Origin of the sequence: Bradyrhizobium sp. SZCCHNR1015, assembly GCF_032489875.1 — a bacterium.
Taxonomy (GTDB): domain Bacteria; phylum Pseudomonadota; class Alphaproteobacteria; order Rhizobiales; family Xanthobacteraceae; genus Bradyrhizobium.
The window spans coordinates 55,178-110,859 of record NZ_JAUEYW010000003.1 but is presented as its reverse complement, the minus strand read 5'-3'; the positions used below and the strand labels follow the sequence as shown (position 1 = coordinate 110,859).

Genomic DNA, 55,682 nt, shown 5'->3' with positions numbered 1-55,682 from the left:
CGTCCTTCGGCCGGCCGACGATTGCGGGCAGCAGGGCCTCGATCACGTCGTCGCCCACCGGAATTGGGACCGAGCCGCCGTTGCCGCCGCGCCCCTTGTAGGAGCCCGGCATCATCAGGCGCCGCTCCTTGAGTTGGGCATCGCTGACGCGCATGCGCCGCACCTGCGCAAACCGTGCGCCAGTGGCGGCAAGGCAGATCACGAGCCGGTAGAGGTCACCCTCGCTCTCCTGCTCGGCATCGACCTCGCCTGCCGCGCGAAGCAGGTTGCCGACCTGCGCGTCGGTGAGGATCTGGTTGTCCCGCGCGATGGATGCGTCGTCATCATCATCGATGCGCTCGGCCTTGAAGCCATCTTTGACGATCGCGAGAAAGGTCGGGTTCAGTTTCTTCTGCTCCGCGGAAAGCCGCGGCCATGCTGCATTCAGCGCGGCCTTGAGGTCGTTCGAGAGCCGGTGCTTCGTCGTGGCTTTCAGTTCTTCAGGCAGTTCGTCGCGCCAGGTCAACAGGTCGTCTTCCTTCAACGCGTGCAACTCGACAGCGGCAAGAGGGGCGGGCGCAATGGCTCCCTGATTGCCACGTTTCTCCTGGCCGAGAACATAGCGTCGCAGCCGATGTCCGGCGTCCGATCGAACTTCACGTCCCGACCTTCGGCTATCGCGAGCATTGCGCTCTTTGATGTAGGCCTCGACCGCCGTTTGCACGGTCGGCGCCGGACCGGCGGCATGCGCCGCGGCTTCCGTTCTGGACCGCGTGACATAGTCCCGTGCTTCCTTCGTCGCCTGGTCGAACGTCAGCGTCCCTTCGGCGGGCTTGTCGTTGATGTCGTTGGCGATGCCGATCGGCGCTTGCTTGTAGTCGGCTCCCTCGTAGTGATTGCGCCAGCGCACCAGCCACACCCCGCTGCGCTTGCCCTTGCGATAGCCAAGGTGAGCTTCGGTATCGAGCCGACGCCAATGCACGCCGAGGCCCAGCCTCGATCGCGCCTTCGCGGTCGTGATCTGCGCCTCTGTGAGTGTCTTCGCCATCGGTATCCGCCCCAAAACTCGTCAAATATCCGTCAAATATACATAGGCGTATGGCCGGGAACAATGGCGGACGAAAAATACGTAAGATATTGATTCTATTGACTAGTGACGAACGGTCGCGAATGGTCGACGAAAAAAAATCGCAGCCCTCTCAAGGCTGAAACAGGGGTTCGATTCCCCTAGGGAGCGCCAGTTCTGCCTTTCCCCCGCTGATTTCTTTGAGCTTTTGGTCGGTTTTCCCAAACCGGCAGATTGCGTTTGGGGAAAGCCGTTCGCCTTGTGTCCTTCAAGGCGCGCCAGAGCATCGACCGCAAGGCTCGCCTGATCAGCCTCCTCAGTGTATCGCTCAGCCTCTGCAAGAGTGGTGTGGCCAAGGACGGACATGATCATCTTTGCCGTGGCGCCAGCCTCCGCCAGGCGGCGGCCGGTCGCCTTCCGCAGGCCGTGCGGCTGACAACCGAGCGGCAGGCCTGCGTCAGTGATGGCGTCTCGCATCCATTGGCTGAAGCCGTCGACGCTGAAGGACTGGCCGTAGGCGGTCGTGATGATCGACACGTGGTCACGCTTGGCGACGGCCAAGGCCGAAAGCAGGTCCCGGTGGAGCGGAATCAACAACCGCCGTCCTGTCTTCTGCTGCGCGACGGCGATTCTGTTTTCTGGCGTGATGTGGGACCACGCCATGCGGACCACGTCCGATCGTCGTTGGCCCGTGTTCAGGAACAGTTCGAAGGCCAACCGCTGTTTGGTTTCCAGAGGCCACTTCTTGCGGAAAAGCTCGATCTCGTCCTCCGTCCAAGATCTGATGCGCTGAAGCTTGGGTCGCTTTATCCCAAGCGACGGATCGTGCTTGATCCAGCCGATGTTGATTGCGTGACGGATCAGAATGCGAAGCTTCTTGAGTGTATCGAGAGCCGCGCCAGGCCGGTCGGCGAACGGCTGAAGAATGCCGGTGATGATGCGCTCGCGAGAAAGTCCAGCGACGGTCCGATGCCCGTGCTCGATTCTGAGGGCCTCGAGCCGTCTGCCGTACCCCTCCTTGCTCGTCTTTCGAAGGCAGACGTACTCCGAGCTTCGCATGTAAGAGGCGATCAGCGCAGAGATTGTGCCCTGAACGGGAGGGCGGATTTCGGGTCTCGACGTTGTCACCTGACCGAGAAGGGCGCTTTGGTAGGCTGACATGAACTCTGGGCTGGTCGGGTCATCTGGCAGGCGAATGCGCCGACCCTTCCCGCGCCGAAATGACAGGTATGTATGCCCCTTGACGTGATTGCGCTCAACGTATGGCGGCAACCTTCGAGGCATCGACATCGCTCCACGTCTCGTCAAGGCTAGGTTCATTGCCATCTGAAGGCAGCAGATCGATGGCAGTGTCCAGTTCTCGGACGTCCCATGCTTTCCGGCGCTCACCGAGGAGTTTAGGCCTGGGCATACTGCCTGCTCGCACCATTTGATCAAAGACGTTGGCGGAAACGCAGATGTAGGCGGCTGCCGCCTCGCGAGTAATGAGCCGCGGCTTGAGTGATGACGGGAGAGCCGTCTGCCTTGGCATCGATCGGATACCCTTCCCGAAGCCCTGTGCACCTGCCGGAAAAAAACACCGGAGGACGTGTCTAGGCCTTGGATCAGGTAACAGTGAAGGTCTTTGCGTCCTTCGGAAGTGTCATCGCGCTATCGGAAGCAAAAGGGTCGGTTCACGGGCTCTATCGCGGGTGCTCATCGTCTGCTTGCGAGGCGTCATCCTGCTCAGACACGAGGAGCTCGGAGACGCGAGAGACAGCGTCCGAGTGACTGCGAATCATCCCGCTCCACGTTTTGCTCTCCCGCGTTTCGCCGCGAAGTGGACCTCCCAAAATCGTGGTGATGAAGCCGCAGACCGGGGCGGCGGACACGGTGCGCTCGCACGTTAAGCTTGCGACTGTAATGACCACGTTGCCATGTTCTATCGCGGTCACTGCCACGGCACGACCCTGCGAATTTGGTTCGGCGAAACGACCTTGCGACACAGAACCTCCTCTCAGGCCGATCAGGCGTTACATACTTTAGTGGATACATACTATAGTTGATAAAAACCATGCGCGCAATGGGCTGACTTCTGCCCATGGACATGCGTCGATTGGTTGGCCGCAACGTTCTGCGGATCCGAAAAAACAAAGGAATGACTCAGGAGAAGCTGGCGGAGATTTCTGGCTTCAGCCAGCAATACATAAGCGGCCTGGAGAAGGGGCAGCGCAACCCAACTGTCGTGACGATTTACGAACTGTCGGTCGCCCTCGATGTGGATTATCTCGAGCTACTGAAGCCCGACGCTCGGTCGAAGATTGCGAAGGAATAGCGCGCTCTGCAAACAGCTCGCGGACGCCGATATGCGAACCCCCCCCATAGGCGCCGCATTGGACTCACTTACCTGGCCGCGGCAACGAACAGGGAAGGGGTGGCCTTCAAGAAGGGGAGTGCTGCATCGAGCCGCGTGGCAGTCTGCGACGACGGCATGACGACCTACTCCTTCTTGACGTACGCTATCGGCTCGCCTTTCAAAATGATTGCCTTTCCCGACCTGGTCAAGGGTTGCATCGGTGCGATGCAGCCTTGGCCCTCGCCGAGAGCGGGGTGTGCAAGCCGCAAGGAGAATCTCGCGGGGTTGGGTGCGGGCGCAGGCTTTAGCCGAGCCACGGCAAGCGAGATTGTCCTTGGCGGCGCGCCGACGGGGTGGCGCCCCTAAGCGCTTCGACGCGGGGAGCGTCGGGAAAACGGTGCGCGAGGGATCGAAGCCGGAGGGCGGAGACAAAGCCCGTCAGCGTGGCTCCGTTCACAAGAGCCCGGTCGGCCATTAGCCGACGCGCCATGTTGAAAAAAAGTGACGTTTCCCGAGCGTTTTCGACAGGGCGCTTGTGTCCCGCATCCTCTTGAAATTACTCGGTTCTTTGATTCCGTCGATCCTGCGTCAGCCTCTAGTCTGAGTTTTACAATTGGAAAATCAGTCTGCGGTATGATATTCTCGGCTCTAAAATCAAACCATAATCTGATACAAGTGTCAGGGAATTCAGGCTCTGCTATGAAACCGACCCTCCGTCAACATGCCCGTCATCGGCTCGACGAGCGCCTCGCGGCTCTTAAGCCCACGGACCGCTTTACCCCGCCTCCGAAAGGGTGGGTAAAGGCGATCCGCGAAGCGCTTGGCATGACCGGCGTGCAATTCGCCCGCCGGATGCAGGTCAGTCCGCAAAGCGCGGACGCGCTCGAAAAATCCGAAGCCACCGGCACGGTTCAGCTCAAGACCCTGCGCCGCGCCGCCGAGGCGCTCGACTGCACGCTTGTCTATGCGCTCGTGCCGAATGCGACGCTCGATGGCGCCGTGCGCACGCGCGCGCGAAAGATCGCCATGCGCGATCTCGGCCGCATTGCGCATACCATGAAGCTGGAAGCGCAAGGCACGGGCGATGCCGGTCTCGAAGCGAGGATCGAGGCCTATATCCGCGAGCATCTCAACGACCGCGATCTCTGGGACGAGCGATGACGGATCTGTTTCAGGAGCCGAACGATGCGACGCCGCTCGCTCCCGAAGAACGCGCGGGTCTGTTGCAGGCCTGGATCACGAACCGGCAGGACCTCAACGAGGCCGAGGAAGCGAACATCATCGATGGCGCGGCCTGGGCGCGCCGCCGGCGTGGACAAAAGCCTGCCGATCTGCTGACCGAGGATTTCGTCAAGAACCTCCACAAGCAAATGCTGGGCGACGTCTGGGACTGGGCCGGCACCTATCGCCAGACCGAACGCAATATCGGAATTGACGCCTTCCGCATCCCCACGGAAGTGCCAGCTTTGCTCGACGACGTGCGGTTCTGGGTAGAGAACAAGACCTATCCGCCCGACGAGATTGCGGTCCGGTTGCATCACCGGCTGGTTGCGATTCATCCGTTTCCGAACGGCAACGGCCGGCACGTGCGACTCATGGCCGACCTGCTGATCGAACGGCTCGGCGGTGAGCCCTTCAGTTGGGGCGGCGGCAGCCTTGCCGATGTCGGCACGCTGCGCGCGCGCTATGTCGCGGCCCTGCAAGCCGCCGACAATCACGACATCGGGCCGCTGTTGGAATTCGCGCGGTCCTGATGCTTTGAGGAAACTCCTTTCATGGAGACCTCGCTGTCACTCCGCAGCGGCAATCGCCAAAGGCGCCTGATACGCCACAGCGGGGCCGTCCAATTCGGTGACGGACATCCCGTCGCCCAAAGCTTCCCGCGCCACGTCTATCAGATGCTTGTGATGCGTGAAGAAGAGAACCTGTGTCTTCTTTGCGATCTCGCCGAGAACTTGAAAGCCGGCCCGCGAGCGATCGTCGTCAAAGTTGATGAACAGGTCGTCGGCCACGAAGGGCAGGGGCCTGGCGTGGCCGAGATAGTCTTCGACGGCTGCGAGCCGCAGCGCCAAATAGAGCTGATCCGCGGTGCCCGTGCTCATGCCTGACACCGGAACGCTCCCGCCGCCGCGTCGGATGCCGGCGAGATGCGCGTTGTCGTGCTGGTCCAGTTCAAGCTGAAGCTCGGTGAAGGACTGGCCGGTCAGCGTGGAAAAGAGCTGTCCGGCACGCTTGAGAAGCGGCGCCTGCTTTTCGCGCCGGTATCGGTCAATGGCATGACGCAGGACAATGCCCGCGCTCCGCAGCCTGACATAGCGCTCCGCGATCTCGCTCATTTCAGCGAGCGCCGATTGCCGGTCCACGGCGGCGCGGGCGGCGCCGTCGGCGCCGCCGACGGCGTCAAAATTCTTCCGGGCATCTCTCTGGGTTTGCCGCATATCGACAAGCTGGTCCCGAAGAGCCTGAAGCTCCTCGCCTGCGGTCGCCTCGCGCGCGGCCAGATGATCGGGGTCGGCGCCGGCACACTCGGTTTCGAGCTCGGCGACGGTGAGGCCGTCGCCGTCAGAGGAAAGCGTACTGGTGACAGAGTCCATGTCTCCGCGGAGAGCGCGCATGGTGTCGGACCGTTTGATGGCATCCTTCAGATCGTCGAGTGAGGTAACGGCGGCCGCCGCTTGCAATGAAACGATGGCCTTTTGCGCGCCTGCGCCGGACTTGCGGCATTCCTCCACTTTTTGCTGCTGCTCGGTAAGCGCCTTGTCTTTCGCCGCAATCTCGTCCCGGATTTTGATGGCTTCACCGGAGCGGCGGTGCAGTTCAAGGATTGCGTCGTCGGCCGCTGTGGCGGCAAGGTCGGCCGCGATCGCCTTAACAAGCTCTGCAACCTCTTCCTCGAATGCCGTGATGTCCCGTTCGATCTTCTCGATGCGTTCCTGCCGCAGGTCCGTAATCCTGGCTGCGATCTCGCGCATTTCATCGAGAATGCCGAGCTGAACAAGCAGCGTCTCGTGAGGGACGCTCTGGTCCACACCCAGGCTGGCGAGGGCGGCGGCTGATTTGTCCTGCCACTCAGACCGCCGTGTTTGGGCGGCGGCTAGCGCCGCCTTTTTTCGCGCTGCTTCGGCATTTGCCGATTTCAAAGAGTCTTCCAGGGCCTTTCTGGTCTCGTCCTGCTTCTCGAAGCGTTTGTGGGCGTCGGCAGCGAACTCTATGACGACGCGTAAAGGCTTGGACGAAATCTGGCTGGGGTCGACGCCAAGGGGCGTCAGTTCCTTTGCGAGCAGTGATTTGCTCGCGTCTTCCTCTGTGCGAAGAGAATCTGCATTGCGCTCTGCGGCTTCGATTTTTCCCGCGCAGTCGATGGCCTGCGCCCGCAGATCGAGCCATGCGAGCATCTCGTCGGGCGCAGCCGGAGCAATGCCTGTATTTGCCCAAAGCGTTGTCCACGCGCCGTCAAGCCTTTGCTGCTCCGCTGTCAGCGCGCCGTTTTCAGCCTTGAGCGCATCAAGCAGTTCCTGCTGCTCGGCGCGTTGCCGTCCAATTTCGGCAAGCCGGGCTGCGGCTTGCGCATTGTCAAAACGGCGGTCGGCCGCATCGTCAACGTCTCGGACAGCGCCCTCATAAGCATCGGGCAGGGTGCCGCGCCCCTGGAACGCTTCGATTTCGTCGTCACCGACAGGCGCATTATCAAGATGCTTTCTGCGGATGATCGACCAGCCGAGATCGCGCCGCTCCCGCAGACTGCGAAGGCCTTCCAGCGAGACGGCGTTTTCCGTCTTGGCGATGCGGGCATAGGCTTTGTCGTGGCGGAGGCATTCCTGTTCGGCTGCGCGGATGCGCTCCAGGCAGGCCTGCGTGCGTCGCTCGTGGTCGCGCACGGCATCACGATGCGCCTGTATGGCGTCCTTGGACGGCGGCGCGAGGGCCGCAAGGTCGGCCAGAGATGTAGCCTTCGGCCGGATCGATTTCAGAAGGCGTTCGGAAGCGGCCGACGCTTCCTTGGCGTCACGCTCGGCGGCGGCAATACGCGCAGCGATGTCGCCGGCCTCGCGACAGGTTTTGATGACAGCACCAAGCGTCGAAACATCCGGCACAGCCGGCGCGTCGGCAAGTGTCTGAACCAGCTCGGCAGCCTTGTTTTCGGCTTCCTGCGCTGTCTCTTCTGCACTGGCGACCGCCGAGTCCATCTCCCCGCGTTGATTGAGCAGGGAGCGAATGCTAGCGAGCGCGGTGCGGGTCGGAATACGCGCGACAATCGCGGCGGCATCGCCTGGTGTCCAGCCGATTTCGGCGGCAAGGCCTGCAAGCTGCGATTCCGCGACTGCGAGTTCCGCGCGCCGCTTCGGCAGGTCGCTTCGGCGGTCGCGGATGGTGATGCGTCTTTCGTGCAGGCGCGCGATGTCCTCGCCCCTGATCAGAAAATTCTCATCGTAAACGAGCAGGGAGCGCTCGCGCTTGAGCTTGGCGATCTCTTCATTGAGTGTGTCAATGCGGGTAGCCGCGATGTTCTGATCGCGGATGGCATCGGCCAGTATAACTGCGGCGTCCTGCGGCAGCGAAACCGTCTCACCAAGTTGCTGGATGGCGGCGTCGATCTCGGCGCGCTTGCGCACGTCGCGGCAGACCCGGCGCACGCGGGTCAGTTTCCGGTGTTCGGCTGCCTTCGATTCGATGTCAGCTTCCAATTTGGCGATGGCCGCGTCCGCCTCTTCGACGGCGGTCTTGAGGTCCTGCCATTTGGTAGCGGCGAAGGTATGCTCGCGCAAAGCGGCTTCAGCAGCTTTCAGCTTCTCGTCGGCCTGGTAGAATTTGCGGTGCCCCGCGCGGCGACTGGCCCAAAGCGTATCGGCTTCCTCTTCAAGCGCTTTCAGGCGTTGCCGAAGCCCTGATATCCCGGCACCGGCGGAGAAGAGCATTTGTCCGACATCGTCCTGGGCCTGAAGGATTTCCTGGCCGCCGGTTCGCAGGCGTTCATGGTCCAGGCAAAACATTCGCACAAAAAAAGCACGGTCGGCTCCTGCAAGAAACGAAGCGAGACCCGACTCGCCAGCGGGAAAGGGGACGCCGTTGCCGTCGATGATGGTGTCGCGGTTGCCCTTGCGGCGGCGGATGTCGAGCTGCCCGCCTTCGGTCTCAAGAAGGGCGCCGATACGCATCGTGTTGTAGTCGTGCGTGAAGTTGCGCGTGGAATTGTGAGGGATACCGAACAGCAAGTCCTCGATGGCAGAAAGAGCCGTGGATTTGCCGGCTTCATTGGGGCCGACGACAAAATGTAAATCCGGCTGGCCTGGCGGCATGTGCAATGCAGCGTCGGTGAAATGCCCGTAGCGGAGAAGGTCGAGTCGGCGGATGCGCATGATCAGGCTCCTTCCGCTTCGAGCTGCGCCAGAAGATCGCGCCCCGCGCGTTCGATCAGGCTCTTGTAGTCGCCTGTGGCGGCGTCCATAAGCGCGCCGGATTCCAGTTCGGCACGCAGGTCGTGCGGAAGTTTGCGGATCAGATCGCCGAGCGCGGCTTCGATCTGCGCGGTGACTTGTCCATCCGACGCGGCATCTTCGACGATCTTCTGCAGATCGCCGAGCGCGTCAGCACGCACGGCGTGGGACCGATCAAGCTCCGGTTCGGTGTCGATCGCGATGCGCTCGATCCACGCGGCGGCTTCGCCGAGACCAAGCGCGGCAGCGCGGGCTTCGGCCGTGAGCTGCTCGATCGTGCCAGGGAGCTGCGCGTGCAGGCTGGTCCGGCCGGTGATTTGGATCCGGCAGGCAAGCAATTGCCCGCCGTCATCCGCAGCTACGGCGCGGGTGATGGCATCGCGAATGGCATCGATCAGATCGTTGAAATGGTGGGCCTTGTCGGCCGCGACATTCAGACGGGCCCAATGCACCACGGAGCACCGGATGGTTGCGATGTTGTCGACGGCGCCGTCCCTGACCGAAACGACGCAGGCGCCTTTCGGCCCCGTCTCGCGGATATGGCGGCCTTGCAGGTTGCCGCAGAAGACGACGTGCGGGCGTTCGTGAAGCACCTGGCCCTGGTGCACATGCGCGAGCGCCCAATAGTCGTAGCCCTTGTTGATCAGGTCATCCATGCTGCACGGTGCGTAGTTGGCGTGGCCGCCCATGCCGCCAAGGCCAGTGTGCAGTACGCCTATGTTGAAACAGCCCGCGATCGGAGCGGGGTAGGCAGGAACAAGATTGTCGGTGACGTCGCGCTGCTTGAAGCTTTGTCCGTGGATGGCGACCTTCAAGCCATCCAGCGTGAGCGTCTGCGGCTTGCGCGATGAGAAGACTTTGACATTGTCTGGCAGGTTGAGCCGCTTCGTGATCTGGCTCTCCGCGTCATGGTTACCCCAGATGAGGTAGACCGGAATTCCCGCTTGGGCGAGGCGGCCCATCTGGCGCACGAAAAACAGGCCGGTTTGATAGTCGCGCCAATCCCCGTCGTAGAGATCGCCGGCGATGACGACGAACGCGACTTCTTCCGCGATGGCCAGGTCAACGAGATTGGAGAAAGCCTGGCGCGTGGCTGTTCGAATGAGATCGGCGGCCGGCCCATCCTGCCCGGCAAGGCCCTTGAGCGGACTGTCAAGATGGATGTCGCCAGTGTGCAGGAACTGAAAATTGGTCACGTCTCCCCCCCCACGGAAAATGTTGCACGCGATCGTCAAGGTCAGAAGAAGTTTCAACCCTAGCACGTGAAAGAACAGAAAGCGAACAGATTTGTGCATTACTCCGGACGCTGTTCACTCCTCTCAAGCGCGGGCACAAAGCCCGGATTGAGACCTGAGAAATCGTTGCGCTGCGGCGCCGTCCGCCGGTGATCGGGATTGATAAGGTTCAGCTCGACCAGGCGGTTGACCGGCGCGCCGTGCAGCAGGCGCAGAACTTCCGCGATGACGATGGTTGCGGCCGTGGCGCCGACGAACGGCGCGCCGACGGCCTTGCCGGCGAGAAGGGTGACGCCGCAGCGGTCGAGCGATCCGTCCTCCAGCATCTTGCGGTAGGCGGCCGCGTCGATGGCGCTCCCGCCAGCGTCGACGCTCTGCCAGAGTTTGGCCGCCGGCGCGTCGCCCGGCAGCGTATGAATGAGCATGCTGCGGAAATCCGCGTGGCCGCGGCCAAGGCCGGCCTCGGCGACGAAGTCAAACCCGGCGAGATCGAGCTGGCGGCGGCCTGCGGCATTGTCGAGCCCGCAGAGCGCGATGGCGGGCTCGTGCGGCTGGCGCCGCGTGTCCTTGTCGAAGAGCCGCTCGGTGATGGTCGTGTTGAAACCGCGCTGCTCGGCCCATGCGGCCATCGTCCGCGTCTTCTTCTTCTCGACCATGGCGGCGTCGGTGAGGATCGAGGTGCTCTCGGTCGACGGTGTGACGATGTCGTCGTCCTGAAGCAGAAGGTGAAGATCGGACGGGCGTTCGTAGGGAAGGAGCCCTAGGGCGAAGAGAAACGCCTGCCCGAGATGCCCAAGGCCGATCAGCCAGAGGCGCGTCGGCAAATACCGCAGCACGGGGTCCGGGGCGCGGGCATCGAGCCAGTCCTTGTCCGCGAGATTCCACAGGGACAGGCCGACGCAACGGCGGCCCGCCGACGGCATTTCGCCGGAGAGATGCAGGAAGGCTTCGTTGACCGCCAAGGCCGCCGCGAGCATCGGCGCGAGCGCCATAGTCTCGCCCGCAAGGGCGGCGATGCCCTCGGCGTCGTTCGGCACAATCCCGCCACGCCAGCCGGCGAAGGTCAGGCGAACGCAGAACCCCTGCACGCGGCCACCGGAGCCATTGCCGATCCGCAGCACCGGGAGGCCCGCGCGCATGTCGCCGGGCGCGCCGCCAAGCGCGACGACCGCTTCGCCAAGCGTGCGGCCGAAGGGCAGGGGCGCAACAAGCGGGACGTCCAGATTGCCCGCAACCGTCACGCCGCCCAGAAAGACGCGGCGGCCAAGCGCAACAGCAGCGAGCACTGCCGCCTGGTGATGCCGATCGGTGCAGACCGCGTCGTCGACCGCGATCGCGATTCTGTAGCCCTGCAACAGCGCTTCGGCTTCCTCGCGGCTGCGGGCGCTGCCGTTGTCCATCGCCCGCTTGGCTAAGCGGTGCATCGTATCTGCCGACGTGAATGCGTTCATTATGAGCCTCACAATCCGATATGGAAGAACGCCCGCCGCTGCGTGCGCGGCACGGTGTGCCAGGTCTGGTTGCCGAGATAGCGATAGATGCCGATTTCCTCGCGGCGCAGTGGCGCCCGCGCGAATTGCGGCAGGATCAGCGCGAGATGGCCGGCCTGCGTCACCATCGGGTGCGCCTTATCGGAGGCGCTTTGCGCCGAACCGCCGGGATGCACATGGACGTCGGCGACGATGGTGAGGCCGCGCTCGCGGCAGATTGACCAGAGCTTGCCGAAATACCTGCCGTCGAAGCGAACAATACCCGTGTCGAGGCTGTGCGGGTCGAGATCGTCGTAAAGAATGAAGTCAAGGATCCGCGCGGGCTGACCCGGCTCCTGGATGCCGAGCAGGAAGGCGCCGCTCTCGCGGCTTTCGTTGCGGCCGCGCTCGCGCAGGCGCGCGGTCAGCCGCTGCCAGAGGAACCACGAGCAGGACAGCTCATGCCGCGGTGCGAACAGGCGGCTGATAATCGCCGCAATTGAGAAGCTCATAAACGATCTCCAGGTATTGAGTGATGCCGCGCGACGGATCCCAGATCATCGTCGGCGTTTCCTGCCGCCAGTTGTCGTGGCCTTGGCGGCTGACGCGGTCGCACGGCAGATAGAGTGCGGTGCCGTCCTTCCAGTCGGTTCTGAACACGGCTTTCACGCGCCCGCCCTTGCTGCCGGGCCAGGAGGCGTGGGCCAGCGGCGCGTTCTTCTTGAGGTCCCACAAGCGTCCGGTCGGCGCGATTGCCGGATAGCCGGCGCAGTCGAGCCGCAGGCAGAACTCGGTGCCGTCGGCCGCGCGCACGCCGGCCAGCACGATCGGCCAGGCAATGCTGATGACGCGAAATCGTCCCTCGGCTTCGGCTAGGCGGAACGCGGGCTTCGCCGCGTCCGCCCGGAAGGCACGCTCGTCCGGCGCGCCGGTGGTTTGCGTGGCCATGGACTTAACCGTTCACCTTCGGGGTCGACACGAGGTCGAACTCGGCCGCGCACTTGCCCGACGTGGCGAGCGTGCCGATATGCGTGCCGGGATCCGGCTGAATGGTGGTGCCGGCAAGCTGCAAGTGGTGGTGGCTCGCCTCTTCCTCCGTCATGCCGAACTTGCGGATCGCGGCCCACTGCTTGACGCTGGCAACGGTAGCGCCGGGCGCGAACTTGTCGTGCACCGACTTGCCGTTGAAGTGGACCGTGACCTTGATCTCGCGGCAGCGATGGATGTGGACCTTGACGCCGGCCCGGCCCGCCTTGCTCGCGATCGGCACCTCGTCGGCGACCGGCTCTGCCTCGTCCTCGATGAACAGGCAGGCATCGGCACCCAGCCCGTGCTTCTTGGCGAGCTCGGCGCGAAGCGCGCCGAAGGTTTCGTGATCGCCGATCTCGATGTGTTCGAGCGCGGCGACGCCCTCGCCCTGATAAAAGATGTTGATGGTCTTCATGTGAACTCCGGATCTGAACAGAGCCGTGACCGGCGCGATTGCCGTCACTGGCTTCTGATCCGGTAATCCCTCGGGATCGGCGTGCCGAAACCACCCGGCAGAAAAAATCAGACGGCGGTCAACGGGCCGTCAGGCGCGGCGGCGCAAATGAAGAAATGGGGACAGCGCGGGCAGGTGAAGGCGTTTGGTTTCGGGTTGTAGGCGCCGCGCGCGATGCCGGCGAGGAGCTCTTCGGTCTTCCTGGTGCCGGTTTTGGTCTGATTGGGCTTGAGGGCAGGGACGTCGACGACCTCGTTGTCGGTCAAATGGATGGCTTCAACGACTGCACCGCTCCCGAAGTGCTTGGTTGCGGCCGCGTGGTAGAGAAAATATTCGAGCTTCTCGAACTCGGTCTTGCCCCGGTGCCCGCTGCGGATACGGCGGACCACGACGACGCCGTCGGCGCGCTCGGCGATCTCGGCAGGTTCGATCAGTATGCGGCCATTGGCGAAATCGATCGCCAACGGAGTGGCTTCCCGAAATATCCGGCTGGCGCCGGCATCGACAAGCCCGTCGACCAGTTTGCGGGCAAGATGGCGGTAGTCCGCGGCATAGGCCGGATCTGTCGGTCCCTTTTGCGCCCAGATGGCATCGAACGCAGCGTGGGTCTCCTCGCGGGTAGGAACAGCGTCGAGCCGTGTTTTCGCGAGCCAGTCGATCAACTCGTAGATGCAGGAATGGGTGCGCTCGAAGGATGTTGACCGGCGCGCGGTGCCAATATCCAGAATGTGAGTATAGAAGAATCGCCTCGGGCAACGCTCGTAAGAGCCGATGCGCCGGTCGGTGAGAGACCAGCTTTCCGAAAAAGCGACCTGAATCTCCGTCGGGCGCGACCGCTTTGCGCCCGGAAGGGTAGGCGCGTCGTCGATGCTTCGCATCTTGGATGCCACGCGCGCAATGAACGGCGAGGGCGACCTTCCGCGGCCGTTTCTTTGCAACCGTGTCAGATAAAGGCAGAGTCGCGTCCGGGCACGGGACATGGCGACGAAGAAAAGGCACTCTTCTTCCTGCCGATGCGCCCTCTCGTGTTCTTCGGCGACCGATCCAGTCGCTCCAGCGATCATTCCTTCGGGCGGAGGGCATTGCACGGGGTGCGGGTTCGCGGGAAGGCCGGTGACGACCATGCCTGGGAGATGTACCGCTTCGAACTCCAGGCCCTTGCTTCCATGTATTGTCATGAGGCGCACGGCGTTCATTCGCAGCGCCGCCTCCGGAACCTGCCGGAGATCGCGCTCCTCGTTGAGAAGAACGAGATTTCGCACCCGCTCCAGCGCGGTGTAAATCGGCGAGCCTTTGGAAACCGGACTTTGTTCGCGCAAAAAATTGAGGAACTGCCAGATGGCGATCCCGCGCATGCGATCTGAGATATCCACGCCGCCGGCAAGCGACCGAGTCCAGTCCCCGTGATCCAGAAGAATGGTCGTGAGGTAGTCCCAGGGATACTGCGAGGGTTTGAGTCCTGCGCAATCTCCCGCCAGGCGCTTGATGGCCGCCGCCGCGGGTGCGGACAGGTCCGGCAACTCCGCAAGTTCATCAAGCCGGGATAGTGCAGGCTTGTCGCCCCCGTCGAGGTGAGCCAGCAATCGCTTCACGTCTTGGAGCGAGGCCTGATAACGCGGCATCGTGCAAATCCGCACCAGTCCGGCTCCGAAGCGGTCTGTGGCGAGGCTCAGAAGCGAGAGCAGGTCGCGTATTTCTTCGCGCTCGAACAGGCTTCCAAGATGCAGGACGGGTATGCCGCGCGATTCAAGCGCCTTGGCGATCTCGTCGATCCGTGGATTGGTGCGGCAAAGGACCGCCTGATCGCGCAAGTCGATGCCTTCCTTCTCAAGCTGCCTCACGCAGGCCGCGATTCCCGCAGCTTCGTCGTCTGGAGTGCCGAATCCACGGATTTCAGGAACATAGGCATTCTCTTCGCGGGCCGCTTCCAGATCCAGCCTGGCGAGCGCCGTCGGCATGTCCATGCGCTCGGCGAATGCGCTGTAGGCATCAATGACCTTCTGCGTGGATCGATAGTTGATCTCAAGCGGTTCAGAGACGGCGCCCGGAAAATCCGCGGCAAACGCCGCCATGTTGGCGGACGACGCGCCCCGGAACCGGTAGATGGATTGCCGGGCATCGCCGACGACCCAAAGATTCTTTCCATCGCCGGCCAAGGCTTTCACGAGGCGCACGCTGGCGCGGTTCACGTCCTGATATTCGTCTACCAGGATGTGCCGGTGGCGCAGACGCGTTGCAGCCCGCACGGCTTCGTCCTGCTCCAGCAACAATGTCGGCAACAAAATGAGATCGCCGAAATCAACCGCTTGGCGGGCGGCCTTTGCCTGCTCGTAAAGTTCGTAGACGGAGGCAATCTCGCGGACTTTCTCCGCCGCCTTGATGGCCTCGGGATCACCGGAAGCCGCGGCGCGCGCGTGCTGGGCCTCTGCAAGCTTGTGATACTCCGGCGCCGTCACGACTTCGTCCTTGGCGCGCGAGATCGCTTGCAGGATGTCCCGCAGCACGATGACGGGATCCCACAGGTTTTTGTAGTGCTTGAGAGGAAGTGTCGGCAGAATCTCTTCGAGCACGGCGATTGCGTCGCTGCGATCGAACAATGTGGGATCCGGCGGCAATCCAAGTTTGTCGTGGAAACGCCGGACCAGGTCGAGGCCGAATCCGTGGAAGGTTCCGACCCAGACGGCAGCGGCTTTGTCGGCGAGGGCGAGCGTGAGGCGCTCGGAAAGCTCCGCGGCCGTCCGGTTGGAAAACGTCAGAACGAGAATCGCGGCAGGCTGGACAGAATCCGCAAGGAGCGACTGAATGCGGCTGACGAGGCTTCGCGTCTTCCCCGTGCCGGGACCGGCGCGGAGCTGGTACGGTGAATTGCGATGCGCGGCGGCCCGTTCCTGGGCGGGATCGCGCCTGAAGGTGACGGGAGGCTTCGGCTTTGCGGCCTCCAGCTTCGGCAGAAGGACCGCATCCAGGATTTGCTGCCGCACAAGCGGCAACGGAAGCCCCGATTTCGACGCGATGGCAGACGCACCGGCCCTGTCCTCAAGAAACCATTTGGATGCCAGAAAGCGCGGGAAAAGAAGCTCCCGCGCGAAGACATTCGCTTCCAGTTCGCGCCGCTCCTTGGCGCCGTAATCCTCGACCTTCTGCAAGCCGACGGGCGCCGCTTCGGTCGAGCGCGACGGATCGATGTCCGACTCGCCACAGGAACAGGATTGAGCATGCGCGACCAGATGCCCGACTTCGTGCGCGACGACCAGGGCCCGCTCGGCGGCAGAGCCGATCTTCGCCGCGCAAATCGTCCCGCTCTGCTCGTCGAAAAGCGCTTTCGCGCCCTTCAGCGCCGGGTCGGCAGTTTCGAGAAAAGTCAATTCAAGGTCGAAATGCGTGATGGCGTGCGCGATCAGGCTTTCCGGATCCTGCGGATTGGCACCCTTCCGCACAAGCTCCATATGAAGTTGAGCGGCAAGATCGCGGATGGTCTCAAATGACTTCATGCGGCATCAGAGTCCAAGAAGATAGGCTTGCTGTTCGGGCGTCAGGCCAGAATTGCGGACAGCATCTTCGAAGGTTTCCCGCTTGGAGAGAGAGGGCTTTTGATCGGATTTGAAGTGCTGGCCGCGCGCCAAAACTTGCGCGCCCTTGAAATGGGCGATGACCAGATCAACTGGTTCGCCGGTTTCCTCGGCGACCTTCCGGCAAAAGCCGGTGCGTGATATCAGCGAGTCCGGCTCTATCATCCGGTCGCGCAGCTTGATCATGAACGTGTTGTTCGCATGCAAGCTGCCGGCGACCGATCGAAACCGTGCGCGATCCATGTCCGCGAACAGGTTCCTGGCCTGCGGAACGGAATGAAGCGGCGCCGCGGAGTTCTTTTCGACCTCATAAACAGCGTTCTGAAAGTAGCTGATCGCGCGGGAGACGGCGGGCGACACGCTTTCGCTGCCGTCGGCTTCCGTAACCTCGTCCGCAAGCGCGTCGTCGAGCAGCAATTCGACGGCGAATTCCGTCAACGCATCGGCATAGGCCGGATAATTACGCGTGAACTCTTCCAGCGTCTCCGCATCGGGGACTGCCTTCGCCATGGCGAACGCGTGCAACACGTCGTCCAGTGGCATTGCGGGTGTGGTGGTCATAGCAACGCTCCTCATCGGTTCTTAAGTTTTTCCGCCGCCTTGCGCAGATTTTTGCGGATGGCGGTGCTGGAAACGCCGCAAATCGTCGCGGCTGTAATCTCGTTCGGATCTTCCGATCCTGGCGCGTAGCCCTGCAGGCAGCAGAGCTCGACAGCCTTGCGCTGCGCGGCCGGCAGCTCCTTGATCGCCTCGAGCATCTCGGCGAGGTAGACAAAGTCTTCTTGTCCGGCCGGAGTCTGCGCTGCGCGCGACAGGCGGCCAAGTGTGTCGTTCGGATCGACAGGCTGGCCGTCGTCGTCGACTTCGCGGCCAATGTCGCGGAATAGCTTGCCGCGGTTGTTCTCTCTCCTCAGTCGCCGGTAGCGAAGGGTAGCGAGACCCTTGTTGAACTTGCATTCGAAGATGTCGAGCGCGGTCGCATCATGATTGGTGCCGACGCGGGCGAGCAACTCACAGAAGGTCTGGAGCACTTCATCCCGGAGTCCCTGCGCATCCGGCCAGCTATCCGGGATCGTCCGTTTCAGCCTCCGCTCGCATCGCGTCAGCAGGGCTGGCAGAAGCCTGTCGACGGCGCGCTTATCGCCGGTGAGGCGCGCCTCGCGCACCAGATGAAGCAGGCATTCGCTCGGCATGTAGTCGGGATCGGCGGGATCGCCGATGTTAGCCCGCCGGAACTGTTCGTTCAGATCCTGCTTCAGGGCGGCATCGATACCGGCCGTAATTTCAGGGGGTCGCTGATAGCCAGCACCTCCCTTGGTCATCTTGTTCAGTGCTCTTGGCATCGACCGCCTCGCTTGGCGCAACAGTGGTTATGGAGGCCGCCGCTGGCCGGTCTCCTTGCATGCCGCTAATCCCCCGAGCCGGGTCCGCCGAAACCACCCGGCTGCATTATTTTTTTTCGCGAGACGCTGCAGGGCATGCGCGCCGCCGCAAGTGTTTGACGTTACGTGAATATCCGGCTTCTCAGGGCCTCAGCTCGCGTAATGATAAGCGGCAAGGCGGTATCGTGCAAATCGTCAACTGTAGATTTGCATGGCTAAGCAACGCAGCGAGTGAGTCACATAACTCTCTGATGCATGAGGATAATACAGAAAAGTGATAATATAGATTACGACAATTCAGCGGGCAGGGGGCATCGGCGCATCGAGCTCCTCGACGATGGCGTCAGCAGGCTGGCCGCGCGTCAGCGGGTTCACCTCGCGAAGCTCCGCGAGGCCGATGCGGGCATAGTGCTCAAGCAAGGCCAGCAGCTCGCGATAGCCGCGTGCGTTTCTGACTTCGTCCGGCACAGTAAAGCCGTTTGCATCGAGCTCGCTTACGTCGAATGGCAATGGCGGAAACGGAACGTCCCGGCCGGCGATGCGCAGATACGGCGAGAACGGCAGTAGCATGACGCCGGCGAAGCAGTACCGGTTCCAGACAGCGTCGTAGGCAGCGCGTTCCTCGTCGCTCTGCAGTAAATGATAGCCGGGACGGCGAAGCGGCTCGTAGTAGACGTTGAAATTACCGATCGCATCTTCGATAGCGCGGCAGCGCCGCGCGATCCATTTGGCGAATTACATTTCCTGAAACTGCGCGTAGGTCACAAGTTCGATATTGGTGGCCTGCGCGGCCTCGATCGCGCCGGCCTGGAATCCCGTGCGCGATACGATGTAGCCGCGATTGGCGCCCGTCTCCTGCATGATGGTGCGGAAGGCATGTACCTTTTCCTGCGGCACTTTCGTGCGCCAGTTCTTGCACTCGCACAGAATGCGATACGTGATCCCCTCGATCGTCTCTTCGGCAAACACATCGACATCGTAATGACCGCGGGGAAGCGGCAGCCGCACCTGATGCTGCACTTCCATGCCGCCACGGCGGGGCGGGCGGAGGGATGAAGATGGGCGCGCCAGTCGATCGTGACCTCGCCAGCGTCCAGCCCGTCACGCCATTTGCGCAGCGAGTGCGGCGACAGCTGCATTGCGACGGCATAGGAGCGGAGACCCATTCCGCTCCAGTTCAGCGCCTCGACATGCATCGCCCAGAACGCTTGGGACGCCCGATTGCGTACATCCGAGGTGACCGTGATTCTGCATCGCTTCTGCTTTCGGAGGGCTTGTTGCCGCTCCTCCCGGGCGCGCTCGCGGCGCAATTCCGTCTGTTGTTTCTCGAGCTTGAGCGCAGCCTCTTCGGCGGCCAGCCGCTTCAGCCAACGCCGGAATGTGTTCTCGGTCAGACGTTGTTGCTGGCAGTATTTGCGTATCCCGAGAGCGCTTCGACGCCATGCTTCGATGTGCAGCGACCACCATTCGCGGCGGGCCTTGTTCTCGAAATGTTTGGATCCCACCGGAGATTCTCCACAGCAGCAGAGAACCCGAAATGGAGCGACAATGTACTACCGAAAAGACGTGCAAGGTCCGGACGCTTACCTCCGGCCGATTAAAGCTGCCGTCCGTAATCGGCCTGACCGTCCGTCTGCTGACGCGGCAGCGGCGGCTGTGCAGAATGAGCGCTCTCCCAACACAGGAGGCGCGCCATGGAGTTCTTCTGCGGACTGGATGTCGGCATGGATCAGACCGCGATTTGTGTGGTCGATGACAAGGGCGAAGTGCTGCTGGAGGTCGCTGTGATGACCGACCCGGACGCGATCAAGGGCGTACTGTCGCCGTATCTCGGCCGGCTGCGGCGGGTCGGGCACGAGGCCGGCGCGCTGTCGCCGTGGCTGCACCCAGAATTGCTCCGTCTCGGCCTGCCGGCGATCTGTCTGGAGACCCAGCACGTGCGCGCCGCGCTGCAGGCGCAGCGCAACAAGACCGACCGTGCGGACGCGCTCGGGATCGCGCACATCATGCGCACCGGCTGGTTCCGGCGCGCGCACATCAAGACCGCGCCGTGCTACCGGCTGCGCCTGCTGCTGATGCATCGCCGCAATCTCAAGCGCAAATTCCTCGATCTCGAGAACGCGATCCGGCACTCCTTGAAGGCGTTCGGCATCCGGCTCAACCGCGTCGGCCGCGGCGCCTTTGCGCAGGCCGTGCGCGACGCGGTGGCCGGCGACGCGCTGATCAGCGAGCTGATCGATGCCATGCTGAACGCCCGCGCGGCGCTGTGGAAGGAGTACTGTCGGCTGCACGGCCTGGTCGTCAAGCTGGTCGCCGGACACGAGCTGTGCCGGTGCTTCATGCAGATTCCAGGCGTCGGGCCGATCGCCGCGCTGAGCTTCATGACGGCGATCGACGATCCGTCGCGCTTTCGGCGGTCACGCGATGTCGCGGCGTATTTTGGCCTGACGTCGCGGCGCTGGCAGTCGGGCACCTCGATCGATGTGCAGGGGCCGATCAGCAAGGCGGGCGACGCCGATGTGCGGCGCGCGCTCTACGAGGCAGCGAGCGCGCTGCTGACGCGCTTCAAGCGTCGCGACAAGGTGAAGACCTGGGGACTGGCGGTTGCCAAGCGGTCTGGACACCGCAAGGCGGTGGTGGCGGTGGCGCGCAAACTGGCGGTGATCATGCACGCGATGTGGTGCGACGGCACGGTGTATTGCGGCGATCAGGCCGTCAGCACCGCCGACGCGGCCGCGCATGCCAAGCGCAAGGACCGCAGGCTGCTGGGCGCGCTGGCATGAATCGTAGCAACAGCCCGGCAGCAACGAACAGGCGTCGCGGACGACGCGCGAATTGATGGAGCTCCGCTGTCAGCGGATGAGGACCGGTGCAGATCCAAGACGACGGAACGCACGCTATCTTGCCTGCGAGGCGGTGTCCGAAGGGACGGCGCGATCGCGCGAAATTGCCTGTGACGTGGCTCCGTCAGACCGATGGAAAATTGCGCCGCGACGGCTATGTTGCTGCCATCGTGCAGCCGCGCCACGCCGCCGCTGAGCGCGGAAAGCTGCACGGCGCACTGGGACTCCTCGCTGTCGAAGAGCTGCAGATCAGACCGCGCTGCAGGCGTGTTTTTGACGATGAAGATGGAGAGCACCGATGGCGAAAACGACGAAGACGATCGTGGCAGAGAGGCAGAACATCCGACCGATTAAAGTGTCGGCGTAATCGGGCGCGCGCAAGGCGAGACAGTGTTGACGGCAAAGGCGCAGCATTGCGGTGGATCAACATTGATTCGCCGAAGAGGACGTCCGCCGATGAAACTCTCAGCAGCGCTCGACACCTCGAGCACCAAGACCGCGATCTGTGTCATGAACAGCCGCGACGGCACCATTGTGTTCGAAGCCAGCGTTTTGACCGATCCGGCGATCATCTTTGAAGCGCTTGCGCCGTATCTGCCGCGGCTCGACAAGGTCGGCCATGAAGCAGGCAGTGTAGCACCTTGGCTGCACCGTGAGCTCGTGTCCCTGGGCCTTCCCATGGTGCTGTTGGAAGCACGGCAGGCAGCGGCGGCCCTGCAGGCGCAGCGCAACAAGACCGACAAGAATGACGCGCGCGGTCTGGCGCATCTGGTGCGGGCGGGCTGGTATCGACCGGTCCACGTCAAGAGCCCGGAGAGCCATAAACTACGGCTGCTCCTCGGTCACCGGCGGACGCTCAAGCGCAAGCTGCTCGACATCGAAAACGAAATCAGACAGTCGCTGAAGGTGTTCGGTCTGTTGGTTGGACCGCGGGTTCAGCGGGCGTCGTTTACGGCGCGGGTGCGAGACCTGGTGGCTCATGACAGTCTGATTGGGGGCATAACGGAATGCATGTTACGGGCCTGGGAAGCACTATGGGCCGAGTACAAGAGGCTGCACGACTTGCTGGTTCAAATGGTCGGACGGGACGAGCTCTGCCGGCGCTTCTGCGCCATTCCAGGCGTTGGTCCCGTGACTGCTTTGACCTTCAAGGCAGCGATCGACGATCCGCACCGGTTCAGCAAGTCCAAGACCGTAGGGGCGCATTTTGGGCTGACCTCCCGGCGCATACAGACGGGCACATCGATCGACATCGAAGGGCACATTTCGAAGTGCGGCGACGGGGAGGTTCGCACCGTACTCTACGAGGCGGCGAGCGCAATGCTGGTGCGTTCCAAGCAATGGTGCGGCATCAAGGCCTGGGGTGTCCGGATCGCAGCCAAGCGTGGCCACAAGCGCGCGGTGGTGGCCGTTGCGCGTAAGCTGGCGGTGGTCATGCATCGCATGTGGATCGACGGATCTGTGTTCCGGTTCGCAGCCGAAGATGAAAGTGCCGCTGAACCGAGTTTTAGCAACCCGACGGCGCGACGACAGAAGATTGGCTGAGCTTCCGCCGATCGGCGGAGAGGCATTTGGTGGATCGAAGCGGATGCGGAGAGCACGCTATCTTGCCGGCGACGACAGCTCGATTGAGACGTCGAGCGCGCTACTGTGTCTGTGTTGCCCCGCGATCCTGACGACGACATGTGCGCCCGCTTGGCAGGCGGGGTTGAGCACGAACTCCTGGATGGACCACCAGATGTCATCACCCCGAGATCACGACGAAAGCCGGACCAATGCCATGTTGTCGACCGCTCGTGTGCAGCCGTATAATATCAAGCAGAGGAGACGATCATGTCGGAGCAGAAGGCGGAGAAGCGCCCGATTACTCCCGGCAAGATAAAAGCGGCTCGCCGGTTGATCAGCAAGCTATTGACATAGCTTGTGTTCAACGGTGCCGGTCGGTCGCAGCGCGTGCCGCGTTTGCGGTTTTTGCCTGCCAGATCAGTGCTCTTCATGGCACTCATCGTAGCATAGCGAACCCAAGCGTATGCGAGCGAGTGTTCTCATTCAGTAGCTTGAAAGACAGGACCGAACGCGAAGCTCAGTCGAGCAATGGAGCTAGCTGCGACGATAATCGATCGCTCGCTAGGTCGCGATCAGCTCGCGAGCGCTTGTTTGAGATCGTCGATTAGATCTTGTGTCTGCTCCAACCCGATATTCAGGCGGACCAAGCGTGCTCCATAGGATCTCGAATTCGAACCGTCTTCCGGGTAAGCCATGACGAGACTGGTCGTTCCGCCCCAACTGTACCCAATACGAAAGAGCCGGAGGGCGTCGACGAATCCGGCAACGCGCCTCGCATGCCAATCCTCTGCGAACACGATCGAGAACACGCTCGCGGAGCCGGTAAATTGGTTTCTCCATATCTCATGCCCCGGGCAGTCTGGAAAAGCCGGATGGAGAACCAGGGCGACTTCCGGCCGTTCCTTCAGCCACTGAGCGATAATTAGGGTGGAGCGCTCGAGGGCATCGAGGCGGACAGCCAGTGTTTCAAGTCCGCGCAACGCCAAGGCGCAGTCGTCAGGGGACACCGCAAGCCCGAGCAGCCGGTTCACCGAACCTACCCGTTCGTAGGTTGCCTCGTCCCGAACGGAGACCGTGCCGAGCAGCAGGTCGCTATGGCCGCCGACATATTTAGTCAGTGCCTGGACCGACACGTCCACGCCGGCGGCGAAGGCGTCGAACAGTATGCCTGCGGCGTAAGTATTGTCGAGCGCAACGGGCACGCCATGTGCGCGAGCAGCCGCCACAATGGCCGGCACGTCCTGGACCTCCATCGTGATCGAGCCAGGGCTCTCGCACCAGACAAGCCGGGTTTCAGGCCGGATCAGATGCGCCAGGTCGCCGCCGATCATCGGTGGATAGGTTTCGACGGAGATGCCCAAACCTTGCAGGAGCCCGGGGCCTAACTCCTTGTTCGGACCATAAGCGCTCTCGGGCACGAGAACATGCGATCCAGCGGTGCAAAACGCGAGGTAGACAAGGACGAGAGCCGCCTGTCCGCCCGGGACTACAAAACTATGCCGCGCGCCTTCGAGGTCGGCGATCCGCAGGCCGAGTTCGAGCACGGTCGGCGTTCCGTAAAGGCCGTAGGTGTATCGTCCAGATCGCCAATCGTCCCGGACGTCCGCCAGGCGCTCGAACACCACAGTCGATCCCCGGTGAACGGCGGGCGCCAATGAGACAAAGTCACTCGGCGGCTCAACCTCTGGCTGGATAAGGCGCGTGCGCCAGTCTCGTCTATTGCCTGATCGGCCGCGATCCACCATCGCCTCCCCTTCGGTCGAGAATTTCTCCGGGTCAGCCTGAGGGCCAATCAGATCAGTCGCGGCAGGCCTGGCTGGTGGGACTATTGCTCCGGCACAGTTCGCGGCGGGGTTCCGTCGATGTCAGGACGGAAAGCGCAAAGCTCCGAAACGAATCGGTGTTTGGAAGCGCGGCGCGAGGCCGCATACTACCCTTCCAACTCATAGATATGGCCTTCAAGCCAATTGCTTCAAGTCCCCCGACACACCGTAGAACCAGCCCCTGTCTATTCTGAGGTGGCAATGTCGATACAAGGACACGAAGTGCTCATCGCCGGCGCCGGGCCGACCGGGATGATGCTGGCAGGTGAGTTGGCTCTGGCGGGGGTGGATGTTGCGATTATCGAACGGCGACTCAATCAAGATGTCGAGGGTTCCCGAGCCAGCGGCCTGCACCCGCGCGCCATAGAGATTTTGGACCAGCGAGGCATTGCGGACAGGTTCCTCGCGCAAGGGAAGAAACACTACGCGGTGGCGGTCGCCGGCATGATCGTCGATGCCAGCGATCGTCCGACCCGCCACAATTACACGCTCGGTCTTTGGCAAGAGAAAATTGAGCGCGGGCTCGCCGACTGGATCTCCGAGCTTGCCGTGACGGTTTACCGCGGCTGCGAATTGCGGACCTTCGTCGATGGCGGAGAATACGTAGAAATCAAAATGGCCGACGGGCGAGCGCTCCGCTGCAGCTACCTGGTCGGTTGTGATGGTGGACGTAGCCGCGTGCGGAAGACGGCCGGCATCCGATTTCCCGGATCGGATCCCCAGACAAGTTATCTCATCTTCGAGGCCGCCATGGTCGATCCGCCTCTCGGTATCAGGTATGGCGAGCGCGGCTTATATGCACTTGGGCGGTTCGATGATGGCCCCCGCGTGCGCGGCGTCGCAACAGAAACACAGCTGGAGCGGGGTGAAAGCCCGGACGAGGAGGCTCTCAAGATTGCGCTCGCGGCTGGCTATGGATCGGATCTAGGGGTCAATGACGTCACGTGGGTGTCGCGGTTTACCGATGCGGCGCGGCAGGCAGAGTCCTATCGAAAGGGACGCGTCCTGCTGGCAGGGGATGCCGCACATGTCCACTCGCCCGTGGGAGGGCAGGGCTTGAACGTTGGCATGCAAGACGCCGTCAACCTCGGATGGAAGCTTGCGCAGGTGGTGAAGGGGATATCATCCGATGCCCTCCTGGCCACCTATCACGAGGAGCGGCACCCCGTCGGGGCGGCGCTGCTCGAGCAGACGCTGGCGCTTACCGCACTGAACCGAGGCGATGATCGCACGACCGCGCTCCGCGGGCTTATGGCCAAAGTCATGCAGATGGATGAACCAAGGAAATGGTACACCGCGACAATGTCGGGCCTCGACATCCGATATGGTGACGAGGGGACTCATCCTCTGCTTGGTCGCCGCATGCCCGATCTGGACATTAGCATTGGCGACGGCCAGGGGCCCGCTCGCATATTCGAGCTCCTGCACGAAGCCCGACCGGTGCTGGTCAACTTCGGGACTCCAGGCTCGCTCTCAGTTGGTCGATGGGGCCGCGTCGTGCTGATAGATGCACGTTTTGAAAGTGTGTGCGAACTGCCGGTGATCGGTACAGTCCCATCCCCGTCCGCCGTCCTCATCCGTCCTGACGGTCATGTCGCTTGGGTCGGAGACGGAACTGACGCTGGTCTCGTGGACGCGCTGGGAACGTGGTGTGGAGACTAGAGAACGTGTCAACTCGGTACGAAATCATTAGGGAGGGAAAGGGCGACGCGCGGCACTCTCGGGACGAATGTTCGGCGGTTGCCCCTCTCAGCCACGATTCGAAAAGCGTTCAAATGCGGTCAGGCGCTGCAGCCGGGGTTCGACGTCGCAGAGATAGACCTCCTCTCTGAGAAAGGCGATCTCGGCTTCGATGGCGGATTGCTGGATGTCGATGTACCAGGACTTCGGTCGGCCATCGGTGCCGTCGGCCCACCGGTAGCCGCGCTTCTTCAGGGTATCCTTGAGGCCGAAGGGAGACTGCTCCGCCCACACCCTCATGATCGGCTTGCGCGCCGTCTGGAGTAGGGCAGCCAACGCCGGGGCCCCCGTCGTCGGCAGGACGAAATCCAGGACCTCGAGCAGAGCGTGGCAGTCGTCAACGGCGCGATGGGCCTGGTGGAAGAATCCGGCGCCGTGCAGAAGATATCCCAGCTGCGCGCCGGCGAAACCGTGTGAGCGCCAGTCGACCTCGGTCGCGCTGCAGCCCGAGGCCTTACGCTCGAAAATCGGCCAGTAGCGCTCGGCGAACCGACGGTCGAAGGCCGCGTTGTGGGCGATGACGATGGCCGCGCCGGCGACGAACGCCGATACCGCGTCCGGATCGATACGCTGTCCGGCGACCATCTCGTCGGTGATGCCGGTGAGCGCCGTCACCTCGGCGGAGATGGGGCGGCTGGGTTCGTGGAAGGCGGAGAAGACGCTCCTGACGCCGACGATGCGACCTTCCCGAGTGTAGTCGAATGACAGCATGCCGAGTTCGATGATCTCGTCCCGGCAGTGGTCGAGGCCGGTGGTCTCGGTGTCCAGCAAGACGGCCGTCCTGACCTCCTCTCCGATGGCGGCAGGGGAGGGGGCTCGGGGGACAAGCCTGCGCAGCACCCGGTAATCGGGCGATTGGGCGAGGGCATCTGCCATGGCCGCCAAGTCGGCAGCCTCGTCAAAATGGTGTCGGTGGAATCGCGGCGCGGCAGTCATGACGCGCCACCATACCCAAGCAAATGACCACCAGGTATCGGAGAGTCAGGCGATTCACGGCCATTTTCGGCCCACCTCCCGCCGCAACGGCTGTGCGAAGAGGATCGCCTGATCTGCCGATTTTGATCGGCCGCCATGTCGGAACCCGGCGCTGTCATTCGTCTTGAATCTGGACCGTTGAAACCGGAGTTCCGCGTACATGGCCCCCCGCGCCAACTGGAAAGGCTTCCTGCGCCTGTCGCTCGTCACCTGCCCGGTGGCCCTCTACCCGGCCACGTCCGAGTCCGAGAAGATCAGCTTCAACCAGCTAAACCGGACGACGGGTCACCGGATCAAGTACGTCAAGGTCGATGCCGACACCGGTGAGGAGGTCCCCAACGAGGACATCGTCAAGGGCTATGAGCTCGAGAAGGGCCAGTACATCGAGGTCTCGAAGGAAGAGCTCGAGGAGATCGCCCTGGAGTCCACGCGCACGATCGAGATCGACGAGTTCGTCGACAAGACCGACATCGACCCGCGCTACCTGATCCGCCCCTACTATCTGCGCCCGGATGGCAAGGTCGGCCATGACGCCTTCGCGGTGATCCGTGAAACCATCCGTGAGATGAACAAGGTCGCGATTGGCCGGATCGTGCTCACGAACCGCGAGCACATCATCGCGCTGGAGCCGATGGACAAGGGCCTGGTCGGCACTCTGCTGCGATACCCTTATGAGGTGCGGTCGGAGCAGGAGTATTTCGAAGAGATTCAGGACGTGAAGATCACGAAGGACATGCTCGACCTCGCCCGGCACATCGTGAACCAGAAGGCCGGGACGTTCACGCCGGAGAAGTTCGAGGACCACTATGAAACCGCGCTGGTCGACCTGATCAACCAGAAGCGTGCGGGCAAGACGATCCGCCCGAAGGACCGGCCGAAGGGGGAGAACGTGGTCGATCTGATGGAGGCGCTGCGCCGCTCGGTCGGGCAGCAAGCGCAGCCTTCGGAGGCGGCCAAGCCCGCGAAGAAGCCGAAGAAAGCTGCTGCCGGCCAGAAGGAGATGTTGATGTCGATCGCCGGCAAGAAGGCTGCCGCCAAGGAGACACCGGCGAAAAAGCCAGCCGCCGGCCGTCAACGGAAATCCGCTTGAAGCATCCCGTAACTCCGGACGGGCGTTACTTCGTGGTCCGCGGGCGCCTTTGGCGAATGGCTGATCCGAGGCTTGGAGAGACCGAGCGCTCCGATCTGACGCGCCAGCTGATGTCGGCCAGGCGCGCCGTTCGAGCGGCCAAGATGGCGGAGGACCCTAAGGACGAAGCCGCGGCACACCGCGCCGTGGACCAGGCCAAGAGAGCGCTGGGGGAGCGGGGGCCGGTCTGGTGGACGGACGGCTCACCCGATTTCAACCGCCACATGGCGAAGAACACGCCTTACGCCACATGGTACGCTGAAGTCTCATGATCGTGCAGGTAAACTCCCGTGCCACGTAAGCTGAAAACCTATCAGACCTCGCTCGGATTTTACGATCTCGCGATCGCTGCGCCGTCCATGAAGGCCGCGCTCGAAGCGTGGGGCGCCGGCAGCAATCTTTTCCATCAGGGAGCGGCCAAGGAGACCGACGATCCGGACATCGTCGCCGCAACCTTGGCGAAGCCAGGCGCGGTGCTGAAACGCCCGGCCGGGTCGAGCGGCCGCTTCGCCGAGCATGCCGACCTGCCTGACCTAGACGGCGGGTCCGCCAGCGCGAAAAGAAAGCGGCCTCCCGCAGCGAAGAAGAGGACGGCTCCCGCGCTCAGCGTCGAAGGGGCGCGCAAAGCCGCCGCGGAGTTCGAGCGCGAGCAGAAGAAGCGCGAGGCCGAACGGCGCAGGGAAGAGGCGGCGCGGGAGAAGGAGCAGGCCAGACGCGAGAAGCTGGTCGCAAAAGCCCAGGCGGGTCTGGAGCTCGCGCAGCGGCAGCATGAGGACCGTTCGGAAGCTCTCGAAACCGAGCGGCGCGATCTGGAGAAACGGATTGAAGCCGAGGATGCGCGCTGGGCGGCCGAGCGGGAAAAGCTACAGGATGCGCTGCACCGGGCACGGAGCTAGCTGTGGCGCTATTCCGGCGGGCACTCCGGACAGGTGTCTCCCAGCGAACCGAGGACATCGAGGATCTCTGCGACGGCTTCGTTGGCCGTAATGTCGTCCGGATGATCCTGACGGGCGATCTCGACCGCGCGATGGTGAGCGTGCGGGTCCATCCGGTCCTTCGCCCAGCCGTGCTCCTCGCATTCGTGGATAGCGCCGGCTTCTTGGAGGACATAGATGGCCCAACCCCGCAGACTTCGAATTCCAGCTCGTCGTTCGGTCGTCGTCAGCATAGAAATCACTCCACCCGGACGAATCCTTCCGCCCGCCTCATCGTTCCGTGCGGCTAGCGAGCATCAGGGATTCGAATCTGGCGATGCTGACCTGGAGCCAGGCTGGAATGTGCGGGCGGACCTCTATCGAGGAGATCGAATCGCACTGAGGCCGACTCAAAAACACAGCCGCCAAGGGCGCCTTGGTGAATTGCGGATCTAAAGGTCCATGGTACGATTCTAGTGGGCACGGGAAGCGATCGGTGAATACCAAAGGCTCGGCGCAAGGATCCAAGGGAACTGACTGGACAGCCGAGCAGGTTGCCGTCGTGGTCGCAAACTACTTCGCGCTTCTCGAGAAGGAGCGCGCCGGCGTGAAGCTCAACAAGGCCGACTTGTACCGCAGACTGGCACCAGAGGTGGGCCGCTCCGAGAAATCGATCGAATGGAAACTTCGGAACGTATCCGCGGTCCTGGACGAGCTTGGGATCGCCTGGGTCTCTGGGCTGGTGCCCGCGCATAATTACCAGGATTCCCTAGTGGAGGCAGTAGAGATCCAGTTAGAACAACATCCGCAGGTTCTCACTAACCCGATCTCCGTGACGCCGCGTTTTACGCCTGCGGGAGCGCCTGTCTTGGTCCCACCACCTGCGTTCCTGAATTCAGGCATGCAGGACCGTCATCCGGTGCTGCAGCGCCTGGTCCGGAAATACGACCCGGCGGCGAGGGACGAGCTCAACCGCTCCCTGGGGCGCGCCGGCGAGGAAATGGTGTTCAAGTTCGAATTTGATCGGCTCTGCCGGGCTGGCCGGCGGGATCTCGCCAAGGAAATGGATTGGCCCGCAGATCGCGGCGAAGATCATCGAGGCTATGACGTGCGATCTTTCGAACCGCACGGCGAGGAGCGGCTACTCGAGATTAAAACCACAAACGGGCACGCGCGGACTCGATTCTGGTTGTCGCGCACCCAGTACGAAGTTGCGGCTCAGAACCCGTCGACTTACCGCGTCCGGCGAGTATATCATTTCCAGAACGGCGTTCAGATGTTTGACGTCAAGCCACCACTCGACGCCAGTCTAGAACTCATCCCGGACAAGTACGCGGCGGTGCCCCGGTAAACTATATCGCGGTGCGGCATACTCCAGCCTAAGTTGCCGGCTGAGCACCGACGTGGAGGACGAACTAGCACCTGACGTCTACAGTGGGAGGTCCTGCATGTACAGGGGCGCCGTATTGATCGCAGCTTCTTTGGCCGGCGCTAGTTGGGCGATGGCGGAAGTCATCGACGTCAAATACTATGGCAAGCTAGATCTCGCGCCATTTTCCTGCACCGAAGTCACACGGAGCAGTCTCGTCAACCGCGCGTGTTACGACAAGTCCCAGCAGTTCATGGTGGTGCAGCTGAGGTCGGTATACTACCCATACTGCGAGATGCCTCCATCGACCTTCGAAGCATTTTTGGCTGCGCCATCCATGGGTCAATTTTACAACGCGAAGATCAAGGGCTCCGGATCGGACGGGCCGTATGATTGTCGTACGCACCGCACGCCCAAGTACTAGGTGCGCGTGTCGACAAACGCCTACGCTCCGCCGCCGGTGTCCTCCTTGAGGCCGCGAGCAACGATCCGAAGCGCGCCGTCCGGAAGAGGCCGCTGCAGCGCCTTGGCCTCGTCCCATGGCGCGCGCATCCAAACGTCGTATTCCTCTGCCGTAGTCAGGATCACCGGCATCGCCTTCGGATGGACGGGGGCGACCTCGGCGTTCGGCTCGCAGGTGAGGAAGCCGTAGACGTCGATCGTGACCTCGCCTTCCTTAGCTTTGCGAACCGACGTCCAGGTCGTCCAAAGGCCGGCGAACGCCAGCAGAGGCCGGGTCTCGTCCGTGGCGAACCACACCGGCACCTTCTTGCCGTCGATGGTGTCGTACTCGGAAAAGCTGGTGAACGGCACCAGGCACCGATTCTCTTGGCTAAGCCAGCGCTTCCAGTGCGCGCTGGTGACGTTCCTGATGTTGGTCGTCCCGCTGTCCGGCTCCAGGCGCAGTAGCTCCTTGAAGTCGACGGCCTTGCCCTTGGCCTCGAGTTTCTCGGCGCGCTTCTTCGTCGCGTCCATGAGCGCCTTGGCCGACGACGGCATGCCCCAGCGAGCCATTGCGAGCTCGAGGCCGGCGGCCGAGCTGCGGACGATCGGCGCCGGATAGTCGGGAAAGATGCCGGGCATGGACGGCAGATTGCCGGTTCGGTCGTTCCCCTGCGGCACCCCAAAAAGCCGCCGTATCGCGTCGGCGTTCTTGGTCATCGAGTATAGGTTGCACATCGTCAGGTCTCCGGAGCGGCCTGGCGAGGGCGCTGCGCCAACTGTAACAGCGTCGCCGGCGGCCGGCGATTGGCCGCCGCACACCGGCTGCACCGGAGCCGGCTGGCTAGATCGTGGACGAAAGTGGTCGGCGGATGATGAAGGGTGGTCAGGTCGACGTCCCGCCGCGCCTTACACCGGGAGCACTCAATCTCCAGCCACGGGTAGCCGCCGCTGATCGCCTGGTCGATCGCCGGCGACGGGTCGACCGGGCCGCCGTTGGCCCACATGCGTTCGTTCCAGCTTTCGCAGAGAAGCTTGTCGGCTTTCCGGATCAGCGCCTCGCCCTCGGCCCGCGCGTCGGCGGCCTGCTCGGCGAGGATGGTCGTCATAGCCCGGGCCCGGCCGAGCTCCTTCTGCAGCGCCTTGCGGTCGCCTCCACTGAGCGGCGTCGGGCGACGTTTAGGCGCCATTGGACGTGGTCAGTCGAACGACGGCCAACAGCCGTCCTCTTCGTAGCGCCCAGTCCTATGGGTGCAGGTGTCGTCCAGGAGGCGTTGCCGGACCCCCCGCCAGACCGCCTCCGCACCGTAAAGGCGGAGGGCATCGGCCTTTTGAATCTCGACAATCCGGCCGCACCGCCGGCAGTCAACCCGCAGCACGTGGCCGGGCACCTGATTGAGCCGCAGTAGCCGCTCGGAGGTGCCGGGGCCGGCTTGTCCGCCGTCGGCGCCCGCGGCCTCCAGGAGGGCTTGCCAGTATTCGTCAGGCAAATCGTCTCCCGGAGCCAGCCCGCGCACGGGAAGGCTCTCCCTGCCAACGCGGCGCGCCATATGCTCCATCTGTTTCCGTGTCGGCATACGCCAGCTGGCGGGGCGGTCGATCATGGCAGAATGAGAACATATCAAGAACTTTGAGTCGAGTCCCCCCATGGGGACATCTATTGAAATTGAGCCTGATGCCGTCCGAGTTCGGCCGCGTCGTTTGGGTAACGGTCCTGAAAGGCTTTGCAGAACAACGATGCCGTTCTTTCCCAAACGGATTCTTAATCCGCTGATTTTATTGGCTTTTTTCGCTTCCCTAGGGAGCGCCATTCCCCGGCGCTCGACCCTTCATCTCCGAACTGTAAACGCGGCTCCACAGCCTCGCGGCGCGCATTCGCGTCCGAGCTTTGCTCATCGAGACACCCTTCAAACAGAAGGGCGCAGGGAAGGCCGGGTGCAGGCCGCACCCATGGCCCGCCTGCAGAAAGAAAAGCAGGCGGCAGTCACCACAGGATTGGCCGAACAACCGGCCTTCCCTGCGCGATGGTTGAACGGCTGCTCCGTGCTCTCCCAGGGGACCGGGCTTGCTTGCCCCCGTCATCGGGATGTCGCCGACCAAGACACCAGCGTCGGGGTGTCGGGACCACACGGCTTGACCGTCCGTCCAGGGTTCGTTCGTCCGCACGCGAAACGCGCACTGCGACCCCAGGCGGCCACCGCATCCCCCGCTCCACGGTCCGTGACGATCGCGAAACGCCCCTTCTAGTGAGCAGGAGACGGCGGGAAGCATCGATCTGATTTGCCCGACGACACAAGGCCGGAGTTGCCCGACGGAATGCGGCAAACTGGCACGACGGGCAGTTTGAATGGTTGGAAGCCAAAGGTTACGTGAGGGCGGTAAGTTGAATACGGTGTAGCTCTAGCCCCAACACAGGGCGTCCCGAATGATCCGTCACGTGACGTTTCAGAAGCTCAGAATTTCGTATCTTTGCCGCGGGTCAAATATAGTGTAATCAGAAAATGTTTCTCGGGGAAGTTGATGACACCAAAGATTGTCACGATATTCAATAACAAGGGCGGCGTCGGAAAGACCACGTTGACCTTTCACTTGGCTCACGCGCTTGGCGAGCTTGGAAAAAAAGTCCTATTAATCGACCTCGATCCCCAGTGCAATCTGACAATCTTCTCGCTCGAGATGGAGCGTATCCATGATATCTGGGCCGCAGAAGACGACTTTATCGAAGACTTTGCTGCGACAAGAAAGCGTACGCCGGCACGCAATTTCCAGGCAATGCTTCAAGAGCCCCGATCAATTCACTTCGACCTTAAGCCCACGGAAGACGGCACTGCTGAGATCGACAGATTGCCCCCGCCTATCAAGCTGGCCGAGAACGTTGACCTCATACCTGGCCGCCTGACGCTTCATCTCTTCGAAGCAAAAATCGGAGAGCGATGGAGTGGCATCTACCAAGGCGATCCCCTAGCTATTCGAACGGCGACGCGGGTGCGCCAAATCGCTTACCAATTTGCGCAGATTAGCGGGTATGAACTCGTGATCTTCGATACATCGCCGAGCCTGGGCGCTCTCAACCGGCATCTGCTGACATTGGCAGATGGGTTTCTCATTCCCTGTGCGCCTGACTTGTTCTCAGTTTACGGCATTCGAAACATAGGCAGCGCCCTCCGCCTTTGGCGGAAGCAGTTTGACACCATTTTTCAGTTGCTGTCAGATTCAAAGCGCGATCAATTTCCGAAGAAGTTTGTCAAGCTAATCGGATATACGATCTACAATGCGAAACGTTATAGTGGTCTGCTCAACGATCTCGATCTGGCTACCGCACATTATCACTATGCTCAGCAGATACCTGAGACGATCTCCAAATTCATAGATGCCGAAAATTCATTGCCGTTCAAAAAAGTCCTGGCTGGCTCGATAGGGGGAACTGCAGTTATTCATACTCACAATACCTTTCCTGGGATGTCGCAAAAGTACCATAAGCCAATGTGGAAATTGCCGAGCATCGAGCTTGCACCTGAGGATAGCAGCACCATCGGTGGTAATCGGGGAAAATTCGAAGCAACCCAAGGCAACTACCACGCTTTTGCTAGGGACTTTCTCGAAAGGGTGGCTAAGCTTTGAATCCAGACGCAAGCGATGCACCAAGCAGCAATGCATCACCGGGTTCGGTGGAGCCGGAAGTATTCGGTGCCGCGAAAGCGGGGGCGGCAGCTCTGTCGCTGCCCGCCCCGACCGATGCAGAGTTGGATGCAATTGTGTCAGCCTACGGTGCTATGACGCATGACCTGAGAATTTTTATGTCTGGGGTCGAACAGTATATTGGCGAGAACCCATCCCTGGTCGTTAACGGCCATCGACTGGTACACTCGTCAAAGAGTCGTCTGAAAGATCCAGCGCACCTTCGAGCTAAAGTCATTCGTAAGGCCGCCGAAGGTAAGTCTATCACCATCGACGACTTCTACACCAAAGTAACGGATCTTGCTGGAGTCCGTATATTGCATCTGTTTCAAGAGCACTTCTCTGAGATCGACTCAGTGATCCGCAGGAAGGTGGATGAGGGCGATTGGTTCCTCGCAGAACGCCCAAAGGCATATACTTGGGATCCAGAGGCTGTCGCATACTTCCATAGATTTGACCTTGAGGTTTCTGAGAAATCGACTTCTTACACTAGCATCCATTATCTAGTGAAGCCTCGTGCGGATTCGAAGCTGTGCTGCGAGGTTCAGGTCCGTACCTTGTTCGAAGAAATTTGGGGTGAAGTTGATCACCAGATCAACTATCCAGTTCCAACTCTAAATGTCTCACTGCGGGAGCAGATCAAGGTGCTCTCAAAGATCGTAGGTGCTGGTAGCCGTCTTCTAGATTCATTGCAGCGAGTCCAGCAGGCCAACTGAGGGCGATCATTCGACGCGTCTGCTGTCTCAGAACGATAATGACAGTGCGCATAGTTGCCAGATCTAGCGTTGCGGCGGGTCCGACAGCCGAATGGTCCTAGCTGAGACTTGCGCTCATGTTCGTTGTATCTTGAACAATCGGATTAGTGCGCCAGCGTGAAGATATCGATAAGACCGTCGACGATACTTTCCTAGGTGTGAAGCTAAATCCCGAAACTGGCAGAAGCGATCGCCTAAATGTACAATCTTCTCGTTTCCTCCAATGCCCAAGCTTGGACCGGTGAACCCTGGCAGATCGAGTTCTCACGCTGTGTCCGCGAATACACTGAAAACACGATCACCGCGCGGTTTGGAGCGCTGGACGAGGCTGCAGTCTCGGAACTGAAGCGCCTGCCGTGTATCTTCGCCTACGAAGCATTCAATAAGCTCGCGCCGAAATTCGGCTTGATCCGTGATATCGCCAAACGGCAGGGGCAGGTTCGGATCGAGTACGAGCTCCAAGCGATTGATCCATTTCTGTCTGCCGACGATTTGGAGCAGCTCACCTTCGAGCTCGACATCGGTAATTGGGAAATGAACAGGACGCATTGGGCGGTCAAGGACGTCAATCTTGCAAAGGAACTGCATGCCGCGCGGCGTATTGCGCTGCCGTCGTGGACAGGACAGGCAACGAAGACCGTCGACATCACCAGGCATGATTTCGACGTGGCTCTTTCTTTTCCGGGAGAGGTGAGAGCGATCGTCGAGCAAGTCGCGCGTGAGCTAGAAGCAAGGATCGGCCCGAACTCCTACTTCTACGACAGCAACTACGTGTCGCAACTGGCGCGGCCATCGCTCGACACCTTGTTGCAGGGAATCTATCGGCATCGTTCCCGGCTCATTGTCGTGTTCCTGGGATCTGATTATCAGAGGAAGGACTGGTGCGGCATCGAGTTTAGGGCGATCAGGGAGATCATTATGGAACGCGAGAATGCTCGCATTATGTTTGTGCGAACTGACGATGGCGCCGTAGACGGCGTTTTCAAGACTGACGGCTACGTCGACGCGCGCAGATTCAGCCCGGGCCAGATCGCGCAGTTCATCTGCGAGCGCTTGGCCGTTCTTTCCTCCGCCTAGTTACTATGGACGGGACGCCGATGGCCTTCGACGTAGATCAATTGCCGAACGAAATCTCCGAGGTTACACGCCGCGCTATCGTTGATTATTTCAGCATTGCAAGGCTGAGTTGGGCCGGCCGGCTGCACGAAGACGAATTTCTGGCAAGGCTTTACGATCTGTCCAAGCTGCCCTCCTTTGACTATCGCTATCAAAATGCCGCCGGCGACATCTATCAGCATTGTGTGCGGAATAGTGACTGGGAAAGCGACTGGGTCTTTTACGACCGCCGCTTCAAGTTGATGTACGGACCTGATGCCGAATTTCTCCGCTTTCTCTGCGAGACCGTGCACCCGGTCGTGCGACCGGCCGACGATGAAGTATCGACGCTCGTGCGTGTCTATAACGAGGCGCTGATGCCTGACGGCTATCAATTGGTGGCCGGAAAGACCATTTCCGGAAAGCCGATGTTTGTCGCGCAATCGGCACGCCGCGCGGTCATCTTCGAGGAGCCGACCGGCTGGCAGAAAGTCGACCGCCAGCTCCAGGAGATGCGGCTTCGACTCGATAGCGCGGAGACGGAAGAGCAATATCAAGGCGTCGGGCTGCTCTGCCGCGAGGCGCTGATCTCCGTCGCGCAGCAGGTTTACGATCCCGCCCGGCATCCGCTCATCGACGAAAAGACCCCGAGCGACACCGACGCCAAACGGATGCTGGAGGCAATCTTCGAAGCGGAGCTGATTGGCTCAAGTAATGAAGAGGCCCGCGCTCACGCCAAGGCAGCGGTCCGCTTGGCCTTAGCGCTCCAGCACAAGCGGTTCGCTGATTTTAGAACCGCCGCACTCTGCGCCGAAGGGACCTGGTCGGTCGTGAACATGCTCGCAATCATCGCCGGTCGTAGAGGCCGGCGCCGCACGTAGCTCTTCGGTCCGGATGGGTAACGTCCGGATGACGGTGTCAGGGCGCAAAACATTCGTTGAAGCGATAGCGAGCGAGCCATGAACCTCGGAGACCGCGACCGCACGAAGTGCGCAGGTCAACATGCGGCAGAACTTTCCTCTCGCGCTGTCTACTGCACCCTCACCGCCAACCCCAGCGGTCCCCGAAACCCGAACCCGTGCCAGCGCACGCCCGCCGGATCGGGCAGCGTCATCCTCGGAAACCGCTCGAACAGCATCGGCAGCAAAATCGCGCCGACGGTGCGGCGGGAGAGGTGGGCGCCGGCGCAGTGGTGCGGGCCGTTGCCGAAGGCCTGGTGGGGGTTGGGGTCGCGCAGCGCGTTGTAGTGCTCGCCGTCGGTGAACAGCTCCTCGTCGCGGTTGGCGGAGGCCTGGATGGTCATCACGGTGTCGCCCTTCGGGATCAGGCAGCCGCGGATCTCGGTGTCCTCCATCACCAGGCGTGAGCTCGCCTGGATCGGCGCCACCCAGCGCACGCCTTCCTCGAAGGCGGAGCGCCACTTGTCCTGCGCGCGGACGGCCTCTAACTGGTCCGGGTGGGTGAGCAGGCCGTAGAGGATCGTCAGCAGCGCGTCGCGCGGTTCGTTGATGCCGCCGCCGATCGCGATCTTGATGTTGGCGATGATCTGGCTTTCGGCAATCGGATTCTTCGCGTTGACCATGAAGGAGAGCGCGGACGAATCCGGCTCAGCCTTCACGCGCGCCATGTTGGCGCGGATGCAGCGGTCCATCTCCGCGTTGGCGATATCGGACGCGTCGAACGGCCCCGGCGTCCAGCCGAAATTGCCGGCGCCGTCGATCAGGGCCTGCGACCAGCGCTGCATGTCCGCATCGCTGGCATCGGGAATGCCCATCACTTCAGCGAGGATGCGCGCGGCCAAGGGGCCTGCGAGGGCGGGGAACAGATCGACGATCTCGCCGCGCGGCAGGCGGTCGAGATAATCACTGGCGAATTTGGTGTAGAGCGGCTCCCAGACGGCTTCGATCGTCTTCGGCATCAGGGCCGGCATCATCGCCATGCGCTCGGCGCGGTGCTCGTCGTGATCCTTGCGCATCAGGGTGTGCGCCAGGAAGGCGCGCTTCATCGGCGTGTTCGGATCGTCGGACGAGAACAGCGCGGCATTGTCCTTCACATATTTGGTGTCGGCCGCCTTGGTGAGGAACGTCCGGCCCACCGACTTGACCCGCAGCACCGGCGCTTCGCGGCGCAGCCGCCGGTAGATCGGATAGGGATCGCGCGTCAGCTCCGCGATGGTGATGGTCTCGTCCAGGGGAGCCAGGGTCTGAGCCGGGGTCGCGGTCGGCATGGGGCGCTCCTGTGGGATGCGGGCCAGCGCGTGTCTCGCCTCGAGGATAGTGGCCGGGGCGGACCCGTGCAATCCTGGTCCGATGCATTGGCCGGGACGAGCGTCCGTGCTGAACGAATTCTGACCTCGCCTGTTCCGTTCCTTCAGCGATTCCGCGGGTTTGCGGTGACAGCCGGAGGGCGACATTCCGCCCTGCGAGGCGTCAGCTCCGACATCGCCGGCGCTCCACCGCCATGGCAGGACGCGGATGGATCGCGAGGTCGTCGTTGCCAGCGCCTCTGCGCAACGCGGTGCGACGTGCGCTCCGCGGGGCGGCTGCGACGCGGCGTTCGGGCCGGATTCCCGGCACGCATTCAGCCGGTCAGTCCTGCGCCGCCGGCGAGGCCTCCTGCGGCCTGGTCAGCAGCGCTCCTTCGCGGCGCAGGTGTCCTGCGTCGAGAAGACTTCTGAGACTGCCCTGCACGGTCTCCCGCAGCTGGGCGCTGGTCGACCCGAAGCCAAACAAGCGGGCCACCGCCTGGATCAACTGGTCCTCCTCGGCACCGAAGTTCTGCTCGACAATCTGCATGATGGCCGCCTTGATCTCCTCCGGCGGCAGCATCTCGGGCTTGCGCAAGGACTGCGATTGCACGTCCTCGCGCGTGCGGACAACGAGCGCCTGTCCCGGCACGGCGTAGAACGGACCTCCGGCGATCTGTCCCCTCGCCACGGCCGATGTCAGCGCCGTTCGCACGGCATCGCGGATGCGATTGCCGGCGCGGGCAAGGCCCCAGGCCGATCTGATCCGGACGATGATTTCCGATTCATGCACCGGCCCCTCGATGGCGACGATCTCGACGACATGCCGCGTCATGTCGGCAAGCGGCGTCTCGTGCGGCTCGATCTCCCGACGGACGCGCAGCTTCGCCTCTTCATAGGGGGCCACCGTGGGTGCCTGTGCGAGGATCTCCTGAGGGCGCTGCTCGGTCTGCTCCGGCGCCGGCAGATCGGAGGTTGCCGGAGGCTCGGGTTGAGCTCGCGCAGTCCCTTGGTCGATGTCCCGCCAATGCGCCTTCGCCGCATCGATCGCGCGGAGGACTTTCTCGGTTTCCTCCTTGGGACGGAGAAACCAGTCGGTCGACCAGATGCGATGCAGCACCCAGCCATGCGCTTCCAGCACGTTCTGCCGCAGGCGGTCGCGGTCTCGCGCCGAACGGGACGCATGGTACTGGGCGCCGTCGCATTCGATTCCGAGCAGGAAGCGGCCCGGCTTGTCGGGATCGACGACCGCGAGGTCGACGAAGAATCCGGCGGTGCCGATCTGGGTCTTCACGTCGTGGCCGAGCGCCCGCAGCCGTGCGGCGACCTGCTCCTCGAACACCGAGTCGGGATCGCGCCCGGTCTCCTGCGCGATGCCGAGCTGTCCCGTCTGCGCGAAGGTCAGGAACGTCTTCAGCGCCGCGATGCCGCGGCCCTTGGCGCGCGACAGGTCGATGTCGTCGCCGGTGATCGAGGAGAACACCTCGCATCGGAGCTTGGCGCGCGAGATCAGCACGTTCAGCCGGCGCTCGCCTCCGTCCGAGTTGAGGGGGCCGAAGCTCATCGAGACGAAACCTTCCTTGGTTCGCCCATAGCCGATGGAGATGAAGATGACGTCGCGTTCGTCGCCCTGGATATTCTCGAGGTTCTTCACGAAGAACGGCTCGCTGGCCCCGCGGACGAAGAAGCTCTCCGTTGCCGGGTTTTCCTTGCGCAGGATTTCGAGCTGATCCTGGATCGCCTGGCGCTGCGCCACCGAGAAGGTCGCGACGCCAAGGCTTCGGTCCGGCGTCTCGCGCGCATGGCGCATGACGGCTTCGGCGACGAGCCGCGCTTCCCTGGGATTGGTCCGGCTGCTGCCGCGTTCGTAGTGCGCATCGGGGTTGTAGTTGAACTTCAACCCCATTCCCGCGACGGCGTCGTACGGGCTCGGCACGATGAACAGCCGGTTGTCGTAGAACTGCTTGTTGGACACGGCGATCAGGGATTGATGCTTGCTGCGATAGTGCCAGTTCAGCATCCGATGCGACAGGCCCTTGGCAAGGCAGAGGTCGAGGATGCTCTCGGCGTCCTTGACCTGGAAGGTCGGCTGATCCTCGTCGTCATTGTCCTCGTCATCATTACCTGTCAGCTTCGCGAAGAAGCGCGTCGGCGGCAGCTGCCGCTCGTCGCCGACGACCACCATCTGCCGGCAGCGCGCGACCGCGCCTAGCGCATCGACCGGCTCGATCTGCGAGGCCTCGTCGACCACCAGCAGATCGAAGGCGATCGCGCCAGGCTTGAGGAACTGGGCCACCGACAGCGGGCTCATCAGGAAGATCGGCTTGATCTGCTGAATGACCGGACCGGCCCGTTCCAGGAGCTGGCGGATGGGCAGGTGATTGCGCTTCTTGGCAAGCTCGCCGTTCAGCACGCCGAGCGGCCCGATGCCGCCGGCGTTGCGCGGCAGGGCCGCGGCATGCTCGTGGGCGATCTGATCGCGGGCCAGTTGCATCCGTGCGACGTCGAGCCTGCGGAAGCCGTCGACCAGCCGGTCGTGCGATTCGCCGTCGAAGCGCTTCAGCTCGGGATGCTCGGCGAAGATCACGCTGCGCATGGCGTCGTAATAGGACCGGTCGAAGGCGGCTTCGAGCGCGTCGCCCGGCAAGGAGCCGTCGAGCGCGCGGTCGGCCAGCGCGGCGAGGCCTTGCGCGCGCGCAAGGCGGACCCGGCCCATGAACGCGATCCAGCGGGTGAGGCGCTCGGTCGCGCTCTGCCACTCCGACAAGGTCTGCGACAGGTCGGCCAACCGGATCTGGTCGCCGGCGTCGAGCGGGATGCGGGCAGGCTCCAGCTGGAGAAAGTCGATCAGCCTGCCGAGGCCGGACCTCAGACTTGCGAGGCCGTGGTTGAGCTGTTCGATCGATCGCCGATCATCGGCCGACAGCGTGAGCTGCGTCAGCCGCTGGCGCGTGTCGTCGTTTGCGAACGGCTTGGGGAATGCGGTCCACCAGCTCGCCAATCGGGACAGCGCGTCCCAGTCCGACTGTTCCTTCTGCCACGCCGTTCCGAATGCGGTGCTGCCGGCGGCCTCGACCTCCGCGAAGGACCGGCGCGCGGCTTGCGCCGCGATGAGGCCGTCGAGCAGCAGAAGCCGCTGCTCGAGCGTTTTCGGCATCGGCACCTTCAGGTACGAGGCCAGCAGCGCCACCTGCTCGCGATAGCGCCGGCTGAACAGGCGCAGCCAGGAGCGGCCCTTCTCGGCGATGACCTTGCGGCACTCGGCGATCGGTGCATCCCAGGCGGCCTCGACGAAGGCGCTCTCGACGGCCGACCTCAGTTTCGCGTAGCGCAGCCCCTTGTCGATGATGTCCGTGATGAGTCCGGCCTGGCTCCAGACGGCGTCGCGGAAGGCCGTCCGGTCGCACTCCGGCATCGCGGCCGCGGCCTGCGCAAAGGCCAGCACCGCCGCGGCGTCGGCCAAGGTGGCCGGCGGCGGGAGGCCAAGCAGCGTGCCCAGGCGGGCCGCGCCCGCGGAGACGCTGCCGACAACATTCGAGATGTCGTCCAGAGATCTCCGCAGCTCGGTCATTTCGGCGGGATCGAGCGCGTCGCGGCCGACGCCGCGCCACGGATGCAGGTGAGGCGCGCCGTCGGCCGCAATTCGTTCGGCGAGCTCGGCGATCAGCTCACGCCGCCGCTCCAAATCCAGGGGAGACCAGGAGGGCGCGCCCTGCAACGGGTAGGGGGGCTGCGCGGAATTGTCCCCGCAGCGCACGAGATGACCGAGCAGCCTGAACGGTGTCAGCTCGCTCGGCTGATGCGGCTGGTGCATCATGTCAGCATGCCGGTTGAGGCCATCACGGCTATCGGTCAGGCGCTGCACCAGCGTGGCTTCGCCACGCGGGACCGGGACCTCGGCCGACTTGCAGCGCTTCAGCTCTTCGAGCAGAACGCGCTTGTTGGCCTTGTTGGAGTGCAGCTCCAGCGCGAGCGCGCCGAGACCGACATGCTTCAGCCGCCGGTGCACGACCTCGAGCGCCGCCATCTTCTCGGCGACGAACAGCACCGTTTTCCCCTCGGCGGCAGCCGACGCGATGATGTTGGTGATGGTCTGCGACTTGCCGGTGCCAGGCGGTCCCTTGACGACGAGGTCGCGTCCACGGACCACTTCCTCGATCACCACGGCCTGCGATGAATCCGCATCGACGACGTGGTTCATCGCCACCGGCTGGATGACGGAATCGATCTTGCCGTTATCGGCCACGATCGGCTCCGCGCCCTCGAAGCCGTCCTGAAGCAGCGCCGCGATCAGGGGATGACGATCAAGGCCGCCATCTGCGGGCCAGTTGTCGGGGTCCAGATCGCGATACATCAGGAACTTGGAGAACGAGAAGAAGCCGAGGACGATCGCGTCCGTCCTGACCTCCCACCGCTGCTTGCTGGCGACCGTCTCTGCGACGCCGGCGAGATAGGTCGCGATGTCGACATCGTCCTCGTCGCCAAAATCCTCGATCTTGAGTCCGAACTCGGCGTCGAGCTTGGCCTGGAGCGAGAGGTTCGGCGACGGCGGCTCCGCGCGCGAGACCAGGTGAAACCGATCGGCGGCGCTGCTGCGTTCGAGACGGACGGGCAGCAGGACCAGCGGCGCGAAGCGCTCGACGTCGGATTTGTCGTCCTCGAACCATTTCAGCAGCCCGAAGGCGAGATAGAGGATATTGACGCCCTGTTCCTCCTCGAGCGTTCGCGCGTCGTACCAGATATCCAGCAGGCGCTTCTGCAGCGCCTCCGATGACAGCCGGGTCTTGAGCCTAGTGTCAGGCTGCCGGGTCTCTGATTCCGAATCATCCTTGCGCTGTTCCACCTTGACGCTCGGCGCGTCGGACCGAGGTGCCGGCTCGCCCAAGGGCAGGGTGCCGTCCGTTTCCGCAGCCTCCGCCTTCGTCGGCAGGAACGTGAAGCGCTTGCCTTCGCCGAGAAGCTCGAACAGCGCAGCAGAGCGCGCGCCGACGATGTCGATGGTGCGGATGGTCTTGGTCTTGAGCGGGATGTGCACGAGCCGGTTGCGCGTGCCCAGATCGAGCAGCGCGCGCCGGTCGGCCAGCAATCGGTCTCGTACGGATGTGGTTGCCACGTGCAATCCTCCTGCGATTCGAGGATTGCAACCCGCAGTGATCGCGGTCAAGCATCCGGCGCGGTGGAGATGTGCTCGTGGAACAATGTTCACTCTCCCCGCAGAGTTTCATCTCCCCATAAGGGGAGATGAAATTCGTATGCGGTTCACGCCGCCGCCTTGTGCCGCGCCAGTTCCGCCTTGTAGAGCTCGAACTCCTCTGCGATCGCACGCGCGACCGACGGCCGTGCGCGCAGGCGCTCGTAGTAGGCCTTCACGGCGGGCCATTTCGCGAGCTGGACCGGCGGCGTCGCCATGGTCCAGTTGATCACGGTGACGAGATACGCGTCGGCGACCGTGAAATGATCGAGCAGATAGTCGCGATCCCGCAGGTGGTTGTCGAGATGATCGAGCCGCGACCGGTTCTTGTTCAGGACATGGGCCTTCATTTCCTCGGGCGCGGTCTTGTCGAGGATCGGAATGAACAGACCCTTGTGCAGCTCGGTGCCGATGAAGCACAGCCATTGATGCAGGCGGCTGCGGTCCATGCCGGGGCCGGTGCCGAGCTTCGCTTGCGGGAAGCGATCGGCGACATATTGCAGGATCGCGGCATTCTCGGTCAGCAGGTCGCCGTCATCGGTGCGGAGCGTCGGGACGAGGCCGAGCGGATTGACGGCGCGGAAATCGGAGCCGTCGTTGAGGACGATCTTGGTCTTGGGGTCGACCTCGAGATAGTTCGCCGCGGCGCCGGCTTCGTAGAGCGCGATGCGGGTGGCGAGCGAGCAGGCGAGCGGCGAGAAATACAGGTCCATGGACGTCTCCCTCGGGCTCCGGACCGGAGCGTTGATTGATTTTTATACTGTCCCGCATAATATAAGGTCGGTCAAGGAATTTAGTGCGAAATGGTACAAAAAAAGAACGGGCCGCCGCAGGGCGACCCGCCCCCCGATAAAGCGGTCGAGCCGAAGCGGCGCGGGAGGCCGCGGGCGTATGAGCCGGAGGTCGCGCTCGGCAAGGCGCTCGACCTGTTCCGGTCGACCGGTTTTGCGGCGACCTCGCTCGACGATCTCAGCGCCGCCACCGGCATGAACCGGCCGAGCCTCTATGGCGCGTTCGGCGACAAGCGCGAGCTCTACATCAAGAGCTATCAGCGCTATCGCGACAACGCGCGCGCCGTCATGGGCGACGTCTTCAGTAACGATTGGCCGGTGCGACGGCAGCTCGAGCAGATCTTCGCCACGGCGCTCGACATCTATCTCTCGGGCGAGGAGGGACCGCGCGGCTGCTTCACGGTGATGACGGCCGGCTCGGAGGCGGTCGCCGATCCCGACATCCGCGCCATGGTGCAGAACGCGCTCGCCGAGCTCGACAAGGCCTTCGCGCACTGCTTCCGCCGCGCCAAGGAGAAGGGCGAGCTGCCGGCCGACGCCGACCCCGCCGTGCTGGCGCGGCTGGCGTCGGCGACGATCCACTCGATCGCTGTCCGCGCGCGCGCGCGGGTGCCGCGGCAGGAGCTGGAGGCGATCGTCGCCGGCGCGATCGATATGATGGTTGGCAAGAGATAGCGGTTCAATATCCCCTGACGCGATCGACCAGGTTGCGCAGCGCCCCGCCGGCCTCGAAGGTCGCGATCTGCTCGGCGACGTAGCGCGAGATCGCGTCGGCGTCGGTGTCGGCCGCATTGTGCGGCGTCAGCACCACCTTCGGGTGGGTCCAGAACCGGCTCTCGGCCGGCAGCGGCTCCTGGCCGAACACATCGAGCGACACTGAACCGAGTGTATCGTCGTCGAGGCAGGCGAGGATGTCGGCCTCGTTCTGCAGGCCGCCGCGGCCGGCATTGATCAGGACGGGAGCGCCCAGCGGCGAGCTGCGCCGAAGCCTCGCGAACATCCTGCGATCCAGAATGCCGCGCGTATCCGGCGTCAGCGGCAGCAGCGACACCAAAATGTCGGTCCGCGCCAGGAACGCATCGAGCTGCGCCGCGCCGTGGAAGCACTCGATGCCGTCGGCCTGCTTTTCGCTGCGGCTCCAGCCGGCGACCTGGAAGCCGAGCCGCCTGAGCACCTCGGCCGCATCGATCCCGAGCGTGCCCAGTCCGAGAATGCCGACGCCGATCGCGGCCGCCGGCCACTGGTACTTCGGCGCCCACCGCTTCACGTGCTGCGACTCGCGCAGATACAGCTCCTGGCGATGATGCATCAGCACGTGCAGCACGACATATTCGGTCATCCGCGCGGTGAGATCATCGACCGCGACCCGGACGAGCGGCACGCTCGGCAGCGTCTTGTCGGCCATCAGCGCGTCGACGCCGGCGCCGAGATTGAAGATCACGCGCAGGTTCGGGAAGCCGGCGAGCTCGCCGGGCACCGGCTTCCAGACCGCCGCGTAATGCACGTCGGCCGGATCGAGGCCGGCATCCGGCAGCAGCACCACCGGGCGGTCGCCGCAGACGTCGTCGAAACGCGCCTTCCAGCGCTGCGGCGACCAGTTGTCGGTGCCGCCATGGATCAGGAGCGCCAGCGCGCCTTTGGTCATCGGAGGGTCCTCGAGCTTATGTGACGTGTTCCACATACCAGATCGTGCGGGCAGGCCAATCTCCAGCCATCAACACGGAGACATCGCCATGCGCAAATTGCTTCTCGCCACTGCTCTCGTCATCGCATCCGCCTCAGCCCAAGTCCCGGCTCAGGCCCAGACCATCGACGTCGGCTCGATCCTGTCGGCCAACGGCATTTCCATCGGCAAGGGCGGCGGTCAGCCGCAGGCCGGCAGTCAGCAGGGCGCCGCGCTCGGCATGGCGCAAGGTGCTGGTGGTCAAAGTGCCGCAGGGCAAGGTCAGGGCCAAGGTCAGGGTCAAGGCCAGTCGCAGCGCCAGGCCGGCCGGGCCAAGCAGCCGCGCGAGAGCGCACAGGAGACGCGGGCGCGCAACATCGCGGCCAAGTACGGCATCTCCTGGTAAGCCGGTCGTTCCGGCCTGCGGAACCGGCGAAAATTCTTCGCCGGTCTGTCGGCTCCGGGCATACTCCGCCGTCTTGAAGACGAATGGAGATGCCCTCCGATGTTGTATGCGCTGCTCTGCTATCATGACGAGGACGTCGTCTGCACCTGGAGCAAGGACCAGGACGCCGCCGTCATGGCCAAGCTTGCCGTTGTGCAGGAGAAGCTCGCCAAGCAGGGGCGGCTCGGGCCGGTGGCGCGGCTGCTGCCGACCACGGCCGCGACGACCTTCCGGAAGGAGGATCCGCCGCTCGTCATCGACGGTCCCTACGCCGAGACCAAGGAGCAATTGCTCGGCTTCTATCTCGTCGACTGCGCCAATCTCGACGAGGCGCTCGAGGTCGCGCGCGAGCTCGGCGAGGCCAATCCCGGCGGCTCCTACGAGATCCGTCCCGTCGGCACGTTCAGGCCGGGCGGAGCGCTGGCATGAGCGACGCGGCCTGGATCGATGCAGCCCTGACATCAGCACGTCCCCAGGCCGTCGGCGCGCTGCTGCGCTATTTCCGCGACCTCGACACGGCGGAGGAGGCGTTCCAGAACGCCTGCCTGCGCGCTCTGAAGAGCTGGCCGCAGAACGGGCCGCCGCGCGATCCCGCGGCCTGGCTGATCATGGTCGGACGTAACGCTGCCATCGACGATGTCCGCCGCGTCCGCCGCGAGCAGCCGCTGCCGGAGGACGAGGCGATCTCCGATCTCGACGATGCCGAGAGCGCGCTGGCCGACCGGCTCGACGGCTCGCATTATCGCGACGACATCCTCCGTCTGCTGTTCATCTGCTGCCACAAGGACCTGCCGGCGACCCAGCAGATCGCGCTGGCGCTGCGCGTGGTGTCCGGGCTGACGGTGAAGCAGATCGCCCGCGCCTTTCTGGTCGGCGAGACCGCGATGGAGCAGCGCATCACCCGGGCCAAGGCGCGCGTCGCCCAGGCGAACGTGCCGTTCGAGACGCCGGGCGCGGTGGAGCGCTCGGAGCGCCTGACCGCGGTCGCCGCCATGATCTACCTGATCTTCAACGAGGGCTATTCGGCCAGCGGCGAGACCGCTGCGCTGCGCCAGCCGCTGTCGGAGGAGGCCATCCGGCTGGCGCGGCTGCTGCTGCGCCTTTTTCCGAGCGAGCCGGAGATCATGGGGCTGACGGCGTTGCTGCTGCTGCAACACGCGCGCAGCGCCGCCCGCTTCGATGCGGAGGGGATGCCGATCCTTCTCGACGACCAGGATCGTTCGCTGTGGAACCAGCCGATGATCGCGGAAGGCGTAGCCCTGATCGACAAGGCGATGCGCCATCGCCGCAGCGGACCGTATTTGATCCAGGCCGCGATCGCGGCGCTGCATTCGCGCGCCGCGCGCCCGGAGGACACCGACTGGACCCAGATCGACCTGCTCTATGGCGCGCTGGAAGTGGTGCAGCCCTCGCCGGTGGTGACGCTCAATCGCGCCGTTGCGGTGTCCAAGGTCCGCGGCGCTGAGGCGGCGCTCGACCTGATCGCGCCGCTCGAAGGGCGGCTCGCCAACTATTTCTATTTCTTCGGTGTGCGCGGCGCGCTGCTGATGCAGCTCGGGCGCACCGACGAGGCACGGACCGCCTTCGACCGCGCCATCGCGCTGGCGCACAGCTCGGCGGAGGCCGCGCATATCCGCATGCAGCTCGACCGGCTGATGCGCGACGGTGCGACGGCTCGGGCTCGGGTCGGCCAGTGAAATTCTGCCGAGATTCGATCTAAAATTCTGTACCGGGCTGTCGGTGGCACGCTCCTTCATTCGTCCTTGGAGCAGCATCACGGGGGAGGAGCTGCAGATGACGACGATCACCTTGGAAGAACCGGTCTCGCGCGCCGAATTGTGGAGCGGGCGCATCCTGAGCGGGCTGGTGACGCTGTTCCTGCTGTTCGACGGCGCGATCAAGCTCGTTCCTCTGCCGGTCGTCACAGAAACGCTGGACCAGATGGGCTATGGTGCAAGCGACGCCATGGCGCGTGCCCTCGGCCTCATCACGCTTCTCTGCACCGTGCTCTATATCCTGCCGCCGACATCGTTCGTTGGCGCGATCCTGCTGACAGGCTATCTCGGCGGCGCCATCGCCTCGCATGTCCGGATCGGCAGTCCGCTGTTCAGCCACGTCCTGTTCGGCCTCTATCTCGGGCTGATGCTGTGGGGCGGCTTGTGGCTTCGCGACCGCCGGCTGCGCGGACTGCTGCCGCTCTCGCGCTGACGAATGATCTTTCAACCAAGGAGGATGACGATGATCTGTCCCTATCTGACGTTCAACGGCGATTGCGAACAGGCGTTGAAACACTACGGCGAGGTGCTCGGCGCCAAGGTCGACATGATGATGCGCTATGGCGAGGCGCCGCCGGAGATGCCGTCCGCGCCGGAGCACAAGGACAGGATCATGCATGTCCGCTTCTCGATCGGCGACGGCGTCCTGATGGCCTCGGATTCGCCGCCCGAATATTATCAAGGCAAGCCGCACGGAATCTCGGTCTCGCTCCAGATCGCAGACCCGGCCGAGGCCGAGCGCAAGTTCAACGCGCTGCTCGCAGGCGGTGCCGTCACCATGCCGTTCGGCAAGACCTTCTGGTCCAAGGGCTTCGGCATGGGCGTCGACCGCTTCGGCATTCCGTGGATGATCAATTCCCCGGCGGACGGCTACGCGGCGTGACGCCGCTAGCGGCACGAGGCGTACATCGCCTTGAGCTCGCGCCCGCGCAACAGCAGAAGCCGCGACGTCAGGCCGCCGCGGCGCTCGATCCAGCCGCGCACCGGCCTGGGATAGGTCTGCAGCACCAGCTTGGAAGCCTCGGGTTCCGCATAGACGCGGCCGCGCCGGTCGACCGAGCGTGCGGCGTGGAAGCCGAGCGTGGCCCGCCGCGTCACGCAGATGCGGTCCTCGGGCACCACGCTGAGCACCAGCGTGCAGGCCGACAGGCAGGGCCCGTCGATGATGACCCGCTCGCCGGAGGCGCGCACCTTCTCGAACAGATCGAGGAACGGACCCACCTCGCCGCCGGGCGAGGAGATGATGCGGACGTCGGCGCGCGCCAGCATCGTCGCGATCCCCCACAGGACGGCCGCGAGCAGCAGGGTCAGGATGATGCGCATCCGGCTCGGCATCGTTTCATGTGTTCCTGCGTTGGCCGCGCAAGGTCGGCAATCCGATTCCCGCGGCATCGAAGCCGCCATCGACGGCCAGGATCTGTCCGGTGATATAGCTGGAGCGTTCGGAGCTGAGAAACAAGATGGCCTCGGCGAGCTCGTCCTCAAGGCCGTAACGATTGAGCGGAATGGCGTCGTGATAGTCGGCGCGGATCTCCGGCGTGTGCACGTCCTTGGCCATCGCGGTCTCCACCGGGCCCGGCGCCACCGCGTTGACGCGGATGCCGGCGGACGCGAGCTCGACCGCGAGCTGCTTGGTCAGATGCGCCAGCGCCGCCTTGCTGGTGCCGTAGGCGGAGCGCAGCGTGGAGGCGCGGACGGCCGAAATCGAGGTGATGTTGACGATGGTGCCGCCGTGCTCGCGCATCAGTGGCACCGCGGCGCGCGTGCACAGAAACGGCCCGGTCAGGTTGACGTCGAGGATGCGTTGCCAGTCGGCTTCGCTGGTTTCCATGATCGGGGCGAAGCGCGCCACGCCGGCATTGTTGACCAGCGCATCGAGACGACCGAACCGGCCGGCAATGCGCGCCAACGCATCGGCGACCATCGCCGCGTCCGCGACGTCGCAATGCAGCGCGAGCGTTCGATCGGGGGATTTGAGTGCCGATGTGGCGTCGTCGAGCAGCGTCTTCTCGATGTCGAGAAGCGCCACGCGCCAGCCCTCATGCAGAAATCTCTTTGCTGTCGCCAGCCCGATGCCGCGTGCCGCCCCGGTGATCAGGGCGACCTTGTCAGTCAACGTCGTCGTCGATGTTTCCGTCACAGGGGTCGACTCCTCGGGCCGGCAGTCCGGCTCTTCTCGTCGTTGAGTCCTAACATGCGCTGCGCGGATCGGCTGTGAAGGCCGTCACATCTGTCAGTGTACGTTCAATCCAGCTCCACGCGACGCGTATAGCCAGCGAAGTTCGTGGGCGTTGTCAAACAGCCAGGGGTAGCAGCGGGCACATCGGTTCGCGTTCTCGCGGTGTCAAAGCATCCGAGTCGTGCTCGCCTTGGTCTCCCTCCCGATCGGAGGGAGCAGGGAAGACCGGGAGCTCGCCGCCCCATGGCTCCCGGCGGGAAAAATGCACGGGGCAGGAACCACAAGGTTCTGCTGAGACATCACGGCCTCCCTGCGCGATGGTCTGACGGCTTCTACGCGCTCTCCCCGGGACCGGCTGTCTTGCCCCCGTTTCCGCCACAATGCGTTCATGCATCGGACACGGCATCAGCATCGGGATGACAGGACCACACGATTTCGCCGTACGCGCCGCGTTGTTCGTCTGCGCGTCCTCATATGAGCATGATCTTGTCGGAAAGCTGTGGCGCAATGCGCGTCAACGGCCTCCGGTTCCGAATCATGCTCCACGCTGCAACATCGACGCGTCCACCGCATCCTGCTCCCCACGTTCGTGACGATCGCGAAACGTCCCTCTCGATCGGGAACAGGACGTGGCCAAAAGAGCATGAATTCTGGAAAGGCGAAATAGAACTATCTTTACGGGTAGGACTGGACAAGGGTGATCGACTTGAAAGTCTTCACGAAAAGAGCCCCGTGGCACGGGCGGTGTCGCGGCCGCGCCGCAGCCTGCCAAGGCGCATTCCCCCGTGGAATTGGACAGTCCCGCCGTCGGCTGATTTGCCCGTCGTCGGGTCGCTCTCGGACGTGTCCGGGACGAATCTGAACCGGTAGCGTAGAGTTTTAGAGTCTCGGTAGAATCGACATGGGCGATCTATTCATCAGCCGGCGAATCACTCTCGTCAGAACCACGGAGCTGCACGCTTCGTCGCACGGGTCGAATGGTCTGAGGCGCGGGTGCGGCGCGTTGCTGTTGTCGTGCATTGTCCTCGGGCTCGCGGCGTCCGGCGCCGCCGGAGCGGATGGCAGCGTTGCTGCGAAACCGGCAGAGACCGAGCAGGCCGCGCACGATGTCGCGCCGCCGCAGCAGCCGCAGACCGCGGAGCCCGAGACGGTGGGGCGGCCGTCGGACGTGCAGACGCCGGCTCCGAAGGTGGTCGTGCCATCGACCGAGCCTGCGAAGCCGGTCGCGGCCGAGCGCAAGGGCGACGCCAAGACCACGAAGAATCTGTCGGTGCCTCAGCGCGCGCTGCCGGCCGACGTCGCGCAGATGATCGGCCGCAAGATCTGGCTCAACGAGGCCGGGGGACGGCGCGACGCGATCACGTCGTGGAATGCGGGTGAAGAATTCGCCTCGCTGGGAATCGGGCATTTCATCTGGTACCCGGCCACCGCGAAGCCGCCGTATGAGGAGGGCTTTCCGGGGCTGATCGCATTTCTGCGCAAGGGCAAGACGCCGTTGCCTGCATGGCTCGACAAGACGCCGACTCCGGCATGCCCCTGGACCAGCCGGGCCGACTTCAAGCGGAATTTCAACTCGCCGCAAATGCGGCAATTGCGGCAGTTCCTGCTCGACACGATTGCGGAGCAGACGCAGTTCCTGGTGGCGCGTGCGCAAGGCGCAATGGACAAGATCCTCGCCAACACGCCCGACAGCGCCGAACGCGAGCACATCGTCGCGCAGTATTCGCGAGTCGTCCGCGCCTCGAACGATCTCTATCCGCTGATCGACTACATCAACTTCAAGGGCGAGGGCACCAACCCATCCGAGACCGCCGTGGACAAGGAGACGGGCCAGCGCCAGGGCTGGGGTCTCAAGCAGGTGCTGCTCAAGATGAACGGAACCACGACCGAGTCCAAGGCCGTGCTCGCCGAATATTCCGACGCGGTGCAGGTCGTGCTGCAGCAGCGGGTGCGCAATCTACCCTCGAACCGCGTGTGGGAGGCGGGCTGGCTGCGTCGCGCCGAGACCTATCGCCGTCCGATCGCGCAACTCGAGCAGACCCCCGAGCGCGCGCCGCGCAGGTCGTTGCGTTACAGGGCCGACAACACGCGGTTCTGATGGGAGCATCGTTCCGGACGATCGAGGGGCGTGCGATCCGCGCGTCCCATGCGCGTGTCCGGCAAGTGAGCGTCTGATCACGACTTGCCCGAAGCGGCCTTCTTGTCGGCAACCACCTTCTCGTAAGCCGCCCTCAGCCGCTGACCGACGCTTGGCCCGGCCTTCCTGCGCCGTTTCGTGCCGAGATGAATCTCGCGCAGCTCATCCATGAACTCGGCCCACATCTTCGGCCCGCCTTCCATCAGCAGCCTGGCGCGGATGCCGAGCTCCTCTGAAACCGGCAGATATTTGTAACCCCAGCCCGCCATCTGCGCGAGGATTGGCAGCAGCTCGATGCCCTGCTCGGTCAGGGAATAGATGCCTTTCTGCTTGTGGCTCGGATCGTCCTCGCGGCTGATGATGCCGGCGGCGAGCAGCGTCTTCAGCCGGTCGGCGAGAATGTTCGAGGAGATGCCTTCCTCCGAGCCGCCGAGCAGCTCGCGATAATGCCGGCGATTTCCGAACATCATGTCACGGATGATCAAGAGGCTCCATTTGTCGCCCACCACTTCGAGCGAAAGGTTGATCGGGCAGCCGGAACGCTGAAGGTCGGACATCGACGTCTCATTGGGAGGGATCGCATATAAACCGCTTGCAATATTGCACCGGTCTGGGCATTCTCCAACTGCTTGCAAAATGAAAGCAGTCAGGGAGGAGCGTCGATGGCGAGACTGGTGATGTGGAACATGATGACGCTGGACGGCATGGTTGCGGGCCCGAACGGCGACATCTCCTGGCACGAGGATGTGTGGGGCCCGGAGCTAGAGCAGATCTCCGAGACGCAGCTGCAGGAGGCGGGCGGATTGCTGTTCGGTCGGGCGACCTACGATCTGATGGCCGGCTATTGGCCGACGGAGAAGGGCGTGACCGCCGACTTCATGAACAGCATCCCCAAATATGTTGCCTCCCGCACGCTGTCTCGCCTGCCATGGTCGAACGCGCATCTGCTGGGTCCGCAGCTCGCGGCTGAGGTCGACAAGCTCAAGCAGGAGAATGCCAAGGACCTGTTCCTGTTCGGCAGCGCGGACCTCGCCTCGACGCTTGTGGCGTCCGACCTGATCGATGAGTTTCGAATCGCGATCAATCCGCGCGTGCTCGGTGCCGGACGCCCGCTGTTCAAGCCGGGTCAGGCCTTGAAGCTCCGCCTGATCGACAGCCGGGCGCTGTCCAACGGCGTCGTCATCGCGCGCTACGCCCCCGTTCGGGACGTGTGAGCCCTAACTTGCGCCGCGTTCCGTGTCCCGGGCGAGCGCAGGTCTTTCAACTCACGCACCCGCCCGTCCAGCCCCTCACCTCAGCCCCCTCGAACAACGGGGCGCGGGAGCGCGCCGTCCTGCGGCCGCGCGTTCGGGACCAAACAACTTGTTCTCACCCCAACCTATCCAGGAGCTTAAGATGTCCCTGACCCTTTACTATCATCCGCTGTCGTCGTTCTGCTGGAAGGTGCTGATCGCGCTGTATGAGAACGACGTTTCGTTCACGCCGAAGCTGATCAATCTCGGTGACGCGGATGAGCGCGCGGCGTTCTTGAAGCTGTGGCCGGTCGGCAAATTTCCCGTGCTGCGCGACGAGCAGCGCACGATTCCGGAATCGAGCATCATCATCGAATATCTCGACCAGCACTATGCGGGCGGGACGCGCTTCATTCCCGATGATCCCGATCTCGCCTTGCGGACACGTCTGCGCGATCGCTTTCTCGACCTTTATCTGCACATGCCGACGCAGACCGTCGTGTTCGACCGGCTGCGGCCGGCCGATGCCCGCGATCCGCTCGGCGTCGCCGACGCGCGAAGCCGGCTGCGCACGTCCTACGCGATGCTCGAGGCCGAGCTGCCGCCGCGTGGCTGGGCGATGGGCGACCCGTTCACCCTGGCGGATTGCGCGGCCCTGCCGGCGCTGTTCTACGCCGACAGAGTCGAGCCGCTGGGTGACGGGCTGCCTGGGGTCACAGCCTATCTCGACCGGCTCAAGGCGCGGCCATCCGTGGCGCGGGTGCTCGCAGAGGCCCAGCCTTATTTCCACATGTTCCCGCAAGAGGCGGGCTGAACCGGGAACCCGGTCAAAATAATCGCGAGGGCGTGTCGGCGGCGCCGGGACCGGATCGTCTTACTGATGCGGGCAGGGCAGTCCTGCCGCACAGCATCAGGAGAGAAGCCATGCGGTTCATGGTGATCGTGAAGGCGACCCGGGACACGGAAGCCGGAATCCTGCCGACCACCGAGGAGTTCGCGGCGATGGGCCGATTCAATGAGGAATTGGTCAAGGCCGGCATGATGGAGGCGGGCGAGGGCCTGCATCCGACCGCGAAGGGCGCGCGGATCGACTTCTCGAACGGGACGCCGAGCGTCGCGCGCGGTCCATTCGACCTCTCCGGCGATCTCGCCGCCGGTTTCTGGATGATCAAGGCCGGCTCGCTCGACCAGGTGATCGCGCACATGACGCGCGCGCCGTTCCCGAGCGGCCAGATCGAGATCCGGCAGGTCTATGCACCGGAGGATTTCGGCGAGACGTTCACATCCGAATTGCGCGAGCGGGTCGAACGGCTGCGTGCGCAGGTCGCCAAGGGCTGAACCGCGAGCCTGATCAGGAGAGGAGAGGCGCAATGCGATTCATGATGCTGATGATCCCGCTCGGCTATGAGAGCGCGCCGCCCGACGTGCAGCTCGATCCCGAGCGGGTCGCGGCGATGATGCGCTACAACGAGGCGCTGAAGGAGGCCGGCGTGCTGATCACGCTGGAGGGCCTGCATCCGCCGTCGATGGGGGCGCGGGTCTCGTTCGCGGGCGGCAAGCCCGTGGTGACGGACGGCCCGTTCGCGGAGGCCAAGGAGGTGCTCGGCGGCTATTGGATGATCGAGGTCGCGTCGCGCGACGAGGCGATCGCCTGGGCCAGGCAGTGCCCGGCCGCGGACAACGAGATCATCGAGATTCGCCAGGTCCAGGAGATGGCGGACTTTTCCGAGGAGGTGCAGCAGG

The 55,682-nt window shown here is 63.3% G+C and carries 52 protein-coding genes, 1 tRNA gene and 2 pseudogenes (2 of these 55 running past the window's edge); 27 read left to right on the top strand and 28 right to left on the bottom strand.

Going from position 1 to position 55,682, the window contains the following annotated elements:
• A protein-coding gene (locus tag QX128_RS07000) for a tyrosine-type recombinase/integrase (protein WP_316237033.1) crosses the window boundary here: on the bottom strand, positions 1–1,027 show its 5' portion. Its footprint begins 362 nt before the window's first position; the window shows 1,027 of its 1,389 coding nt (coding positions 1–1,027); it begins with the start codon at positions 1,025–1,027; the stop codon falls past the left edge of the window.
• A 106-nt stretch (positions 1,028–1,133) separates the two neighbouring features.
• On the opposite strand from QX128_RS07000, the gene QX128_RS06995 reads away from it, so the two are divergent.
• Positions 1,134–1,219, top strand: a tRNA-Glu gene (locus QX128_RS06995).
• A gap of 189 nt (positions 1,220–1,408) precedes the next feature.
• On the opposite strand, the pseudogene QX128_RS06990 reads toward QX128_RS06995, so the two are convergent.
• Positions 1,409–2,104: pseudogene (locus QX128_RS06990) on the bottom strand (tyrosine-type recombinase/integrase); the annotation flags it as partial.
• Between the two features lie 1,021 nt (positions 2,105–3,125).
• Between QX128_RS06990 and QX128_RS06985 the strand changes: the two are divergent.
• The 3 genes from QX128_RS06985 to QX128_RS06975 all read left to right on the top strand — a co-directional run bounded on the left by QX128_RS06985 (position 3,126) and on the right by QX128_RS06975 (position 5,134).
• Entirely contained in the window at positions 3,126–3,359 is a 234-nt protein-coding gene (locus QX128_RS06985; RefSeq protein WP_316237032.1) for a helix-turn-helix transcriptional regulator, read from the top strand.
• Between the two features lie 720 nt (positions 3,360–4,079).
• On the top strand, positions 4,080–4,541 hold the full coding sequence (locus QX128_RS06980) for a mobile mystery protein A (protein WP_172133959.1): 462 nt from the start codon (positions 4,080–4,082) through the stop codon (positions 4,539–4,541).
• A complete protein-coding gene (locus QX128_RS06975; protein WP_316237031.1) occupies positions 4,538–5,134 on the top strand; it encodes a mobile mystery protein B in 597 nt (198 codons plus the stop codon). The genes QX128_RS06980 and QX128_RS06975 overlap by 4 nt, the downstream gene beginning before the upstream one ends.
• 36 nt (positions 5,135–5,170) lie before the next feature.
• Here the strand turns inward: QX128_RS06975 and QX128_RS06970 are convergent, their stop codons facing one another.
• From QX128_RS06970 to tnpA, 12 genes and pseudogenes are all read right to left on the bottom strand, one after another.
• On the bottom strand, positions 5,171–8,737 hold the full coding sequence (locus tag QX128_RS06970) for an ATP-binding protein (RefSeq protein WP_316237030.1): 3,567 nt from the start codon (positions 8,735–8,737) through the stop codon (positions 5,171–5,173).
• Positions 8,738–8,739: 2 nt separating this feature from the next.
• Entirely contained in the window at positions 8,740–10,011 is a 1,272-nt protein-coding gene (locus QX128_RS06965) for a DNA repair exonuclease (RefSeq protein ID WP_316237029.1), read from the bottom strand.
• A 98-nt stretch (positions 10,012–10,109) separates the two neighbouring features.
• On the bottom strand, positions 10,110–11,501 hold the full coding sequence (locus QX128_RS06960; protein WP_316237028.1) for a hypothetical protein: 1,392 nt from the start codon (positions 11,499–11,501) through the stop codon (positions 10,110–10,112).
• 8 nt (positions 11,502–11,509) lie between these two features.
• Complete coding sequence (locus QX128_RS06955; RefSeq protein WP_316237027.1) at positions 11,510–12,031, bottom strand: hypothetical protein; 522 nt, start codon at positions 12,029–12,031, stop codon at positions 11,510–11,512.
• Entirely contained in the window at positions 11,979–12,467 is a 489-nt protein-coding gene (locus tag QX128_RS06950; protein ID WP_316237026.1) for a hypothetical protein, read from the bottom strand. The genes QX128_RS06955 and QX128_RS06950 overlap by 53 nt, the downstream gene beginning before the upstream one ends.
• A gap of 4 nt (positions 12,468–12,471) precedes the next feature.
• Positions 12,472–12,963: a hypothetical protein gene (locus tag QX128_RS06945; RefSeq protein ID WP_316237025.1), complete on the bottom strand. Its 492-nt coding sequence runs from the start codon at positions 12,961–12,963 to the stop codon at positions 12,472–12,474.
• Between the two features lie 107 nt (positions 12,964–13,070).
• Positions 13,071–16,493, bottom strand: a complete 3,423-nt coding sequence (locus QX128_RS06940) for an ATP-dependent helicase (RefSeq protein WP_316237024.1) — start codon at positions 16,491–16,493, stop codon at positions 13,071–13,073.
• Positions 16,494–16,499: 6 nt separating this feature from the next.
• A complete protein-coding gene (locus QX128_RS06935; protein WP_172133944.1) occupies positions 16,500–17,132 on the bottom strand; it encodes a hypothetical protein in 633 nt (210 codons plus the stop codon).
• Positions 17,133–17,143: 11 nt separating this feature from the next.
• Positions 17,144–17,914 (bottom strand): hypothetical protein, encoded by a 771-nt coding sequence (locus QX128_RS06930; protein ID WP_316237023.1) that lies wholly within the window; start codon positions 17,912–17,914, stop codon positions 17,144–17,146.
• Positions 17,915–18,250: 336 nt separating this feature from the next.
• A complete protein-coding gene (locus tag QX128_RS06925; RefSeq protein ID WP_316237022.1) occupies positions 18,251–18,523 on the bottom strand; it encodes a hypothetical protein in 273 nt (90 codons plus the stop codon).
• Between the two features lie 165 nt (positions 18,524–18,688).
• Positions 18,689–18,979: a restriction endonuclease gene (locus tag QX128_RS06920; protein ID WP_316237021.1), complete on the bottom strand. Its 291-nt coding sequence runs from the start codon at positions 18,977–18,979 to the stop codon at positions 18,689–18,691.
• 314 nt (positions 18,980–19,293) lie between these two features.
• Positions 19,294–19,458, bottom strand: a pseudogene (tnpA, locus tag QX128_RS33190) (IS66 family insertion sequence element accessory protein TnpA); the annotation flags it as partial.
• Between the two features lie 189 nt (positions 19,459–19,647).
• Here tnpA and QX128_RS06915 point away from each other — a divergent pair.
• Together QX128_RS06915 and QX128_RS06910 are read left to right on the top strand one after the other, a co-directional pair.
• On the top strand, positions 19,648–20,736 hold the full coding sequence (locus tag QX128_RS06915) for an IS110 family transposase (RefSeq protein ID WP_316237020.1): 1,089 nt from the start codon (positions 19,648–19,650) through the stop codon (positions 20,734–20,736).
• A 516-nt stretch (positions 20,737–21,252) separates the two neighbouring features.
• Entirely contained in the window at positions 21,253–22,341 is a 1,089-nt protein-coding gene (locus QX128_RS06910; RefSeq protein ID WP_315804879.1) for an IS110 family transposase, read from the top strand.
• A gap of 269 nt (positions 22,342–22,610) precedes the next feature.
• On the opposite strand, the gene QX128_RS06905 is transcribed toward QX128_RS06910, so the two are convergent.
• Together QX128_RS06905 and QX128_RS06900 are read right to left on the bottom strand one after the other, a co-directional pair.
• The gene (locus QX128_RS06905; RefSeq protein WP_316237019.1) at positions 22,611–22,793 is read right to left on the bottom strand and encodes a hypothetical protein; all 183 of its coding nucleotides are present in this window, start codon (positions 22,791–22,793) and stop codon (positions 22,611–22,613) included.
• A 141-nt stretch (positions 22,794–22,934) separates the two neighbouring features.
• The gene (locus tag QX128_RS06900) at positions 22,935–24,107 is read right to left on the bottom strand and encodes a cystathionine beta-lyase (protein WP_316237018.1); all 1,173 of its coding nucleotides are present in this window, start codon (positions 24,105–24,107) and stop codon (positions 22,935–22,937) included.
• Between the two features lie 279 nt (positions 24,108–24,386).
• Here QX128_RS06900 and QX128_RS06895 point away from each other — a divergent pair, with 279 nt between their 5' ends.
• Positions 24,387–25,847 (top strand): FAD-dependent monooxygenase, encoded by a 1,461-nt coding sequence (locus QX128_RS06895; protein ID WP_316237017.1) that lies wholly within the window; start codon positions 24,387–24,389, stop codon positions 25,845–25,847.
• A gap of 87 nt (positions 25,848–25,934) precedes the next feature.
• Here the strand turns inward: QX128_RS06895 and QX128_RS06890 are convergent, their stop codons facing one another.
• Positions 25,935–26,861 (bottom strand): 3'-5' exonuclease, encoded by a 927-nt coding sequence (locus tag QX128_RS06890; protein WP_316237016.1) that lies wholly within the window; start codon positions 26,859–26,861, stop codon positions 25,935–25,937.
• A gap of 199 nt (positions 26,862–27,060) precedes the next feature.
• Here QX128_RS06890 and QX128_RS06885 point away from each other — a divergent pair, with 199 nt between their 5' ends.
• From QX128_RS06885 to QX128_RS06875, 3 genes are read left to right on the top strand one after another with little or no spacing between them, the layout of a single operon-like run.
• On the top strand, positions 27,061–27,990 hold the full coding sequence (locus QX128_RS06885) for a Ku protein (RefSeq protein WP_316237015.1): 930 nt from the start codon (positions 27,061–27,063) through the stop codon (positions 27,988–27,990).
• The gene (locus tag QX128_RS06880) at positions 27,987–28,301 is read left to right on the top strand and encodes a hypothetical protein (protein WP_316237014.1); all 315 of its coding nucleotides are present in this window, start codon (positions 27,987–27,989) and stop codon (positions 28,299–28,301) included. Before QX128_RS06885 ends, QX128_RS06880 begins: the two co-directional genes overlap by 4 nt.
• A gap of 18 nt (positions 28,302–28,319) precedes the next feature.
• Positions 28,320–28,925: a cell envelope biogenesis protein TolA gene (locus tag QX128_RS06875; RefSeq protein ID WP_316237013.1), complete on the top strand. Its 606-nt coding sequence runs from the start codon at positions 28,320–28,322 to the stop codon at positions 28,923–28,925.
• Positions 28,926–28,933: 8 nt separating this feature from the next.
• Here QX128_RS06875 and QX128_RS06870 read toward each other — a convergent pair whose 3' ends face one another.
• Complete coding sequence (locus QX128_RS06870) at positions 28,934–29,197, bottom strand: hypothetical protein (RefSeq protein WP_316237012.1); 264 nt, start codon at positions 29,195–29,197, stop codon at positions 28,934–28,936.
• 242 nt (positions 29,198–29,439) lie between these two features.
• Between QX128_RS06870 and QX128_RS06865 the strand changes: the two genes are divergently transcribed.
• The gene (locus QX128_RS06865) at positions 29,440–30,294 is read left to right on the top strand and encodes a DUF3883 domain-containing protein (RefSeq protein WP_316237011.1); all 855 of its coding nucleotides are present in this window, start codon (positions 29,440–29,442) and stop codon (positions 30,292–30,294) included.
• 97 nt (positions 30,295–30,391) lie between these two features.
• Positions 30,392–30,736: a KTSC domain-containing protein gene (locus QX128_RS06860; protein ID WP_316237010.1), complete on the top strand. Its 345-nt coding sequence runs from the start codon at positions 30,392–30,394 to the stop codon at positions 30,734–30,736.
• Between the two features lie 20 nt (positions 30,737–30,756).
• Here the strand turns inward: QX128_RS06860 and QX128_RS06855 are convergent, their stop codons facing one another.
• The 3 genes from QX128_RS06855 to QX128_RS06845 are packed head-to-tail and all read right to left on the bottom strand — an operon-like array spanning position 30,757 to position 32,357.
• Positions 30,757–31,491 carry an SOS response-associated peptidase gene (locus QX128_RS06855; protein ID WP_316237009.1) on the bottom strand — a complete coding sequence of 245 codons (735 nt, stop codon included), beginning with the start codon at positions 31,489–31,491 and terminating at the stop codon, positions 30,757–30,759.
• A gap of 2 nt (positions 31,492–31,493) precedes the next feature.
• Positions 31,494–31,943: a hypothetical protein gene (locus tag QX128_RS06850; RefSeq protein WP_316237008.1), complete on the bottom strand. Its 450-nt coding sequence runs from the start codon at positions 31,941–31,943 to the stop codon at positions 31,494–31,496.
• 9 nt (positions 31,944–31,952) lie between these two features.
• Positions 31,953–32,357, bottom strand: a complete 405-nt coding sequence (locus tag QX128_RS06845; protein ID WP_316175082.1) for a hypothetical protein — start codon at positions 32,355–32,357, stop codon at positions 31,953–31,955.
• A gap of 916 nt (positions 32,358–33,273) precedes the next feature.
• Here QX128_RS06845 and QX128_RS06840 point away from each other — a divergent pair.
• The 4 genes from QX128_RS06840 (at position 33,274) to QX128_RS06825 (ending at position 37,162) form a co-directional block, all read left to right on the top strand.
• On the top strand, positions 33,274–34,374 hold the full coding sequence (locus tag QX128_RS06840) for a ParA family protein (RefSeq protein WP_316237007.1): 1,101 nt from the start codon (positions 33,274–33,276) through the stop codon (positions 34,372–34,374).
• Positions 34,371–35,147 carry a RelA/SpoT domain-containing protein gene (locus QX128_RS06835; protein WP_316237006.1) on the top strand — a complete coding sequence of 259 codons (777 nt, stop codon included), beginning with the start codon at positions 34,371–34,373 and terminating at the stop codon, positions 35,145–35,147. Before QX128_RS06840 ends, QX128_RS06835 begins: the two co-directional genes overlap by 4 nt.
• Positions 35,148–35,384: 237 nt before the next feature.
• Positions 35,385–36,263, top strand: coding sequence for a toll/interleukin-1 receptor domain-containing protein (locus QX128_RS06830; protein WP_316237005.1), 879 nt, complete (start codon positions 35,385–35,387; stop codon positions 36,261–36,263).
• Positions 36,264–36,283: 20 nt separating this feature from the next.
• Positions 36,284–37,162, top strand: a complete 879-nt coding sequence (locus QX128_RS06825; RefSeq protein WP_316237004.1) for a hypothetical protein — start codon at positions 36,284–36,286, stop codon at positions 37,160–37,162.
• Positions 37,163–37,311: 149 nt separating this feature from the next.
• Here QX128_RS06825 and QX128_RS06820 read toward each other — a convergent pair whose 3' ends face one another.
• The 3 genes from QX128_RS06820 to QX128_RS06810 all read right to left on the bottom strand — a co-directional run bounded on the left by QX128_RS06820 (position 37,312) and on the right by QX128_RS06810 (position 44,430).
• Positions 37,312–38,508, bottom strand: coding sequence for a cytochrome P450 (locus QX128_RS06820; RefSeq protein ID WP_316237003.1), 1,197 nt, complete (start codon positions 38,506–38,508; stop codon positions 37,312–37,314).
• Positions 38,509–38,869: 361 nt separating this feature from the next.
• Positions 38,870–43,639: a DUF3320 domain-containing protein gene (locus tag QX128_RS06815; RefSeq protein ID WP_316237002.1), complete on the bottom strand. Its 4,770-nt coding sequence runs from the start codon at positions 43,637–43,639 to the stop codon at positions 38,870–38,872.
• 146 nt (positions 43,640–43,785) lie between these two features.
• Positions 43,786–44,430, bottom strand: a complete 645-nt coding sequence (locus QX128_RS06810) for a glutathione binding-like protein (protein ID WP_316237001.1) — start codon at positions 44,428–44,430, stop codon at positions 43,786–43,788.
• A 90-nt stretch (positions 44,431–44,520) separates the two neighbouring features.
• Between QX128_RS06810 and QX128_RS06805 the strand changes: the two genes are divergently transcribed.
• A complete protein-coding gene (locus tag QX128_RS06805; RefSeq protein WP_316237000.1) occupies positions 44,521–45,183 on the top strand; it encodes a TetR/AcrR family transcriptional regulator in 663 nt (220 codons plus the stop codon).
• A 4-nt stretch (positions 45,184–45,187) separates the two neighbouring features.
• Here the strand turns inward: QX128_RS06805 and QX128_RS06800 are convergent, their stop codons facing one another.
• Entirely contained in the window at positions 45,188–46,153 is a 966-nt protein-coding gene (locus QX128_RS06800) for a glyoxylate/hydroxypyruvate reductase A (RefSeq protein ID WP_316236999.1), read from the bottom strand.
• Between the two features lie 88 nt (positions 46,154–46,241).
• Between QX128_RS06800 and QX128_RS06795 the strand changes: the two genes are divergently transcribed.
• The 5 genes from QX128_RS06795 to QX128_RS06775 all read left to right on the top strand — a co-directional run bounded on the left by QX128_RS06795 (position 46,242) and on the right by QX128_RS06775 (position 49,274).
• Entirely contained in the window at positions 46,242–46,577 is a 336-nt protein-coding gene (locus QX128_RS06795; protein ID WP_316236998.1) for a hypothetical protein, read from the top strand.
• A gap of 99 nt (positions 46,578–46,676) precedes the next feature.
• A complete protein-coding gene (locus QX128_RS06790) occupies positions 46,677–47,045 on the top strand; it encodes a YciI family protein (protein ID WP_315802570.1) in 369 nt (122 codons plus the stop codon).
• A complete protein-coding gene (locus QX128_RS06785; RefSeq protein WP_315802571.1) occupies positions 47,042–48,313 on the top strand; it encodes an RNA polymerase sigma factor in 1,272 nt (423 codons plus the stop codon). The genes QX128_RS06790 and QX128_RS06785 overlap by 4 nt, the downstream gene beginning before the upstream one ends.
• A gap of 97 nt (positions 48,314–48,410) precedes the next feature.
• On the top strand, positions 48,411–48,824 hold the full coding sequence (locus QX128_RS06780) for a DoxX family protein (protein ID WP_315802572.1): 414 nt from the start codon (positions 48,411–48,413) through the stop codon (positions 48,822–48,824).
• Positions 48,825–48,854: 30 nt separating this feature from the next.
• The gene (locus tag QX128_RS06775; RefSeq protein ID WP_315802573.1) at positions 48,855–49,274 is read left to right on the top strand and encodes a VOC family protein; all 420 of its coding nucleotides are present in this window, start codon (positions 48,855–48,857) and stop codon (positions 49,272–49,274) included.
• A gap of 5 nt (positions 49,275–49,279) precedes the next feature.
• On the opposite strand, the gene QX128_RS06770 is transcribed toward QX128_RS06775, so the two are convergent.
• Entirely contained in the window at positions 49,280–49,726 is a 447-nt protein-coding gene (locus QX128_RS06770) for a hypothetical protein (protein WP_315802574.1), read from the bottom strand.
• 4 nt (positions 49,727–49,730) lie between these two features.
• The gene (locus tag QX128_RS06765) at positions 49,731–50,531 is read right to left on the bottom strand and encodes an SDR family oxidoreductase (RefSeq protein ID WP_315717595.1); all 801 of its coding nucleotides are present in this window, start codon (positions 50,529–50,531) and stop codon (positions 49,731–49,733) included.
• A gap of 940 nt (positions 50,532–51,471) precedes the next feature.
• Between QX128_RS06765 and QX128_RS06760 the strand changes: the two genes are divergently transcribed.
• Entirely contained in the window at positions 51,472–52,668 is a 1,197-nt protein-coding gene (locus tag QX128_RS06760) for a hypothetical protein (protein WP_316236997.1), read from the top strand.
• 77 nt (positions 52,669–52,745) lie between these two features.
• Here the strand turns inward: QX128_RS06760 and QX128_RS06755 are convergent, their stop codons facing one another.
• Entirely contained in the window at positions 52,746–53,264 is a 519-nt protein-coding gene (locus tag QX128_RS06755) for a helix-turn-helix domain-containing protein (protein WP_315802576.1), read from the bottom strand.
• Between the two features lie 105 nt (positions 53,265–53,369).
• Between QX128_RS06755 and QX128_RS06750 the strand changes: the two genes are divergently transcribed.
• The 4 genes from QX128_RS06750 to QX128_RS06735 all read left to right on the top strand — a co-directional run.
• Complete coding sequence (locus tag QX128_RS06750) at positions 53,370–53,921, top strand: dihydrofolate reductase family protein (protein ID WP_316236996.1); 552 nt, start codon at positions 53,370–53,372, stop codon at positions 53,919–53,921.
• 181 nt (positions 53,922–54,102) lie between these two features.
• Entirely contained in the window at positions 54,103–54,753 is a 651-nt protein-coding gene (locus tag QX128_RS06745; RefSeq protein ID WP_315802578.1) for a glutathione S-transferase family protein, read from the top strand.
• A 110-nt stretch (positions 54,754–54,863) separates the two neighbouring features.
• On the top strand, positions 54,864–55,277 hold the full coding sequence (locus QX128_RS06740) for a YciI family protein (protein ID WP_315802579.1): 414 nt from the start codon (positions 54,864–54,866) through the stop codon (positions 55,275–55,277).
• Between the two features lie 32 nt (positions 55,278–55,309).
• Positions 55,310–55,682, top strand: partial view of a YciI family protein gene (locus QX128_RS06735; protein ID WP_316236995.1) — the 5' portion only. It continues 44 nt past the right edge of the window; only the first 373 of its 417 coding nucleotides appear in the window; its start codon is at positions 55,310–55,312; its stop codon lies off the right edge, out of view.

Excerpts from the sequence above, each read along its gene's own strand:
- QX128_RS06985 (WP_316237032.1), top strand. The coding sequence starts at position 3,126 with ATGGACATGCGTCGATTGGTTGGCCGCAACGTTCTGCGGATCCGAAAA.
- QX128_RS06980 (WP_172133959.1), top strand. The coding sequence starts at position 4,080 with ATGAAACCGACCCTCCGTCAACATGCCCGTCATCGGCTCGACGAGCGC.
- QX128_RS06975 (WP_316237031.1), top strand. The coding sequence starts at position 4,538 with ATGACGGATCTGTTTCAGGAGCCGAACGATGCGACGCCGCTCGCTCCC.
- QX128_RS06970 (WP_316237030.1), bottom strand. The coding sequence starts at position 8,737 with ATGCGCATCCGCCGACTCGACCTTCTCCGCTACGGGCATTTCACCGAC.
- QX128_RS06960 (WP_316237028.1), bottom strand. The coding sequence starts at position 11,501 with ATGAACGCATTCACGTCGGCAGATACGATGCACCGCTTAGCCAAGCGG.
- QX128_RS06955 (WP_316237027.1), bottom strand. The coding sequence starts at position 12,031 with ATGAGCTTCTCAATTGCGGCGATTATCAGCCGCCTGTTCGCACCGCGG.
- QX128_RS06950 (WP_316237026.1), bottom strand. The coding sequence starts at position 12,467 with ATGGCCACGCAAACCACCGGCGCGCCGGACGAGCGTGCCTTCCGGGCG.
- QX128_RS06945 (WP_316237025.1), bottom strand. The coding sequence starts at position 12,963 with ATGAAGACCATCAACATCTTTTATCAGGGCGAGGGCGTCGCCGCGCTC.
- QX128_RS06940 (WP_316237024.1), bottom strand. The coding sequence starts at position 16,493 with ATGAAGTCATTTGAGACCATCCGCGATCTTGCCGCTCAACTTCATATG.
- QX128_RS06935 (WP_172133944.1), bottom strand. The coding sequence starts at position 17,132 with ATGACCACCACACCCGCAATGCCACTGGACGACGTGTTGCACGCGTTC.
- QX128_RS06930 (WP_316237023.1), bottom strand. The coding sequence starts at position 17,914 with ATGCCAAGAGCACTGAACAAGATGACCAAGGGAGGTGCTGGCTATCAG.
- QX128_RS06925 (WP_316237022.1), bottom strand. The coding sequence starts at position 18,523 with ATGCTACTGCCGTTCTCGCCGTATCTGCGCATCGCCGGCCGGGACGTT.
- QX128_RS06920 (WP_316237021.1), bottom strand. The coding sequence starts at position 18,979 with ATGGAAGTGCAGCATCAGGTGCGGCTGCCGCTTCCCCGCGGTCATTAC.
- QX128_RS06915 (WP_316237020.1), top strand. The coding sequence starts at position 19,648 with ATGGAGTTCTTCTGCGGACTGGATGTCGGCATGGATCAGACCGCGATT.
- QX128_RS06910 (WP_315804879.1), top strand. The coding sequence starts at position 21,253 with ATGAAACTCTCAGCAGCGCTCGACACCTCGAGCACCAAGACCGCGATC.
- QX128_RS06905 (WP_316237019.1), bottom strand. The coding sequence starts at position 22,793 with ATGAAGAGCACTGATCTGGCAGGCAAAAACCGCAAACGCGGCACGCGC.
- QX128_RS06900 (WP_316237018.1), bottom strand. The coding sequence starts at position 24,107 with ATGGTGGATCGCGGCCGATCAGGCAATAGACGAGACTGGCGCACGCGC.
- QX128_RS06895 (WP_316237017.1), top strand. The coding sequence starts at position 24,387 with ATGTCGATACAAGGACACGAAGTGCTCATCGCCGGCGCCGGGCCGACC.
- QX128_RS06890 (WP_316237016.1), bottom strand. The coding sequence starts at position 26,861 with ATGACTGCCGCGCCGCGATTCCACCGACACCATTTTGACGAGGCTGCC.
- QX128_RS06885 (WP_316237015.1), top strand. The coding sequence starts at position 27,061 with ATGGCCCCCCGCGCCAACTGGAAAGGCTTCCTGCGCCTGTCGCTCGTC.
- QX128_RS06870 (WP_316237012.1), bottom strand. The coding sequence starts at position 29,197 with ATGCTGACGACGACCGAACGACGAGCTGGAATTCGAAGTCTGCGGGGT.
- QX128_RS06860 (WP_316237010.1), top strand. The coding sequence starts at position 30,392 with ATGTACAGGGGCGCCGTATTGATCGCAGCTTCTTTGGCCGGCGCTAGT.
- QX128_RS06855 (WP_316237009.1), bottom strand. The coding sequence starts at position 31,491 with ATGTGCAACCTATACTCGATGACCAAGAACGCCGACGCGATACGGCGG.
- QX128_RS06850 (WP_316237008.1), bottom strand. The coding sequence starts at position 31,943 with ATGGCGCCTAAACGTCGCCCGACGCCGCTCAGTGGAGGCGACCGCAAG.
- QX128_RS06845 (WP_316175082.1), bottom strand. The coding sequence starts at position 32,357 with ATGATCGACCGCCCCGCCAGCTGGCGTATGCCGACACGGAAACAGATG.
- QX128_RS06840 (WP_316237007.1), top strand. The coding sequence starts at position 33,274 with ATGACACCAAAGATTGTCACGATATTCAATAACAAGGGCGGCGTCGGA.
- QX128_RS06830 (WP_316237005.1), top strand. The coding sequence starts at position 35,385 with ATGTACAATCTTCTCGTTTCCTCCAATGCCCAAGCTTGGACCGGTGAA.
- QX128_RS06825 (WP_316237004.1), top strand. The coding sequence starts at position 36,284 with ATGGCCTTCGACGTAGATCAATTGCCGAACGAAATCTCCGAGGTTACA.
- QX128_RS06820 (WP_316237003.1), bottom strand. The coding sequence starts at position 38,508 with ATGCCGACCGCGACCCCGGCTCAGACCCTGGCTCCCCTGGACGAGACC.
- QX128_RS06810 (WP_316237001.1), bottom strand. The coding sequence starts at position 44,430 with ATGGACCTGTATTTCTCGCCGCTCGCCTGCTCGCTCGCCACCCGCATC.
- QX128_RS06805 (WP_316237000.1), top strand. The coding sequence starts at position 44,521 with ATGGTACAAAAAAAGAACGGGCCGCCGCAGGGCGACCCGCCCCCCGAT.
- QX128_RS06800 (WP_316236999.1), bottom strand. The coding sequence starts at position 46,153 with ATGACCAAAGGCGCGCTGGCGCTCCTGATCCATGGCGGCACCGACAAC.
- QX128_RS06795 (WP_316236998.1), top strand. The coding sequence starts at position 46,242 with ATGCGCAAATTGCTTCTCGCCACTGCTCTCGTCATCGCATCCGCCTCA.
- QX128_RS06790 (WP_315802570.1), top strand. The coding sequence starts at position 46,677 with ATGTTGTATGCGCTGCTCTGCTATCATGACGAGGACGTCGTCTGCACC.
- QX128_RS06785 (WP_315802571.1), top strand. The coding sequence starts at position 47,042 with ATGAGCGACGCGGCCTGGATCGATGCAGCCCTGACATCAGCACGTCCC.
- QX128_RS06780 (WP_315802572.1), top strand. The coding sequence starts at position 48,411 with ATGACGACGATCACCTTGGAAGAACCGGTCTCGCGCGCCGAATTGTGG.
- QX128_RS06775 (WP_315802573.1), top strand. The coding sequence starts at position 48,855 with ATGATCTGTCCCTATCTGACGTTCAACGGCGATTGCGAACAGGCGTTG.
- QX128_RS06770 (WP_315802574.1), bottom strand. The coding sequence starts at position 49,726 with ATGCCGAGCCGGATGCGCATCATCCTGACCCTGCTGCTCGCGGCCGTC.
- QX128_RS06760 (WP_316236997.1), top strand. The coding sequence starts at position 51,472 with ATGGGCGATCTATTCATCAGCCGGCGAATCACTCTCGTCAGAACCACG.
- QX128_RS06755 (WP_315802576.1), bottom strand. The coding sequence starts at position 53,264 with ATGTCCGACCTTCAGCGTTCCGGCTGCCCGATCAACCTTTCGCTCGAA.
- QX128_RS06750 (WP_316236996.1), top strand. The coding sequence starts at position 53,370 with ATGGCGAGACTGGTGATGTGGAACATGATGACGCTGGACGGCATGGTT.
- QX128_RS06745 (WP_315802578.1), top strand. The coding sequence starts at position 54,103 with ATGTCCCTGACCCTTTACTATCATCCGCTGTCGTCGTTCTGCTGGAAG.
- QX128_RS06740 (WP_315802579.1), top strand. The coding sequence starts at position 54,864 with ATGCGGTTCATGGTGATCGTGAAGGCGACCCGGGACACGGAAGCCGGA.